Here is a 56,883-nt window from a genome sequence, read left to right on the forward strand (position 1 = left end):
ACTATGGCGTGAAACCCGGCAACCGGGTGCTCATACGATCGGCCAACAATCCGGCGATGGTCGCCTGCTGGCTCGCTGCGACCAAGGCCGGCGCAGTGGTGGTCAACACCATGCCCCTGCTCCGCGCGGGGGAACTGGCGCAGATCGTCGACAAGGCCGAGATATCCCTGGCGCTGTGCGACACCCGCCTGATGGACGAGATGCTCGCCTGCGCGAAGGACAGCGCCTTCCTGAGGCGGGTGGTCGGTTTCGACGGCACCGCCAACCACGACGCAGAACTCGACCGCGCGGCCCTCGACAAGCCTGTAAGATTCGCTCCGGTGAGCACGGGACGCGATGACGTTGCACTTCTCGGCTTCACCTCCGGCACGACGGGCGTGCCCAAGGCCACGATGCATTTTCACCGCGACCTCCTCATCATCGCGGACGCCTATGCGAAGGAAGTGCTCAAGGTCACGCCTGAGGATATCTTCGTCGGCTCGCCGCCGCTCGCCTTCACCTTTGGCCTGGGCGGCCTGGCGATCTTCCCGCTTCGTTTCGGGGCGGCGGCAACATTGCTGGAGCAGGCGACGCCGCCGAACATGATCTCGATCATCGAGAACTACCGCGCCACCATCTCCTTTACCGCGCCTACGGCCTATAAGGCGATGCTGAAGGCAATGGATGGCGGAGCGGATCTCTCCTCGCTGCGTATCGCCGTGTCGGCCGGCGAGACCCTGCCCGGACCGGTCTTCGAGGAGTGGACCCGCAAGACGGGCAAGCCGATCCTCGACGGGATCGGCGCGACAGAAATGTTGCACATCTTCATTTCCAACCGTCTCGAAGACTGCAAGCCCGCATGCACCGGCAAGCCGGTCGGCGGCTACCAGGCGATCATCGTGGACGAGAACATGAATGAAGTGCCGCGAGGCACGATCGGAAGGCTGGCGGTGCGCGGACCGATCGGTTGCCGCTACATGGCAGACGAACGCCAGCGCGACTATGTGCGCAAGGGCTGGAATCTCACCGGCGACAGCTTCTTTCAGGACGAGGACGGCTTCTTCCATTTCGCCGCGCGCTCGGACGATATGATCGTCAGCGCCGGCTACAATATCGCCGGACCGGAGGTGGAGGCAGCACTGCTGTCGCACCCGGATGTCGCCGAATGTGCGGTCATCGGCGTCCCCGACTCCGAACGCGGCCAGATCGTGGAAGCTCATGTCGTGCCGGCCGAAGGCGTGGAACGTGACGCGCAGACGATCAAGCGGCTGCAGGATCACGTCAAGGCGACGATCGCACCCTACAAGTATCCCCGCTCCATCAAGTTTGCCGATTCCCTTCCGAAGACGCAGACCGGCAAGATCCAGCGTTTCCGTCTCGCCGCGGAAGTGTGAGCGCGAGGTTGGCAAGCCTGTTCATGATCGCCGGCCGGCACTACAAGGCTGCGATGCGCATCGCCACACTGGCCAGGAGTGAACTCTCGTCGTGAGCCGGGACAGCACTATCAAGACAATCTCGCCGGACTGGATAGACGGCGAAACAAAATGCTGGAGGCGCCGGCCGACCACGGTCAGGAATTGCGCCTGTGGCTCAGGCTGTTGACCTGCTCGACGCTGGTCGAGACCGAAATCCGACGCCGCCTGCGCGAGCAGTTCGACTGCACGCTGCCGCGTTTCGATCTCATGGCACAGCTCGAACGCGCCAAGGCCGGCATGGTGCTCGGCGAACTTTCCAAGCGCATGATGGTGTCGCCCGGCAACATGACGGCCCTGGTCGAGCGGCTCGCCGAAAGCGGGCATGTGAGCCGCACCGTCTCGCCGGCCGACAGACGCGTCCAGATCATTGCGCTGACCCCTTTCGGCCGCGCCGAGTTCAAGAAGATGGCGGCCGCGCACGGCGATTGGATCGCCGAGCTTTTTGGTGATCTGGCCGCACGGGACAGCGAAATGCTCTTCGACAGACTAGGCAAGCTCAAGAGCTCCGTCGTCGCAGCGCTGGCGCGGAACTGAACCGCATTCCGGACTGTCGGCCGTAGTCGGACCTGCCACATGTTCGAACATCCACGCATCGGTACCTGCCGCCAATTATTTTAAGCTTGAAGTTTTTTTTCGGCTGATCCATTGTGCCTGAGTGATCAAGCTGGACTTCGGTCCGGCGATGAACGCGGCGGAGGACGGCATGCGCATTGTTTGCATCGGTGGCGGACCGGCCGGGCTCTATTTCGCGCTGCTGATGAAGAAGCGGCACCCCGAGCACCACGTCACGGTGGTCGAGCGCAACCGTCCATTCGATACCTTCGGCTGGGGCGTCGTGTTTTCCGACGCGACCATGCAGTCGATGCGGCAGTGGGATCCGCAGACGGCGCAGGCGATCGAAAGCGCCTTCAACCATTGGGACGACATCGAGTTGGTGTTCAAGGGGCGCAGGATCCGCACCACCGGCCATGGCTTCGTCGGCATCGGCCGTAAGAAGATGCTGAACATCCTCCAGGAACGCTGCATCGAGCTCGGTGTCGAACTGGTGTTCGAACGCGACGTGCAGGATGACGAAGAGTTCGCGGACGCCGACCTCGTCATTTCGTCCGACGGTGTCAATTCGCGCATCCGCGCGAAATATGCCGACGTCTTCAAGCCGGACATGCTGATGCGGCCGAACCGCTACATCTGGCTCGGCACGCACAAGCGCTTCGACGCCTTCACCTTCGATTTCCGCCGCACCGAGCATGGCTGGTTCCAGGCGCACATCTATCGCTTCGACGACACGACATCGACCTTCATCGTCGAGACCACCGACGAGGTGTTCAAGGCGCATGGGATCGACAAGATGGACCAGGAACAGTCCGTCGCGTTCTGCGAGAATCTGTTCGCCGAGACGCTGGACGGCCACCGCCTGATGACGAACGCACAGCATCTGCGCGGCTCGGCCTGGCTGAATTTCGGGCGCCTGATCTGCGAGAAGTGGAGCCACTTCAACGGCAGCAGTCACGTCGTCCTTATGGGCGACAGCGCGCACACTGCCCATTTCGCGATCGGTTCCGGCACCAAGCTCGCCATCGATGATGCCATTGAGCTGACGCGGCAGTTCGATCTGGTCGGCCACGACAGAGCGAGCATTCCGGCCGTGCTGGCGGCCTATGAGGAAATTCGGCGCGTCGACGTTGCGCGCATCCAGAACGCCGCGCGAAACGCGATGGAATGGTTTGAGGTCGTCGGCACCCGTTACGCCGACACGCTCGAGCCCGAACAGTTCATGTATTCGATGCTGACGCGCTCCCAGCGCATCAGCCACGAAAACCTGCGCCTTCGCGATAGGGACTGGCTCGAAGGATACGAGCGCTGGTTCGCGGCGCGCGCCGGAGTCGACCCGGCACCGAACGGAGCCGTGCCGTCGCCGATGTTCACGCCCTTCCGGATCAGGGGCCTGACGTTGAAGAACCGCATCGTCGTCTCGCCGATGGCGATGTATTCGGCAACGGACGGCGTGCCCGATGATTTTCACCTGGTTCATCTCGGCTCCCGGGCCATGGGCGGCGCGGCACTTGTCTTTCCCGAAATGACCTGCGTGTCGCCCGACGCGCGTATCACGCCGGGCTGCCTGGGCCTGTGGAATGACACCCAGGTCGCCGCCTTCAGGCGTCTTGTGGATTTCATCCATACACAGACGCCGGCTAGGATCGGCCTGCAGCTCGGCCATGCCGGTCGCAAGGGTGCCACCAAGGTCGCCTGGGAAGGCATCGACCAGCCGCTGGAACACGGCGGCTGGCCTCTGATCTCCGCATCCGCACTGCCCTATCTGAAGACGTCCGTCGTTCCGCGCGCCATGACGCGCGACGACATGGACCGAGTGCTGGACGATTTCATCGCTGCGGCGGAACGCGCGCGCGACATCGGCTTTGACATGCTCGAACTGCACGCCGCGCATGGCTATCTTCTGTCCAGCTTCCTCTCGCCGCTTACCAATCTGCGCGACGACGAATATGGCGGCAGCCACGAGAACCGCGCCCGGTATCCGCTGGAAGTGTTCCGTGCCGTTCGTGCTGTCTGGCCGCAGGACCGGCCGATGTCCGTCCGTCTCTCCGCTCATGACTGGTACGAAGGCGGCAACACGCCGGACGACGCGGCCATCTTCGCGCAGATGTTCAAGGACGCTGGCGCCGATATGATCGACTGCTCCTCCGGCCAGGTGGTGAAGGAAGAACAGCCGGTCTACGGACGGCTGTTCCAGACGCCCTTTTCGGACAAGATCCGCAACGAGCTCCAGGTGCCCACGATCGCGGTCGGCGCCATTTCGGAGGCGGACCATGCTAATTCGATCATCGCCGCCGGCCGGGCAGATCTCTGCGCCGTCGCCCGTCCGCATCTCGCCGACCCGTTCTTCGTCATGCACGAAGCAGCCAGGATCGGATATGCCGAGCAGCCTTGGCCGAAGCAGTATCATTCGGCTCGCGCGCAATATGTGAACAATCTGGCGCGCGCTGCAGCTCCCGCCGTCGTGGGCAAACCATGACAACGCGCCACGCTCTGGTTACCGGCGCCGGCAGCGGCATCGGCAAGGCCATCGCGCTGGCGCTGGCCGCCAGGGGCCTCCGCGTCAGCCTCGCCGGCCGACGCGAGGCGCCGCTCAAAGCCGTGCAGGCAGAGATCGTTGCCGCCGGCGGCGAAGCGCTGGTCCTCGACGGCTTCGACGTGTGCAACGCGTCGCTCGTCGAGGCGGGTGTCGCCTCGGCCGTGAATCGCTTCGGCGACATTGCCGTTCTGGTCAACTGCGCGGGCGAAGCGCCTTCCGCGCCCTTTGACAAGACGGACCCCGCATTGTGGAGCCGGGTGATCGCCATCAATCTCACCGGTGTCTATCTGGTCACGCATGCAGCGATCGCCTCGGTGAGACGCGCCGGCGGGGGGCGCATCGTCAACGTGGCAAGCACGGCGGGCCTCACCGGCTATCCTTATGTCTCCGCTTATTGCGCGGCCAAGCATGGCGTCGTCGGGCTGACGCGCGCGCTGGCGCTGGAACTGGCCCGCAGCGACGTCACCGTCAATGCGGTATGCCCCGGCTTCACCGACACGCCACTGCTTGACAATGCGGTTGAGACCATCATCGGCGCGACGGGCCGCACGGCGGCAGAGGCTCGAACGAGCCTCACCCGTGCCAACCCGCAGGGACGGCTGGTCACGCCGCGGGAAGTCGCCGACGCGGTGCTCTGGCTCACGTCGGAAAACGCGACCGCGATCACCGGCCAGGCAATTGCCGTCGCGGGCGGAGAAATTCTGGGAGGATGACGGTGAGCAACCCGATGCAAGATAAGAAACGGCCTTTTCGGGGCCACCGGCCGAAGCACTTCCTGCTCGAAACCGACGGTGATGGCCGCGTCGCCACCATTACGCTAAACCGTCCAGAAAAGAAGAACCCGCTCACGTTCGAGAGCTACGAGGAACTGACCGACCTGTTCCGGGCGCTTGGCCGCGCCGACGACGTCCGGGTGGTGGTGCTGACGGGCGCGGAGAACAATTTCTCCTCTGGCGGCGACGTCTTCGACATCATCGAGCCGCTCACCAGGATGTCGATGCCTGACCTGATCGACTTCACGCGCATGACCGGCGACCTCGTGCGCCAGATGCGCGCTTGCCCGCAGCCGATCATCGCTGCCGTCGACGGAATCTGCGCCGGCGCAGGCGCCATTCTCGCCATGGCCTCGGACCATCGCATCGCCACGCCGGAGGCAAAGACTGCCTTTCTGTTCACGCGTGTCGGCCTCGCCGGCGCCGATATGGGCGCCTGCGGCATCCTTCCGCGCATCATCGGCCAGGGCCGGGCAGCTGAGCTGTTGTTCACCGGCCGCGTCATGACGGCTGCCGAAGGCCATGCCTGGGGCTTCTACAACGCGCTGCACGACCGTGCCTCCCTCCTTAGCGCGGCACAGGCATTCGCGCGCAATCTCGCCGACGGCCCGTGGTTCGCCCACGCGATGACGAAGAAGATGCTGGACCAGGAATGGGCCATGGGCATCGACCAGCTCATCGAGTCGGAGGCGCAGGCACAGGCGATCTGCATGGCCACCGGCGACTTCCGCCGCGCCTTCGAGGCTTTCGCTGCCAAGGCCAAGCCCGTTTTCGAGGGATACTAGACCATGGTGTCCTCCTCCGCACCTGCCCGCGCTCCAGCTCGCGATCATCTAGACTGGCCCTTTTTCGCTGACGACCATCGCATGCTGGCCGGCGAGCTGGACGCTTTTGTCGCCGGAGGTGGGCTGGGCGCGATCGACCATGCAAATGCTGACAGCGCGTGCAGGAGCCTGGTCACGAGGTTGGGGGACGCCGGCTTTCTGCGCCATTGCGTGCCGGCCGCTTTCGGCGGCGCGTCCGAGCCGATCGATAGCCGCTCGCTGTGCCTCATCCGCGAGACGCTTGCATTTCATGACGGTCTCGCCGACTTCGCCTTCGCCATGCAGGGGCTCGGCACCGGTGCCATCAGCCTGTCGGCCTCCGTGGATTTGAAACAGACGATCCTGCCGAAGATCGCGAGGGGTGAACTGATCTCCGCCTTCGCTCTGACCGAGCCCGAAGCCGGTTCGGATGTAGCGGCGATGAGCAGTAGCGCCCGCCGCGACGGCGACCATTATGTGCTCGACGGAGAGAAGATTTTCATCTCCAACGGCGGCATTGCCGACGTCTACACCGTCTTCGCCCGCACCGGCGACGCACCCGGAACGCGCGGCATATCGGCTTTCGTCGTCTTTGCCGACACGCCCGGCTTCGAAATTGCCGAGCGCATCGAGACCATCGCTCCCCATCCGCTCGCCCGGATCCGCTTCGACGATTGCCGCATCCCCGCTTCACACCTTCTCGGGCAGCCCGGCGAAGGCTTCAAAATCGCCATGCGCACGCTCGACATCTTTCGCCCTTCGGTCGCTGCCGCGGCGATCGGCTTTGCCCGCCGCGCCTTGGATGAAGCGGTCGCGCATGCCGGATCGCGCAGGATGTTCGGAGCAACGCTGGCGGACCTGCCCACTGCGCAGAGCACCCTCGGCGAAATGGCGACCGCCATCGACGCAGCCTCGCTGCTCACGCTGCGCACCGCCTGGCGGCGCGACGTCCAGAAGCTGCCGACCACCCGCGAAGCGGCTATGGCCAAGATGACGGCGACGGAAAACGCGCAATGGGTCATCGACCAGGCGCTGCAGATGTTCGGCGGACGCGGCGTGCGCGTCGGCGAGATTACGGAACGCCTCTACCGCGAAATCCGTGCGCTGCGCATCTATGAGGGCGCCACCGAAGTGCAGAAGCTCATCATAGGCCGCGAGCTGATGAGGGCGGCATCGGCGGGCGCTCCTGCTGAAAAGGACCGGGCATGACCGTCATCCTTCCCCGCAAGGCCGAGACGCCGAGCAGCATACATCGTGTCCTGCAACCCGAAGGCTGGAAGCAGCCGCTGGGATACGCCAACGGCATTGAAGCCCGAGGACGCACACTCTTCATCGGTGGCCAGATCGGCTGGAACGCGCGCTGCGAATTCGAGACAGACGATTTCGTGGCACAGGTGCGTCAGACCCTGCTGAATATCGTCGACGTCTTGAGAGCAGGCGGCGCTGAGCCACAGCATATCACCTCGATGACCTGGTATTTCACCGACAAGAAGGAATATGTCGACAACCTGCGCGCGATCGGCAAAGCCTATCGTGAGGTCATCGGCCGCCACTTCCCTGCCATGGCTGCCATGCAGGTCGTCGCGCTGGTCGAGGACCGCGCGAAGATCGAGATTCAGGCGACCGCGGTCGTGCCGGAGTAAGGCCGGGCAGAGGCCTTCCGGTGGTTTGTCACAGCGCGCGCGGCGCGATCCTGGCGCGTGCCGTCAGTGCAAGAGCCAGAAGCGTCATGGCATAGGGCAGGATCGAGAAGAGTTCCGTCGGCACGAAGCTCATCCCGCCTTGCGCCCGAAGGCCGAGGCTCTCGAAGAAGGAGAAGAGGAGCGCTCCCGCGAAGGCTCCGGGCACGGACCAGCGGCCGATAATGACGACGGCGAGCGCGACATAGCCGCGGCCGTTGGTGAGTCCATCATTGAACGCGCCGAGCACGCCAAGCGTGATCGCCGCGCCGGCGAGCCCCATCAAGGCACCGCCGAGCGTCAGCGCTGTATAGCGTACCAGCGCCGTGTTGACGCCTCGCATCTCCGCCCCTGCCGGATCGTCGCCAACGGCCTTCAGAACAATGCCAATGCGGGTCCTGGCCAGCACGAAAACGCCCACGGCCAGCGCGCCGAACGCCGCGTAGGTCATCAGGTTCTGCCGGAACAGGATCGGACCGATGAACGGGATATCACTCAGGAACGGCACCTTCCATGTCGGCGTCAGCGGCACGAAGATCGCCATCTGGCCGGAAGGCTGCCAGAGCTGGAAGAGATAGGAGGTGAGCCCTGCGCCAATGAGCGAGATGGCGATGCCGATGATGATCTGGTTGGCCCCGAGCCGAATGACGGAAACGGCAAGGATCGCACCATAGCAGCCGCCCACGACAGCCGCGCCCAGAAGCCCTGCCGGCCAACCCGCCATGTGCGCGAAAACGACCGCCGCGAAAGCACCGGCGGTCATTATCCCGTCGATGCCGAGATTGAGCGTCCCTGCCCGCTCGGTGATCATCTCGCCAAGAGCGGCCAGGAAGATTGGCGCGGCGAGTCGCAGCGTGCCGCCAAGCACGATCTGCCAGAAAACGATGTCGGTCCAGGTCACGGGATCACGCCATCCTTTTGCGCTGCAGGCCGATCGCGACGATCAGCAGCACCAGCCCCTGTGCCACGACCGCGATCGCCGCCGGCACGGAGGTTCCCATCTGCATCCCCTGAGCGCCGGTGGTGAGAGCCGCGAACAAAAGGGAGGCGAGCACGATACCGAGCGGCGTCAGCCCGCCCAGCACGGCAACAAGGATACCGGCGAAGCCGAGCCCGCCGTCGACGCTCGGGTAGAGCGTGTGGGCGACGCCTGCGACCTGCAGCCAGCCGGCGAGACCGGCGGTTGCCCCCGCGACGAGAAAGCTTGTCACCACAGCCCGCGGGCGCGACAGGCCGAGCCGCGCGGCGAGGCCCTCATTGCTGGCGAAAACCTTGTAGACCAGCCCGGACCTGGTGCGCGTCCACACCATCAGACCGGCGGCGAGCAGGATGACGAAAGCCGCGCCCCAGTGAAGACGCGTGCCCTCAAGCAGGCTCGGCACCAGCGAAGTCTCCGGCAAGGGAGCGCTGCGCGGTGTGGCCGTCTGCGCGCCTGCGGCGAGCGGTCCCTTGAGAAGCCAGAGCAGCGCGAAACCCGCGATGTAGTTGAGGAGCAGCGTGGAGAGGATCTCGTTGACCTGGACATAGGCGCGCAGCAGGCCGGGCAGCAGAGCATAGAGCATGCCGCCCAGCACACCCCCAATGAAGCCGACCGTCAGCAGAACGAGCGGCTCCTCTACCGGCACGGAAAAGATGAACGCCGTCGAAAGCGCTGCCCCTGCAATCAGTTGCCCCTGGCTGCCGATGGTGAACACGCCGGCCCGGAGCGCCGGCATGACGCCGAGCCCGACGATCGCCAGCGGCACGGCCGTGACGAGCGTTTCGGCCACAAGGTAACGTTCGCCGAACGCACCATGGACAAGCGCCCGCAACACGGACAGGGGGTTGGCGCCGGCTAGCCACACCAGCGCCGCAATGACGGCCGCCAGCACGGCCGCACCGATCAGGACCCGCGCAAGAGCAGCCGCCAACCCGTTCGTCATGCGCCTTGTCACTGATAGAGACCCGGTTCCGGCTGCCAGCCCGTGAGGACGTGGCGGCCGATCTCGGCCTGCTTCCAGTTAACCGGATCGTGAAGGGCGAGCACGCGGATGTTGCGCCAGTAGCGATCGAAGCCGTTGGACCGCGCGACCGAACGGGTGCCCATCAGCGTGTAGACTTCCGAAGCCGCGGCGAGCGACGCCTTGTGGGCGGCGACCTTGGCGGCATAGACCGGGATGGCGAGCCCGGTGCGATCGATCTCGCCGCGCTCATAGGCATCGAGCAGATCGGCCGCGCTCAGCATCAGCGTATAGGCGGCAACGAGATCTGCCACGAGCTCGCCGGTCGACCTCTGCGTCAGCGGATCGTCGGCGGCATTCGCCACCTTGGCCGACGGCCATGGGCGGCTCTTCGACGGCACGAAACCAGCCGCCTGGCGCAGAGCGCCAATCGCCGTGCCGATCATGATGGCGCAGAAGCCGACCTGATAGCGCAACGAGGCGTGCGGCGGCGAGAACTGTCCCGGGATCGTCGCATTCCACAGAGAATCGGTTTGCACCTGGTCGAAGGTGATCGTTCCGGAATCCGTAGCCCGCTGCCCGATTGGGTCCCAGTCGCGGTGCACGGTGACGCCCTTGGCTGTCGGCGGGATGAGATTGAGCTGCATTCCGGCCAGTGCATTCTTGGATACACCGGGTGCCTCAGGATTGAAGGCCCAGGTGGCGATGTAATCGGCTTCGGCGGCCGCGGTGGTGTAGATCTTGCGGCCGTTGACGACGAAGCCGCCATCGGGACGGGCAAGCGCCGTGGTCGTCATGGGCGCATCGACCGCGCGGCCTGACTCGGCGACCGCAAGGCCGATAATGGCTCTGTCGTCAACGATCGCGCGTGCCAGACGCGGCTTGAGGTCCTCCGGGCAATAGGTCAGAATCTCGCGCACGATCTCGTCATGCACCTTGTAGATCTGTGCGACCGAGCTGTCCGCGATGGCCAACCGCAGTTGCGCCTCCATCGACACGCGGTGGGAGATGCCAGGTCCGCCCAGCGATCTCGGCAGGATCGCGCGCAGGAATCCGCTTCGCTTGATGGCTGCGATCGACTCCGTCGGGTAGCGCCCAGTTGCGTCGTCTTCGACGGCGCGCGGCGCAATCTCGCCGTCGATCGCCTTCTGCAGGTCCTGCATAAGCGGCGCGACCTCCGCCGGCAGGATAAACGGCGGAAAGGCCGAGCCGAGAAGAGGAGAAAGCGCAGTCTCTGTCATTCTGTCATCCAGCATCAGACGGCGACGGCCTCGAAACGAGCCGGATCCATCGTCTTGTGAATATCGTGAGCGTGGCTGGGGCAGCGGCAGCAGACGAGGCCGCCTTTCAGGCCGAGCACGAGATCGGTGAAGCTCTGCGTCTTGGTTTCGACGAGCCCGCGTTCGGTGAGGCCGAGATCCGGCACACCCACCAGCCCGATGAAGGACATGATCAGGAAAGGCGCGTGCATCGTGCACCCTATGGTGCGGGTGGCGGCATCACAGGCGAGCGACTTGTCGCGCACCGTCTCCCATGGCTGGTCGCTCATGCAACCCGCGACCGGCAGAGGAACGGTCGACAGCACTTCGCCGTCGGCAACCGTGACGTATCCGCCGCCGAGCGCTTCGATCGCCCGGGTGGCGAAAGCTATGTCCGCGTCCGACGTGCCGACGATCACCAGGTTCTGGTTCTCGCAATTGGTGGTCGCGGCGATGGCGCCGCGCTTCAGGCCGAAGCCCTTGACGAAGCCTATGCCGACATTGAGCGTCGCATGATGGCGGTCGACGATGGCGACCTTGAGCACATCCCTCTCGGTATCGCAGGCGACCAATCCGTCGCGAACCTCGAGTTCGGTGTGGAAGGCGCGCTTGAAGTAGCCGTCATACATCTCCATCGCCTGCACCCAGGCGGTACCGCCCTCCGCCTTCACCGAGAAGAAGGCCTCGTCGATATCGGGATGAAGATGCATCGTGTTACGCGTGAACGCCGGCACGTCGTCGGTGTTTGCGAAAAGCGCCACGCCGTCGCGGGCGACGACCTTGCCGTCGACCAGCACGAGATGCGGACGCGGATCGGCGAGATCCTCGACCAGCTGCAGATCGGCGATCTTGTTGGGCGTCACCGAGCCGACCAGATGGTCGATCCGATAGTACGAGGCGGCGTTGAGCGTCGCCATGCGCCAGGCCTTGAGCGGCTCGACGCCGCATTCGATCGCCTTGCGCACCTGATGGTCGATATGACCCTGGCGGTCGAGATCTTCCACCAGCTTGTCGTCCGCGCAAAAGGCGATGTGGCCGAGCCCGTCCTTCAGCGCGGGAATGTCGGCGAAGACTTCGGGCGTGTTGTCGTTCATGCTGCCCGCCATGACGGTCAGCATGGCTCCAAGCCGCAGCCGTTCCACGACATCCCTCGTCTTGTGGGCGTTGTGATCGTCCGAGATGCCACCGGCGAGATAGCTCCACAGCGGCTCGTTCTCGAGCAGCGCGGTGTGGCCGGTGATGCGCTTGCCGGCCGCGATCGCAGCAACCTGCTTACGGGCGGAGGACTCATCCAGATTGAAAGGGTTGGATTCGCCCAGCGTGGCGGCGTCCGGGCGCTGCACGCGCGCGGCGATCTGCTGCGTGGTCAGGTGCGCGCCGCCGAGTTCCAGTTCGGGAGCCTGCGGCACCTTGTGCGACACCTGCCGCAGGATACGCAGCGGCGTGGTCGTCGTGCCCATGAAATCGAGCCCCTCCTCGCCCAGCACGTTGGCGATGCAGTTGGCGTCGGCGAGCACGGTCGTCGTGCCCTTCGGCACGGACAGGCGCGCCAGTTCGCCAGGCACGAGCTTGGTGTATTCGATGTGAAGGTGGACGTCGATGAAGGTCGGGGCGACGAAATAGCCGGTCGCGTCTATGACGTTGTCGCAATCGAAATGCCCGACGGGTGTGATTGCCGCGACATGGCGTCCGCTGATGACGACGTCGCGCTCGAGAATCTCGCCGATATGCAGCGCCAGCACCTTGCCGCCGCGCAGGATCAGATCCGGCTTTTCCTTGCCCGCCGCGACGAAGCGCATGCGCATCAGCTCGGCGACAGATGGCGCCCAGGCGGCCCCGGTCGCGGGATAGGTGAGCGGTTCGTCGCTCATTCTGCTGTCTCCATTGTATTCAGACCCGTCATCGCCTGACCGAGCAGGGTCATATCGACGGGTCGGGCAAGATCGAACTCCGCCGCGACGCGGCCGTTGGTGAGGACGATCATGCGATGTCCAAGCTCCAGCAGTTCGTCGAGATCCGCGGAGATGACCACGACCGCCGCTCCCTCGGCGGCCGCCTTCGCCAGCGCGGCGCGGATGGTGGCGGCCGCGGCAAGGTCCAGCCCCTGCGTGGGACCGTGCGCCACGATGACACCGGGAGCACGGGCGAGTTCGCGACCGACCAGAAGCTTCTGCTGATTGCCGCCGGAAAGACCGCCGGCGATCGCATCCGGATCGGGCGGCCGAACATCGAAATCCGCGATGATACGCTTGCCGTAGACATGTTCCGCCGATCGATCGCGCGTGCCCAGGAATCGTCGAAACGCCTTACCTTCCATCTCGAAGAGGCTCGCATTCTCGGAGATCGTCAGGTCGGAGACGATCCCGTCGGCCCGGCTTTCCGGAATGAAGGCGAGGCCAAGACGCGTCGAACGTGCAGGATCGCCGGTCACGTCGGCTCCATCGACATCCACGCGTCCGCTGTCCACGGCTCGCAGCCCCGCCAGGGCTTCTGCCAGCGCCGGCTGGCTGACGCCGGCCACGCCCGCGATCGCCAGGATTTCACCCTGCCGCACCGCCAGCGAGATGTCGTCGAGGACCAATTGGTCCTTGTCCCGGAGCGTCAGGCTGGAGACCTTCAGGCGCTGCCAGTCGCTGGTCGCCGCCAAGCGCGTCGCCCTGCCCCGATCGCGATCGCCCACCATAAGGCGCGCCACTTCATTGGCGTCGAGCCCTGCAGTCGTGCCGTCCAGGATGACCTTGCCGCCGCGCAGCACGGTGATGTCATCGGCGCCTTCCATCACCTCGGCAATGCGGTGGGTGACCAGCGCCACCGAGGTTCCGCCCGACGCCAGACGACGAATGGTCCGGATGAGACGCTCGATTTCGACCGGTCCCAGCGCCGATGTCGGCTCGTCCAGGAGCAGGATGCGCGCACCGGCGGCGACCGCGGAGACGATCTCGCCAAGCTGGCGGCCCGCCAGGCTGAGGCGTTCGATCGGAGACGTCATGTCGAGCGAGACGTCCATGTCCGCTGCCACCTTCTGAAGCTGCGAAAGCGCGCCGGCGCGGTCGAGCTTCAGCCCACGCCCGGCCAGAAGATGGTTTTCGACGATGGACAGTGTCGCCACAAAGGAAAGCGCCTGCGGCACGAAGCCTACTCCGGCCGCGATCGCCTGGCGTCTCGACCATGATCCGACCGCCGCCCCATCCAGGACGAATTCGCCGGCATCGCGCGGAAGAATGCCGGCGATGATCTTCGCCAGCGTGGATTTGCCCGCCCCGTTCTCGCCGACGACCGCGCGGATGCGCCCGCGCTCCAGATCGATCCCGGCTCCCGAAAGCGCGGAGATCGATCCGAAGCGCTTGTCCACGCCCTTGAGGCTGACGAGCATATCCGCCACGTCGCTACGCTTTTACTCGAAGAAGTTGGGCAGCGTTTTCTTGCCGCTTGCGAGATCGGCGATCAGCGCATCGACCTGGCTCTTCAGATCGGCCGGCAGGCTTTCGCCGACCTCGCGGACTTCGGTCATGACGAGACCCTTGTTGGCGATGCCGGACACGAAGAACTTCTTGCCGAATGTGCCTGCCTTGATGTCGTCGATATAGGCCCTGTAGGTCGGGTACATGTCGAGCACGACGGATGCGATGTTGACCTTCTCAGCGAAGCCGCCGGCCTCGCCCGTCACGCCGATCGTCAGCGCGCCTTCCTGGCCGGCCGCGGCGGCGACGCCGTTGCCGATGCCGTCTCCGGAGGTCCAAATGACGCCGGCACCCTGCGCGATCATGCCCCGGGTCACTTCGGCGGCCTTCTGGGCATCGTCGAAGGAGCCGGTATAGGTTTCAATGAACGTGGCCGACGCGTTGCCTTCCTTCAAGCCGGCTTTGAAGCCGTTGTGGGAAGCCTTGACGAAGGGAAGATCCGGGCCACCGACCACGCCGAACGTGGTGACGCCGGCAAGCTTGCCCGCGATGAAGCCGCCGAGATAGCCCTGCTGCCCGAAGTCGTAGGTCCAGCCATCCACATTGGCGATCAGGCGGTCGGCGAGATCCGGCCCGCCAGACGCGGCGAAATGCACCTTGGGAAAATCGGGCGCAATCTTCAGGATCGGATCGGAGAGCTCGATGCCGTGACCGATGACGAGGTCATAGCCCTGCGACGTGCTGGCGGATAACAGGCTCGGACTTCGACGGATCGGCCATCGCCTCGCGGATCTCGAACGTGATGACGCCATCCTTGGCGAGCTTCTCGGCAGCCTCGCGGGCGACCTGGTTGAACGAGCCGTCATTGGCATGGCCGGGCACAAGGAGAGCGACCTTGAGGGGATCGGCAAATGCGACGCCGGCGGAAAGGCTGGCGAACGCGACGGTGGCGGCAAGACTGATCTGACGCAGTGTTTTCATGGGGCCGGCTCCTTTGGAGACTTGGTTGCATTGTCGGTTGCGAATGTGAGCGTCACCGGATCGAGGCTGGGGCCATCGAAGCGGTTGCTGAACCTGTTCTTCTGGGCGATCGCCGCCCCTGTCGTGACCTCGAAACATGGGTCGAGGATCGGCCGCGAAATCCCGAGCATTTCGGCAGGCACGCACAGGACCGAGAAGTGGCCGTAGGGCTCCGCTTTGATGGAAGCGTGCAGTGTTCCGGCACGGCTTCTCGAGATCAGAGCGGCCGTGGAAAGCAGGCCGGCGGGCGTCGGCGGGCTGTTGCAGGTCATCCCGTTGGGGCAGACGACGTGCCGCATCGCTCCGCCGGCATCGATGGCGACCGCCTCGCGTGAACGCTCCGCCCAGGCTGGCGCGCCGCCGAGGATGGACACCACATCGCCATCGCGGCTGATGTCGATCGCCGCCACGTAGGTCGGCTCCACCTTGGAGCCGGAGAGCGTGAAGCGTTCCGGAAGGTTCATTGCCCATTGCGACAGATCGGTGTCGGCCGCTCCGGCGGGCGCACCGGCGAATGCGAGAAGGCCGATTGCAAGTGCGAAGCGCCTCACCATGTCGCGAGAGCCTCGAGCAGAGAGGCTTTCAGCCCGTCGGGAGCGAAGGAGGCGCGGATGGAGGTTTCCGCAACCGCCGTGCACGTCTCCTTGCCCCAGGCGAAGGTGTCGGCCGTGCGGGCATATTCCGCGGCGAGATCGGTGCGCAGCAAAGCGGGATCGTCGGTGTTGACGGACACCGGCACGCCAGCGCGCCGCAGAAGGTCGATCGGATGCTCGCCCAGCGTCTTGTAAAGGCCGAGCACGAGGTTGGAACTCGGGCAGATGCCGAGTGCGATCTGACGATCTGCCAGGATGTCGACAAGCTCGGAATCCTCGATCGCGCGCACGCCATGGTCGATGCGGTCCGCGCCGAGCAGGAAGATCGCGTCGCGAACCCCTTCCGGCCCGCTGGATTCGCCGGCATGGGCGGTGCGCTTGAGACCGCCGCGCCCGGCGAGCTGAAACGCCTCCGCGAATTTCTCGCCCGTGCGGCCGGACGCAGCCTCGTTGCCGTCGACGGAAAGCGCGACAACCCGCGGATGCTTCAGGCGAAGCAGTTCCTCGACCAGTTCCACCGCTTCGGCGGACGACTGCTGCCGCAGAAGCGATACACACAGACCGGCCGGCGTCAGCCCATCCGCTTCTGCGGCGCGAAACCCCTCGTCGAGCCCCTCCACCAGTCCTGACAGATCGCCCCGCCAGCTCGACCAGTGTGTGGGATTGACGATGACATCGGCGTAACCGACGCCGGAATCCGCCATCCGCCGCGAAAAAGCATAGGCCGACTTGGCGAGCTGATCCTTGGTGCGCGACAGGCCGCAGATGAAATCGAGGAATTCGAGAAAGTCCGCCAGACCTTGGAACTCCAGCAACCGGTCTTCCGGGCGGGGCAGCGGCGTGCCGTTTTCACGCGCGAGTTCCACGATCGTCTCGGTGGAGAAGCAGCCCTCGAGATGGATATGGATTTCTGCCTTCGGCAGCGATTTAAAATCCATCGACACGCGCGCTGAAGCCCTGGTTCTTCCTTGGTTCTACACAGGAGCTTCCAGCTTTTTCGCAGGTGCACAAGAGCAATTTCACGTTTCAAGCGTGCGATAGAACGCAACGCTAGCTGACATAGTCCGTCATCGAATGCGTCGACGCTATGTCGGTTAGGGCGGCGCGCAAAAGCGCGATGGCGGCCTGCGTGGCCGGTGACGGACGGCGATTCGACGGCACCGCGATGACCAGTTCCTCTTTCTCGAGCTTGCTGTCCTCGATCTTGAGAAAGACGAGGCCGCCCTGCGCGAGTTCGGTGTGCACATCAAAGATCGACAGGATCGCCATCATCTCGGAGCTGAAGAGCATCGATTTCATCATCGCAATCGAGTTGGATTTGAGGGGCGACAGGACCTCGATATGCGCCTCGCGGAAGGCGCTCTCGATGAATTCGTGGATGCGCACCGAACTGTCCGGAAGCACGAAGCCGTAACGCAGGCAATTAGCCAGCCGCAGGTTGCGTGAACCGGCCAGCGGATGGTTCGTCGCCATCACCAGACCGGGACGCAATTTGAGCCGGAAAACGATGTCGGCGGCGAAGCGCGCCGGAGGATTGAACACCAGCGCCAGATCAAGCTCCTTGGCGACGAGTTTGCGTATGAGCTCTTCGGTCGAGGCGAACTGGGTCGATACCTCCAGCCCGGAATGGGTATTGCCATAGGGACCTGATGACATCCGGCAGCACGGCGGTGCTGAAGCACTCGGTGGCCCCGATCGACACCGCCCCGCGCCTCTGTCCGGTGAGCTCGCGCAATTGCCCCTCGGCGAGCGTCTGCTCGCGCCGCCACCGCCTGATGTCGGCCAGCAGCCGCTCTCCGACAGGGGTCGGACGCACTCCTCGGGGAAGGCGCTCGAGCAAGGGCAGGCCGATCTCGGCTTCCATGTTGAGGATCTGCCTGTTGATCGCCGAGGCGGACATGTTGAGGGCTTCCGCCGCTCGGCGGAACGAACCCGCTCGCGCCACGGCGTCCAGCAGGATCGCGGAGGAAGACAGCAGTTGCATGTTCCCGACACCTACGGAGCGTTGCATCTTCTCGAACGGTAGCGCCGCGAATTGTCGCTTGTCATTCATTTTCCGATTTCGCACCCTGCTGCGATGCACATAAGGGTACGCAATCGATGAAGGACGACCGCAAGCTCCCCGAGCACGAGTATTTTCTGCGCAAGACGTTTGAGGTGGCAGAGCGCGCGCAGATGGCAGGCAACCACCCGTTCGGCGCCATTCTGGTGGCACCAGATGGCGAGGTGCTGATGGAGCAGGAGAACGCCTTCCAGCCGCTGCAGGACATGACCGGCCACGCCGAACGCGCACTGATGACGCGCGCATCACAGACCTACCGCCCGCAGTTCCTCGCAGAATGCACGATGTACACCTCCGCCGAACCCTGCGCCATGTGCTCCGGGGCCGTGTATTGGGCTGGTGTCGGAAGGGTCGTCTACGGCCTGGACGAAAGCCGGCTCAAGCAGATCACCGGCAATCACGACGAGAACCCGACGCTCGACCTTCCCTGCCGAACGGTATTCGAGGCCGGCCAGCGCGACATCGAGGTCATCGGCCCGCTGCTCGCCGACGAAGCTGCCAAACAGCACGAGACGTTCTGGCAGAAAAGCACAGGCTGAGCCACGAGGCCGGGCCTGTCACAGCGTGCCGCCGCGTTGGCGAACTCCTTATTGAGCCACTCGCCTCTCGACATTGTCGGCACCCTTGTCGCCGAACCGACTCGCCGTCCATGATCCCGGTCGGGATTCGGAATCCCCCAGCCCTCGATTGCGGCCCGAGGGCTCGTTCTTCCACACTCTGGTACGCCCGTCGGCACCTTAAACTCTTCATGAAAGCGGACCGTCAGTTCTGGGTCGCCCATCCAGAATGACCACGCTGGAGCCTGCGGATCCGGGTTTTCCAAGCTGATTCTGAGACTCTGCCATCTCGACAGTGTGCGGCTCCTTGAGCAGGCACGGTCTGCCTGATCTGCGTTTGACGGATCGTGCGATGCCGACGGGGCTTGACATCGACCCGTGTTGTATACTGTATGCTAGTGGGGCGTTGGAGGAGACCGGTTTAGCCGGCGACGCTGAAAAGTTCAGTTCGGGAGGAAATTTGATGACCATCGTCACACGTCGAGCCACGCTTGCATTTCTCGCTGTTGGCATCCTTGCCGCGCCGTCGAGCTCTCTGGCTCAGGACTATCCCGGCAAGCCAATAACCATGATCGTTCCGTGGGGTGCCGGGGGTGGTACCGACGCCACGGCCCGGCTCATATCAACCCTGTTGGAAAAGGAACTTGGCGTCCCGGTTCCAGTCGAGAACAGGACCGGGGGCTCTGGTGTCGTCGGCCATTCCGCCATCGCCCACGCCAAGCCGGACGGATACACCATCGGGGTCGCCACGCTTGAGATCGGCGGCATGCATCATCAGGGCCTGACCGAAATCGACTACAAGGCATTTACGCCGATCGGTCTCTACAATTCGGATCCAGCCGCCATATTCGTCAGGTCCGATGGACCCTATGCCGACGCCACCTCGCTGATAGAAGCCATCAAGGCTAGCGCCAATCGTGAACTTAAGGCGTCCGGCTCCGCGCAAGGCGGCGTCAACCACTTGGCCGTGGCAGGCATGCTCGATGCTCTTGGCATTCCGGTTGAGCGCGTCGCCTGGGTTCCTTCAGAAGGCGCCGCGCCCGGTCTCCAGGATCTCGCCGCCGGCGGCGTCAACTTCGCCACGGCGTCGCTGCCCGAAGGACGGGCGCTGATGGATGCGGGTCGCATAAAGCCGATCGCCGTCTTCTCCACGAAGCGGAGCGAAGACATGCCGGACCTGCCGACGTTCAACGAAGCTACTGGCGCCAGCTTCTCGCTCGGCTCGTGGCGCGGCATTGTCGCCCCCGTCGGTGTTGATGCAGCGATCGCGGAAAGGCTCCGCACTGCCATCGGCAAGGTGGTGCAGGCTCCGGAATACCCAGAGTTCATGAAAGCGCGGGGGTATGCAATGCAGTGGACCCCGGGACAAGAATTCGAAACGTTCATGGCCGATTCCGACGCGAAGATGGGAACCGCGCTCAAGGCGGTCGGTCTCGCGAAGTAGCCGGGAGAAGGACTGTCGCCGGCGCCTTCCCTCGGCGGAGGATCATCATGCGTATCCATGACGGCCTGATCGGCCTTTTCTTCATCATGCTCGGCATCTACGTGGTCTGGGAGGCGGCAAGCTTCCCGGCCATGCCGGGACAAGCGATTGGCCCGGGCACGTTCCCAACCATTTTCGGTGGCCTGTTCGTCGCAGGAGGCCTGATCGTCGGCCGTGCGGGACTGGCCGCCGGTCTCGGGCGCCTGGTCGTTCTCGACGAAGGCTGGCGCCGTCCGGAACGCGCCGCCGCTGCCGCGGTGGCGGTAATCGGAACATTGATACTGGCATTCTTCTTCACCGAGATCGGCTTTCTGCTTGGTGGCAGCCTGCTGTTGACTGCGATCTTTTGGCTGACCGGCCATCGATCCCCACTCTGGATCGTAGTGTCGATCGGCTTTGTAAGCTTGGTCTACCTCGCCATGTCCAAGCTGCTGCTTGTGCCGCTCCCTGCCGGTCCGTTGTCCTAAGGAGACACCGATGGACAATCTGATCGCCGCCCTGCCGCTCGTGTTCGATCCATTCAACCTGTCGGTCATGATGGCCTGCGCCCTCTTCGGGCTATTCATCGGCGCTGTTCCTGGCCTGTCGGCGACAATGGCGACTGCGATGCTGGTGCCGATTACATTCTACATGGATCCGGTGCCTGCGATCGGCGCGATCGTCACCATGTCGGCCATGGCCATTTTCGCGTCAGACATACCAACGGCGTTGATTCGAATTCCCGGAACGGCCGCCTCCGCCGCCTATGTGGACGACCTCTACAAACTGTCGCAAAAGGGACAGTCGGGTCTTGGCTTGGGCCTGTGCGTCATCACTTCCGCGATCGGAGGCGTATTTGGCACTCTGGTCCTGATGGTGGCCGCACCACAACTTGCCGAGGTGTCTCTCAACTTCACGTCATTCGAATATTTCTGGCTCGCGCTTCTGGGCCTCAGTGCCGCGATCATGCTCGGAACGGGCTCTATCGTGAAAAGCGTCATGGCGCTTTGCCTGGGCCTTCTCGTCTCCTCGGTCGGACTGGACACGAGTTCGGGCTATCCACGATTCACCTACGGGCAGGAGAGCCTGCTCGGCGGTGTATCCTTCATTCCGGCACTGATCGGCTTCTTCGCGGTTCCGGAAATCCTGCGCGCCATCGTGCATCGCGAGAAGCTGGAGCAGGCGAAGTCCATATCGAGGGTATCGGAGCTCTTCGAAGGGTTGGGTGCGACGCTCTGGAAGTTCCGCACCAATCTAGCGCGGGGCTCGATCATTGGCACCGTCATCGGCATCTTACCAGGCGCCGGATCCGACATTGCAGCATGGATTAGCTATGCGGTGTCGAAGAAGTTCTCACGGCATCCCGAGAAGTTTGGCAGCGGATACGAAGAAGGCCTGGTGGACGCGGGAGCTGCCAACAATTCGGCACTGAGCGGCGCCTACGTGCCCGCGATGGTCTTCGGCATTCCCGGCGATTCGATTACGGCCATCGTTATCGGGGTCCTATATGTGAAGGGCCTCAATCCAGGTCCGATGGTCTTCATCAACAACCCGGTCGAGGTCAACGCCATCTTCTTGGTCTTCATGTTGGCCAATCTCTTGATGGTCCCGCTCGGCATACTCGCCATCCTGCTGGCCACCCCGGTCCTCCGGGTTCCCAAAAGTGCACTTGCGCCGCTGATTCTCGGCTTCGCCATCGTCGGATCGTTCGCAATCGATCTGTCCATATCCTCGATCATCATCATGATCACAGTGGGCTGCTTCGCCTATCTCATGGAGGAAAACGGTATCCCGGTGGCTCCAGCGGTTTTGGGTCTGGTGATGGGCACGCTGGTAGAGCGCAACCTGATTACCTCCCTGATCAAGGGGGACAATAACCCGCTTGTCTTCTTCGAGCGGCCGATTGCCGCCGTACTGGGCATCGTGACATTGAGCCTGTGGTTCGCCCCATTGCTGATCAAACTCTATCGGTCGCGCTGGCAGGAGGTGGCATCGTGAAGTCGATGAAAATCGATCTACCGAAATCGCTCGCTCAGATGGTTGCGACGCGCCTGCGAAAGGCGATCATCGACGGCGAGATCGGTCTCGGCGAGAACATCGCCGAGGAGAAGCTCGCCGAGAGCTTCGGCGTCAGCCGCACACCGGTTCGCGACGCGTTGATTCAACTCGAGCAGCAGGGGCTCGTGACGATCCGGCCGAAGCGGGGCAGCTTCGTATTCATGCCGACCGCAGAGGACGTCGCCATGATCTGCGAATATCGCAAGATGATCGAGGTAAAGGCGATGCAGCTTGCAGTCGCACACGATAAGGAGACACTGCTGACGCGACTAAGGCATGTCGTGAATGACATGGATCGCGCGATGCGCGACAATGACTCTGTCGGCTACGGGCAACTCGATACCGATTTCCACCAGGCATTCGTGGATTGCGCCCGCAACCGATACGTCACCGACGCCTACGCGCTGGTCTCGGGCCAGGTTGCAGCGCTGCGAACACATTTGACCCGGCCAATCGAGCGGCTGCGCGAACTATCGTTCGACGAACACAAGATGTTCGTCGACTACGTCCGCGCCGAAGACTTTTCGGCCTTCCAGTCCTTGATGGATGTGCATGTCGACCGAACGGGAGAGGTCTACATGACGGCTCTCAGCGACAGCGCGGACGAACGCATCGAACTCCACGGCTGACCGCCTCACATTCCAGGACGCCCGTATGACACCAGCAGCCAGACTGAAAGAACGCCTCAGCAACCCGGGGATCATCCTTGCGCCTGGCGCTTCGGACTCGATCACTGCGCGCTTGGTGGAGCGCGCCGGGTTCGAGGCGATCTACATGACAGGATTCGGGGCGACCGCAACTCGGCTCGGTATGCCGGACATCGGCCTGCTGACGCAGACCGAGATGACGGAGCACGCCCGCAACATGGTCCGTGCAACCACCGTTCCGGTGATCGCGGATGCGGATACTGGCTACGGCGGCCCATCCAACATTCACCGCACCGTTCGCGAATATATCCAAGCGGGGGTGGCCGCGATCCATCTTGAGGACCAGGTTGCGCCCAAGCGCTGCGGACAGATGGCCGGAATACGGCTGATGGATGCAGGCGACAATGTGCTGCGCCTCAAGGCTGCGCTGGAAGCACGCGGCAGCGACGAATTGCTGGTGATCGGCCGCACGGATGCCATGCCGGCAAGCGGGCCGGAGGAGGCGATACGGCGCGCGCATCTCTATCAGGATGCAGGCGTTGACCTCGTGTTCGTGGACGGTGTCAAAAAGATCGCCGAGGTTGAAGCGGTGGCTCGTGCTGTCCAAGGCCCCAAGATCATCTCGATTGTTGATGGCAACGAGACGACCAAACTGACGGCACGCGATCTCGAAGAGCTCGGCTTCTCGGTGGCATTCTACGCGGTTACGGCACTGTTTGCCGCGACCCGTGCGACGGCCGACGCCCTCGCCGAGCTGAAGCACACCGGAACCCCCGCCGGCACAACGCCCCGGCACAGCTATGCCGAATTCAGCGACATCGTCGGACTCGACCAGCACCAATCGCTCGACACTAGGTTTGGGGGACGGTGATGATCCCGCAAAACACCCTCAGCAACGAAGCAGCCTGCCTCGCAGCACTGGCGGGATCGTTCCCGCCCGCCGTTCTGCTGACGGGCGCCGACATTCCTGCGCGCAACCGACACGACACCAGTTATCTGCCGCCCGAGACACCGCTGGCGGTGGTGCGGCCCGGAGAACCTGCTGAGGTGGCTGAGGCAATGCGCCTGTGCGCCATGCACGGCGTCGCAGTTGTGCCGCAAGGCGGCCTGACAGGTCTCGCCGGCGGCGCGCATCCGATCGCCGGCGCAGTCGTGATCTCACTCGAGCGACTCTCGGGCATCGAAGAAATCGACGTCGCCGCGTCGACCATGACGGTGCGGGCCGTGCGCCGCTGGAAGTCGTCCAACAGGCGGCCGACGAAGCTGGTTTCTTCATCCCCCTTGATCTCGGTGCCAGAGGGTCGTGCCAGATCGGCGGAAATATCGGCACGAACGCCGGAGGCAACCGCGTGATCCGCTACGGCATGGCGCGCGAGATGGTTCTGGGGCTCGAATATGTCCTGAGCGACGGTACCCTGGTTTCCGGCCTGAACAAGATGATCAAGAACAATGCGGGTTACGATCTGAAGCAGCTTTTCATTGGTTCGGAAGGCACGCTCGGAATCGTCACGCGCGCCGTCCTGCGGATGCAGCCGAAGCCTGGATGTGTGAATGCCGCTCTTTGCGGCATGCAGTCATATGCCGACGTAGTGGCGTTGCTCGGCGCGGCGCGGCGCGGGCTTGGCCCAATGTTGTCGGCATTCGAGGTGATGTGGGCGGACTACTGGCAGGAGGCGACGGTTACGGTCGGCGTCCGGTCGCCTATCGCGAGCTCCTACCCATTCTATGTCCTGATCGAGGCACAGGGATTGGCCGAAGAGATTGACGGCCCACGTTTCCAGGCGTGGATCGAAGCGCAGTTCCAGGACGATCTCATCGCTGATGCGGCAATCTCGCAGAGCATGCGCGATGTCGCGCATTTCTGGGCGACACGCGACGCCTGCTCGGAATTCGGTAGCCGGCTCGGCGCCCATGTGGCATTCGACATCGGCTTGCCGGTCGCCAGGATGGACGATTTCGCGCAAGCCTCCCGGGCCCGCCTGGCCGGCCAAGTGCCAAACGCGCTCTCGGTGCACTATGGTCATATCGGCGATGGAAACCTGCACATCGTGGCGCTGTCGCGCGGGGCGGTTACCCAACCCATGTCGGAAATCGCTGCCATCGTCTATCAGACCGTCCGGGAATTCGGCGGAACGGTGTCGGCGGAACACGGCATCGGCTTATTGAAAAAGCCCTATCTCGGCTACACCCGCAGCGTCGAGGAGGTTGCCCTGATGCGGCGGATAAAGAAGGCGCTCGATCCGAAGGGAATTCTGAACCCCGGCAAGGTCTTCGACATCTAGGCAGGAACCCGCAGGACACTCGTCGGTATCGCCTGCCTCCGACGTCTTGCCGCGATGCTTTCCCACGCAGGTCAGACGATCGTTGAATTGTCTGCCTCGATCGAGATGCTGCTGGACAATCTCTCAAGGTCGTCAGCGATTGCTGACGCGGCCGATTTCAGAACCGGCGCGTAGCGGGCGCAGGCTTCCTGTTCGGAGGAAAAGGCCGAGGTGAAGTAGGTCAGACCAAGGCTCGCCAGGACTTTCCCCGATTTGCTGATTATCGGGACAGCGATTGTGTTGGAATTGCGCGGCTCGACGAGCGAGGAGCGCGTCGCGTAGCCGTTCGCGCGCACCTTTCGCACCAGTCGCGCCAGTTCCGCCGGATGGTGGCTGAGTGCGTTCTCCGGATCGTCGGATCGACGCAGCACATCGGTGATGAGTTCGGCGTCCTCGCCCTCGAGAAATGCGAAATAGGCCAGACCCATACCACGAGTCAAAAGGTTCAGGCGCCGGTTGACCGTGCTGTGGAACGGTGACACCGGACTGTCCGGCACTGTGCTGAAGCGGATGATCACACCGTCATAGTCCGGCAGGGCGATGGCTGTAGGCCACTTGTGCTTGCGTGTGATGGCGACCGCCCAGGCGCGGCCGGCTTCCACCACCAGGGGCCCCTTGTGGAAGCCGGAGCTGAGCGACGTGACCAGCGCGCTTACCCTGTAGCCGCCCTCCCTGGCGTCATTCTCGACATAGCCGGCGTCCTCCAGCGTTTTGAGGATTCGCACGAGGGTCGGCTTCGGCAGCTTCGTGCGCGCATGCAACTGCGCAATCGTGTTGATCGGCTGAAGGTTCAACTCCTGCAGCACGTTCATAGCTCGTTCGATGGCGCGGATGCCCACGGCTTCTTCTCCCGGCTGACCCATTCCGTTCTACGGAACGGCAGGGACTACCGGTTGAGGCGGTGTACCGTCAATCTTTATGCCCTTCGCGGCAGAGAAAAGGATGAATGACATGGCTGCGAATGATCAGGCAAAGCGAAATCGCGAGGAGGTCAGAACGCTGGTCGCGACTGTCGACGACGCACGCGCGGCCCGGCTCCTCAAGGGAGCGCTCGACCTTCATGTCCATTCCGGCCCGTCGACCATGCCGCGCCAGGTCGACCACTTAGAGGCCGCGCAGGAGGCCGCGGAAGCAGGCATGCGAGCCGTTCTCTTCAAGGATCATCACTACTCTGTGGCGCCCTTCGTCCCCCTGCTCGATCGAGTGCTCGCCCGGCCGGACTTCGCCATGTTCAGCGGGCTGGTGCTCAACAATTCCACCGGCGGGTTCAACCCCTATGTGGTCGATGCACAGCTCAAGATGGGCGCGAAGCTGATCTGGATGCCGACCGCACAGGCGGCCAATCACGTTCGCAGCGCACATCGCAAGACGCGGCTCGCCTCCAACGTACAGCTGAAGCCCTCCCCCCTGCTCAGCCCGCTCGACCCGCTCGGCAATGTGCTCGACGAGGTCAAGCAGATCCTCGATTCGATCGCCGAGTTCGATGCGATCCTGTCGTCCGGCCATCTCCATGTCTGGGAGATCTGGAAGCTCTTTGACGAGGCGCGCTCCCGCGGCGTCAAGCGGCTGCTGATCAACCACCCTAGTACGGGCTCCACTTCAGCTACGAAGACATCAGCGACCTCGCGCGCCTTGGTGCTGTGGTCGAGCAGTCGGCTGGCCTCTACATAGACTCCCGCTTCAACACCTATTCGCCGCAGGAACTGAAGGAGCACATCGAGGCCGCCGGCGTCGAACACTCCTCGATCGGCTCTGACCTTGGCCAGGTAGACAATCCAACCCCAGTCGAAGGCATGCGCCAGGCAATCAAGCTCTGCCTCGCGCTTGGTTTCAGCGACGACGACGTGCGCATGATGGTCGCCACCAATCCGGCTAGACTGGTCGGGCTCGACGGCTGAGCAACATGCGTGTGATTGAGATCGCCAAGCCGGGCGGGCCGGAGGTCCTTCGTCTCGTCGAGCGAGAGATTCCGCAACCGGGCGCAGGCGAGGTGCTCATCCGGGTCGTGGCCGCCGGCGTCAACCGGCCCGACGTCCAGCAGCGCCGTGGCCTATATCCGGCGCCGCCCGGCGCCACCGATATCCCGGGCCTCGATGTGGCCGGCATCGTTCATGCGACCGGCCCCGGGGTTGACGATCTTGAAGTCGGCAACTCCGTCTGCGCCTTGGTCAATGGCGGCGGCTATGCCGAGTTCTGCATGGTGCCTGCAGTACAGTGCATGCCGGTGCCGCGTGGCATGAGTTTCGTCCAGGCAGCGTCTCTTCCGGAGGTTTTCTTCACAGCCTGGAACAACATCGTCTGGCTCGCCCGGCTCGGGCGCGGCGAGACATTGCTTGTCCATGGCGGCACCAGCGGCGTCGGCATGGCAGCCATCCAGATCGCCCGACAGCTTTTCGATGCGCGCGTCCTCGCGACCGCCGGCAGCGAGGAGAAGCGCGCCGTGTGCCGCGACATTGGCACGGAAGCCGCCTTTGACTACAGGGGCGAATGGGATATCGGCATCCGAAAGCATCTGTCGGGATCGGGCGTCGACATCATTCTCGACGGACAGGCCGGCCCGGCAACCCAGCGCCAACTCGACCTCCTCAACGAAGACGGTCGGCTGGTCTTCATCGCCAGCCACCAGGGCGAGTTCGCGCAGATCAACATGCGCCAACTTGTTCGCCGCAGGCTGACCGTGACGGGCTCGACGCTCAGGCCGCGGCCGGCAGACTACAAGGGCCGACTCGCGCGCGAACTGGTCGCACATGTCTGGCCCTTGCTGGAAAACGGACGGATCACGACGCGCATCCATGCGGCCGTGCCCTTCGAAGATGTCCGAGCTGCGCACACAATACTCGATGAGAACATGCAGATCGGAAAGGTCGTGCTGGTGGTCGACCCCGATCTCTCCGGCAGCGTGCCTGTTCGGCGGGACGCTGCCTGACCCCGTGTGGCGCAGCCGGGCGGCGTTCCGCCCGGCCAACCTTATCATTGGCCGGGCATCGGATAATCGGCCTCATTCAAAACCCAGCCCGGCTTCAGCGAGAAATCCATCCGCGGCGGCGCGAAGATGTCGACGAGTTGGTTGACGCCCTCGCCTTCTGCGGTCGTCGTATGGATCGATGGCGGCGGGATGACGCAAATCGAAGGTGACTCGCAGAACAGGTGTTCGTCCTCGCGCCAGGCGTTCATGTTGGTCGTCCACGGCCAGCGAAGATGATGGGTGAACGAGCCGCTCAGCGCCAGCGAACATTGCTCGAAATCGTCGTGATGGTGCGGCGAGACCTTGTCGCGAGCGCGTGGGCCTATCCGCGGCGTCAGATAGTTGATCATGAAGGTCGCACAACGGTAGATGCGCCCGAAGCGCGACGGATCCTCCGGCACATCCAGCGTATACCACCTCACCCTGAAACCGCCAGGAGGCTCGGGCCAGGGCTGAAAGCTCGGCACGTTGGGATGCGTCCCGCGAAAGGACTCGGCGTTGGATGCCGCGTCGGCCATGTCCTGCGACTTTGGCGTGAACAGCCTGACCAAAGTCCCGCCTGTCAGCATGCGAATCGAACTTTTCCCTGGCGGCACGAAGGCCACCGAATACCCTGGCACGAAAGTTGTGCCGTCGGCGGTGATGATTTCCACGCGAGTCTCTGCATCCGGCACGATCACGGCATACTCGTCGGGCTGGTCTGTGCGAGCAAAGACGCCACCTTCGGCAGCTTGGCTATAGGCGACGACGAAGTTCTGGCCGCGACTGATCCAGGTCTTGCCGTTTGCGTCGTTCTGTTGCGGCGCCGTCTCGTAGAAGAGCGCCAGTTCCGACCCGAAGAAGCTCTCGTGCATTCGCACTGGCGTCGGCTGGGCACTGCTGGCCAGGGTGGATCGCGGGTCGCTACGGTCGTACATGGTTGCCTCCTTCTGGTATGTCTTGCGGCTTGCACATGGAAGCGTCAGGCCGGCTTTGGTGCCTGCTTTTTCAGACCGAGAATGTCCCGCGCCTCGCCGGCCGTGGCGATGCGGCCGCCGAGGTCACGAACCATTCGAACAGCCTTCGCAACGAGCGCCGCATTGCTTTCAGCGAGCACGCCCTTCTCGAGATAGATGTTGTCTTCAAGCCCGACGCGCACATGGCCACCGAGCAGCCAGCTCTGCGCCAGCATGGGAAATTCCCAGCGGCCTACGCCGAACGCGCTCCACGGCGCCGCAGGCGGTAGAAGCGACTTCTATGCATAAGCGTTTCCGGGGACGCGATCGCGCCGTAGCGGACGCCAAGCACGATCTGGAACAGCGTCGACGGATCCAACCTCCCCTGTTGGATGAAGTGGTTGCCCAACTGGATGTCACCGCTGTCGAACACCTCCAGCTCCGGCTTCACGCCCGCCTCGGTGATGAGTTCGGCCATGATCGCGAGATTGGCCGGTGTGTTGATGACGACCGAACTGCCCGAATACATCGTGTTCAGATCGAGGCTGCACAGCTCCGGCCGCAGCGACCTAACGTGTGCCACCCGGGGCTCGGGCCGCATCAGCGTGGTTCCCGGCGCGGCGACGCTGGGATCGGCCTCGCTCGGCACGAAGCGCTGGCCGGGCCCCGTGGTCAGGTTGATCACCATGTCCTCGTCCGCGGCGCGCAGACGCTCCACCACCTCGCGGTAGTGCGCCAGATCCATGCTCGGGCGCCCGTCCGGATGACGAACATGGATATGGACGATCGCAGCCCCGGCGCGGGCAGCACCGATGCACGCATCGGCGATCTGCTCCGGCGTGACCGGCAGATACGGTGTCTGCTCCGGCGTCGTGATATTGCCGGTGACGGCACAACTGATGATGGTCGGATTTGCCAAGGAGACGGCTTTCTCTGCGTGTGAATGCTGACGGGCGCATGCGTGGCGCCTTGCTCGCACCCGTGTCCCCGCAAGGGCAACGCCGACGCGTCGGCGTTTCGCGTCGGGAAACGGGGAAGACGCGTTCCGACCTGCGAAATGACCCCTGTTCGGGGACCATTGATACCCACGCAGCCGATAGAAGGGGCCGTTCAGTTGGAAACGCTATGATCGAAAACCGCCCCGCCTTCACGACATTCCGTGAAAGACTCGTGACCAGGAAACGGCTGCTTGGGACGTTCCTCAAGCTGCCGACGACGCAGGTGATCGAGATCCTCGGGACTCTCGGCTATGACTTCGTCATCATCGACCAGGAGCATGCCGCGCTCGACCGCAACATTACGGACCTGATGATCTTCGCCGCGCGCGCCGCCAATATCGCGCCGATCGTCCGGATACCGGAATTCACCGAATCCCTTATCCTGAGCGCACTGGATTCGGGCGCCATGGGAATCATGGTTCCACACGTGACCTCGATCGAGAAGGCACAAGCAATCGCGCGCAGCGCCCGGGCATAAGGGTGGCAGCCGTGGCTTTGCCGGGCTCACCCGCGCCGGCCGATGGGGCAGTGTGGGTGCGGTCGCCCATATGGCTGCGCAGGATTCGCAGGTGGCAGTGATCGCGATGATAGAGGATCAGGACGCCGCACCCGCGGCTGGCGACATCGCGCGGGTTGACGGTATCGACGCGCTCTTCATCGGGCGCGGCGATCTCACTGCGTCCTTTGGCGACGATCCGCAGGCAGGACCAAAGGTGGCGGAAATCAGCCGGCGCGTCGCCGCGGCGGCACGGGAAGCACACGTCCCACTGATGATGTTGCCCACCGGGCGATCCGATTTCGAGTTTGCCACGGGACTTGGGGCAACGGCTCTGGCCTTTTCCAGCGATCATGGCTTTATCCGTTCCGCAGCCGCGGCCGTCATCAAGGATTATGCCGGCTGACGCCGGGACAGATGCACAGGGAAGAGGCGCGCCGCCATGCAAGGTGGCACGAGACACCGGGCGGACCGGTGAGGCGCCGGGAGGAATGCAATCGATGGCAGCTATCGAAGTTTCCGCGCTCGCCGTGCCGCGCACGGTCTTGGTAACAGGTGGCAGCGGTGGTATCGGCCGGGCCGTGTCGGCCCGTCTGGCGAAACTGGGATCCCGGGTGGCGGTCGGCTACCACAGCCGGAGCGACGCCGCTGAGGAGGTCGTATCCAGCCTGCACGGAGACGGGCACATCGCCATCCGCATCTCGATCGAGGATCCTGCGTCGATCGCACACGCAAAGGCGTTGCTCGAGGAACGCTATGGATATCTGGACGCATTGGTGAATTCGGGTGGCGCTACGACGCCGGTTTCGGCCAACGATCTGGATGCGCTGACCGATGAGATCTTCGACCGCGCGGTTTTGCTCAATCTGCGAGGACCGTTTGCAGTGATCCGGGCAATGCGTCCACTGCTTGAACGCGGTGAGAACGCCGCCATCGTCAACATCTCGTCCATCGCGGCGCGCACCGGTGTCGGCAGCAGCCTCGCCTATCTCGCCGCGAAAGGTGGTCTCGACTCGCTTACTGTCGCGCTCGCGAAGGTGTTGGCGCCCAAGGTGCGCGTCTTTTCGGTATCGCCGGCCGGAGTGGACACGGACTTCGTACCCAACCGGACCCGCGAGCAGCTCGAACGGACGGCGGAGAAGTTTCCGCTTCGCCGAGTCACTGTCCCGGACGATGTCGCTCGGGCAGTGGCAGCGTGTATCGTCAGTCTCACGAGCTCGACCGGGATCATCGTCCCCGTAGATGAGGGACGTCACCTCTAGGGCCGTCGGTATCGGGCGAACGCGAGACCCCTGGTGGTAGGCTGACGAATTGGAAAGCGAAAGTAAGGGAGGAGAATGCCGATGACGATCATGTACCGGAAGACTGCCCGGCACCTGCCTCTCTTTGTCGGGCGCGATGCACCGCCAGCACGGGGGCTACTCCGGTGAAGGCAAATCAGGACGTTACCCTCGGGATCTTCTTCGCGGTGGTCGGTATCGTCGCCGGCGCGATCGCGCTTAGCTATCCGATTGGCACGCCGAGCCGCATGGGGCCGGGCTTCTTTCCGGTGATCATTGCCGTTCTGCTGACGCTGACCGGCGGCGCCGTCCTTCTCCGTGCCCGCCGTGCAGGCTCCCTATCCATCGAGTCGGTAACCTGGCGGCCCGTTGTCCTCGTCCCGATGATGGTGGTCCTATTCGCCGTTCTGATCGAACCTTTGGGCCTGCCGCTCGCGATCTTCGTTCTGCTTGTCGGCACGGCCGCCTCGAGCGTGCAGTTCGAAATCAGGTGGAAGGCCGCGGCGGGTGCAGCCTTGTTCTCGGCTGTCTGCGCCATCGTATTCGTCAAGGTGCTCGGTCTGCCGATCCCTCTTGCAGGCAGCTGGCTGCCGTTTTCAGGCTGATCCAACACGCCGGGAGGGCACGATGGATATTTTCGACGGACTGATGCTGGGGCTCTCGACCGCCACCACGCTCTCGAATTTCGGCTACTGCTTCTTCGGATGCTGCTCGGCACAGCGGTCGGAGTGTTGCCGGGCCTGGGCCCGATCGCGACGATTTCGATGCTGCTGCCCTTCACGTTCGGCCTCCCGGTCGACACGGCGCTGATCATGCTCGCTGGGATCTTCTACGGCTCTCAATATGGCGGCTCCACGACGGCAATCCTGATGAACCTGCCCGGTGAAGCCTCGTCCGTGGTTACCACACTCGACGGCCACGAGATGGCCAAGCAGGGCAAGGCCGGCCGCGCGCTGGCGGCCGCGGCGATCGGCAGTTTCTTCGCCGGCACGGTCGGCACGCTGTTCATCGCGGTTGCGGCTCCGCTGCTGGCCGGCCTGGCGCTGACTTTCGGGCCGGCCGAGTATTTCTCGCTGATCGTTCTTGGCCTCGTCACCTCCATGGTGCTCACCAGCGGCTCGCTGCTGACCGCCTTCGGCATGGCGCTTCTCGGCATGCTCTTCGGCATGGTCGGCACCGACATCAACTCGGGCCTCGCGCGCTACACGTTCGGATCGCCGAACCTCCTCGACGGGCTCGATTTCGTGGTGATCGCGACCGGCGTGTTCGGCCTAGGCGACGTGCTAGCCAATCTGCAGAACGAGCACGCCCGCGCCGTCGGCGTAGCGCCGGTCAGCAGGCTGTTCCCAACGCGAGAAGACTGGCGACGTATGGCGGCACCGATCCTGCGGGGCACGGGCGTCGGTGTTGTACTCGGAATCCTCCCCGGAGCCGGCGTGCTGCTGGCTTCGTTCTCCTCCTATGCACTCGAGAAGAAGATCTCTCGGACCCCCGAGCGGTTTGGCAAGGGGGCGATCGAAGGCGTGGCAGCGCCGGAGGCAGCCAACAACGCAGCGGCTCAGACCTGCTTCATCCCGATGCTGACGCTCGGCCTTCCCGGCACGGCGACGATGGCCCTGATGATCGGCGCGCTCGTCGTGCAGGGCGTCCAGCCGGGGCCGGAGATGCTGTCCCAGCAGCCGGCGCTGTTCTGGGGCCTCGTTGTGTCGATGTGGATCGGCAACCTTCTTCTGCTCCTGCTCAACCTGCCGCTTGTCGGCATGTGGGCGAAGTTGATCTCGGTCCCGTGCGCTTCCTTTTCCCGCTGATCTGCGTGTTCACCGCCATCGGCGTCTACTCGATCAACAATAACGTCTTCGACGTCTACATGATGGCCCTGTTCGGCGTGCTCGGCTTCTTCTTCCGCAAGGTCGGCGCCGAGCCTGCTCCTCTCATCCTCGCGCTGATCCTCGGGCCGATGGCGGAGGAATATCTGCGCCGCATGCTCTGCTCATCTCGCACGGCGACGCGACCGTGTTCTTCACCAGTCCGGTCAGCCTCGGCATCCTCGTGGTGACGGCTCTATTGCTGCTTTCGATCCTGTCGCCCCAGTTCAGCAAGGTGCGTGAGGAAGGACTGCAGGAAGCAGACTGAACCGACTCCGCTAAAGGACCGATTGGAGAGCCGCCATGCCAGACGATCCCACGAACCGCCTGCAGCAATTCCTCGACCGAGAGGAACTCTTCGATCTCGTCCGCCGCGAACGCTTCGCCCGCGATCAGCGACGCTTCGACGTGATGGCAGCCTGCTTCCACCCGGATGCCTACATTCGCACGAGCTGGTACGACGGCCAGGGCGGACCTGCCTATGTCGAGGCGACTCGCGCCTTCATGGCGAGAGCGGGCAACGGCAAGCATTGGGTCTTTCCCGCCTATGCTCGGATCGCCGGCGACCGGGCGACGGTCGAGAGCCCTGCCATGATCTTCAGCCGCACGACCCTCGACAGCATCGAGATCGATTTCCATGTCTTTTGTCGCTTCTACTCGCGCGCCGTGCGGGACGAGGAGGGGTGGAAACTCCTGAGCTTTCACGTCCTGTTCGAGCGCGACGTCATGAAACCGGTCAACCCCGCAGACTCTCTGCCGGTGGATTGGGCGCAGCTCGAGACGTTCCGGCCGTCCTACAAGTTCCTCACCTACGTCCAGCGCTCGCGTGGAGTAAACGTCAACCCGAACCTCCTCGGCGATGATCGCCCGGAGCAACTTGCGGAGTTCCACGCAGGCGAGGAGATCTGGCTGGCTGGTGCATAGGCGGCCACGACTACCATTCCGCGATGCGAAATGACCGCAGGGGCTGCGTACGGCACTCACCCATTGCAGGCTAGGGTCGGAATACTTGGTGGGAAGTTCCCCGGGAGGAGGAAGAACATGATCAACAGACGCGAACTGATTGTCTTCGGCGGGTCGGCCGCGGTGCTGGCTTCGACCGGATTCGCCCTTACTGCTGACTGGCCGACCAAACCGGTCACGGTCATCTCGGCCTATCCGCCCGGCGGCACGAGCGATATCATAACACGCCTTGTGGCCGACCTCCTGACGGCGAAATACGGCCAGCAGTTTGTGGTGGAGAACGTCGCCGGCGCAGCTGGCGCTCTCGCCGGAGGTAAGCTGGCTCGCTCTGCGCCGGACGGCTACACCATCCTGGTCTCCGGCAGTGCGCCTATCGCCGCCAACAAGGTTGTCCAGAAGAACCTTGCCTACGATCCGCAGGTCGATTTCACCCCGATCACCGTTGTGGCCGAGAGCTGCGCACTGCTCACCGCGAGCCCCAACGCACCTGCCAAGACGCTGACGGACCTGGTTGCTTATGCCAAGGCGAATCCCGGCAAGGTGAACATCGGCAATCCTGGCGCCGGAACGAAGGGGCATATCTGCGCAGCAATGATCGGCATGCAGGCTGGCGTCGAGATCAATCATATCCCCTACAAGGGTTCGCCGCCGCTGCTTGCCGATCTGCTGGGCGGGCATATCGACTTCGCCCTTGATGCGCCGTCCAACTATCTGCCGCACGTCAAGGACGGTAAGATCACAGGCATCGCGGTGACATCAGGCGAACGTGTGGGAGAGATGCCGGAGGTGAAGACCGTGGCCGAGCAGGGCTTCGACGGCTTCAGCCAGACGCTTTGGTTCGGCGCGGTCGGACCGAAGGACATGCCTGCCGATATCGTCGACAAGATCCGCGTGGCGATCAAGGAATGGACGGAGACGCCTGCCGCGAAAGAGAAGCTCACTTCTCTGGGTCTTACCGCAGTCGTGAATACGCCCGACGAAATGCGCGAATCCATCGAACGCGAGATCGCCGGCATCCGGCCGCTCGTCGAAGCGGGCCTGGTCCAGCCGAGCTGACCGCCGCCGATCGCGGCGGGCGATTGTCCGCCGCGATCGATCCTTCCGCATCCGGTTGCCGAAGAACGGCCGGATCAGCCATTTCCATGTGATGAAGCAACATTTCACCCTCACCATCAACGGCCGGTTGCAGGAGGTCGAGGCATCCGGCACGACGCCGCTCCTCGATGTCCTGCGCAATCACCTTGGGTTGAAGGGCTCCCGTTATGGATGCGGTCTCGAGCAGTGCGGCGCTTGCATGGTGCTTGTCGACGGCGAGGCGGTGTATTCTTGCAGCCGTGAGGCCGAGGCGTTCCAGGGACGCTCCATCATCACGGTCGAGGGATTGGGTGTGGACGGAGCCTTGCATCCGCTGCAGCAGGCCTTCCTCGACGAACAGGCCGGCCAGTGCGGCTACTGCCTCTCGGGTATGCTGATGGCAGCCAAGGCGCTGCTGGACCGCAACCCGTCTCCCAACCGGGCGGAGATCGTCGAGGCGCTGGATGCCAATCTCTGCCGATGCGGAGCACATCTGCGTATTCTGCGCGCAGTGGCCCGCGCGGCGGCGGTCCTGCGTGGGGAAGCCGACGATGGCCGCTAGCCAGAGCCTGCGCGACAATCCGACCTTCGACCGCTGGCTGCACTTTGAGCCGGACCGGACGGTGCGCATCGCCACCGGCAAGGTGGAACTCGGCCAGGGCATCCTGACCGCCTTGGCGCAGATCGCGGCTGAGGAGCTGGACCTGCGTATCGACCAGGTGCGGGTCATGTCCGGCAACAGCGTCGAGGGTCCGAGCGAGGGCTACACGGCATCAAGCTGGTCGGTCGAGCACTCCGGCAGCGCGATCCGGGCGGTGACTGCCGAGGTCAGGGCGCTTGCTCTGGCACGCGCCGCGCTCCGGCTTAATGCGGCGCCCGAAGAGTTGTCTGTGCAGGAAGGAGAGTTCATCAGGAGCGGCAGCGCAACCGGGCTGGACTACTGGCACCTCGCGCCCGAGATCGACCTGTCCGCTGAGGTCACCGGGAGTGCCGCACCGAAACCCGCTACAGAACATCGGATCGTCGGTCGGCGAATTCCACGCCTGGATCTTCCGGCGAAGCTTACTGGCTCCGGCTTCATTCAGGACATCACCATGCCTGGCATGTTGCACGCGCGCGTGCTGCGCCAGCCGGGACGCGGCGCGCGCCTGCTGGCACTCGACGAGGACGCCGTGCTGCGTGCCGCCGGCGAGAGAATAACGATTGTGCGACGGGCGGAGTTCGTCGCTTTCGTCGGCGACGACGAGACCGCGGTGCGCAAGGCGGCAGCGAAAGCGGTCGAAACAGCAATCTGGCAAGACCGGCGAGAGCTCCGATCCGAGCAGGCCACTGCCGGATGGGTGGCCGCGCAACCCTCGCACGACCGCCGCATCGGAGACCCAATGCCCGAAGAGGCGATGACACGTCTCTCGATGCGCTTTTCAAGACCCTTCCTGTCGCACGGGTCGATTGCGCCATCCTGTGCGCTGGCTCTGTGGCAGGCCGGCCATCTGTCCATCTGGTCGCATGCACAGGGTATGCACCCGCTGCGTTCGAACATCGCCGCGACGCTCGGTCTGCCAGTTGACAAGGTGGCATGCCAACATGTGCAGGGGGCCGGCTGCTATGGCCACAACGGCGCTGACGACGCTGCCCTCGATGCCGCGCTGATAGCGATGCAACTGCCGGGCCGCCCCATCCGCCTCTGTTGGAGCCGCGCCGAGGAATTCGCCTACGAGCCGTTGTCTTCCGCAATGGAGGTCAAGGTGCACGCAATGGTCGGTGCGGACGGCCGCCCCGTCGGCTGGACGACCGAGATCTGGAGTGCGGCACATGGTCAGCGACCGGGCGTCGGCGGCGCGTATCTGCTGGCTGCGGATGCACTTGAGACACCTCCGCCGGCGCGGAAGCCCTTCGACATTCCCGAGGAACGCGGCGGCGGCGCGACGCGCAATGGGATACCTCTTTACGATATCGCCGCGAAAGGTATCGACTTTCATCTTGTCCATGATGTCCCCGTCCGCACGTCTTCGCTGCGCGGTCTCGGGGCCACACTCAACGTCTTCGCGATCGAGGGCCTTATCGACGAACTGGCCGCACGCTCTGGCGAAGATCCGTTTGCATACCGCCTGTCGCTCTTGACCGATGCACGCGCGCGGAAAGTACTCGAGCGGGCCGCCGAGATGGCACAATGGTCCGATCGCGGCCCCGGAGGCGCCGGTTTCGGCCTAGGGCTCGGGCTTGCGCGCTACAAGAACAGCTCGTCCTATGCGGCAGTGGTCGCCGCCGTCGAAGTGGACGAGGCGGTGCGCGTCACCGATGTATGGTGCGCGGTCGATGCCGGTCTCGTGATCAATCCCGACGGCGTCGTGAACCAGGTCGAAGGCAATATAGTCCAGGCGATCAGTTGGGCGCTGATCGAGGAAGCGCGGTTCGCCGATGGCGATATCGCAGGCCTCGACTGGGACGCGTATCCCGTCATCCGGTTCCGCGACGTTCCGAAAATCCATGTCGATCTGGTCGAGGCGTCCGGGCATGACCCGCTCGGCGTCGGCGAATGCGCTGGCGGGCCGGCGGCGGCCGCAATCGGCAATGCCGTCGCACACGCGCTTGGCACCCGCATCCGCCATATGCCGATGTCGCGGGACCGGATCCTGGCAGCGCTGTTGGATTCATGAAGAGGAATCGGCAGCCTCTCGCACCCAATCGGTGTCGACGGACAAACATGGAAAGGCTTTACGAATGAATATGTCGGACCAAGGCTCTGCCACATACGTCGGCGAGGAACCCATGCTGTTCTACAGCCCAGGTGCCTGTTCTCTTGCCTCCCACATCGCTCTCGAGGAGAGCGGGCGTCCTTATCGCGCCGTGGAGACCCTCCTGTCGAAGAACCAGCACCAGACGCCGGAATTCCTCGCGATTAATCCGCGTGGCCGCGTGCCGGCATTGGTGGTGGACGGCAACGTGATCACCGAGAACACCGCGATCCTGACCTGGATTGCCTCTGCGTTCCCGGAAGCAGGCCTGCTGCCCGAAAACCTTGTGGAGCGCATGCGGTGTATCGCTCAGATGGCCTGGTTCTCGAACACGCCGCACATTTTCCAGCGCGCGAAATTTCGCCCCTACCGCTTCGTCGACAGGGAGGAGGTGTACGACGACATCCGTGCCAAGGCCGCCTCTAGCTACTGGGAGAGCATGCAGGAAATCGACGCGCTAATCGGCGACAACCGGTGGATGATGGGCGACGCCTACACCGTTGTCGATCCATATGCCCTCGTCTTCTACGGCTGGGGAACCAGCAACGGCCTACCGATGCAGGATCTCGTCAGCTTCACACGGCACAAGACGCAGATGCTGGAGCGACCGGCGGTGGCAACCGTGATCGAGCGGGAAAGGAATCCACACTTTCCTCGGCAGTGAACGTGATCCGAGGCCACCCGCCCGCGAGATCACGGGTTGCGTCAGGTCAGCTTCTTCGGTCGCGCGTCAGACCTCAAGCCAATCCCGGCGGGTGGCTTCGTCCGCCAGAAGCTCAGCGGGTGTTCCTTCGAAGACGATCCCGCCGTGTCCCATCACGTAGACGCGGTGCGAGATGCGCATCGCGATCACCAGCCGTTGCTCGACCAGCAGGATCGAGATGCCACGCCGGGCGATCTCCTGGAGGAGTTCGCCAATGCGTTCGACCATCTGCGGCGCCAATCCCTCGGTCGGCTCGTCGACCATGATCAGGTCCGGGTCGCCCATCAGCGTGCGGCAGATCGTCAGCATCTGCTGCTCACCGCCCGAAAGTGCTCCGCCCGGCGCATCTGCACGGTCCTTGAGCTGGGGAAACAGCCGCCATGTTTCGTCGAGGCTCCAGCGGCCGCCCTTCTGGCCGGACTTGATACCCAAGAGCAGGTTCTGCTCGACCGTCAGCGTTGGGAAGATCGCACGCTCCTCGGGCACGAAGCCGATGCCCATATGCGCAATTTCATGCGGCTTGCGGCCAGCGATCGACTTGCCTTCGAAGACGATCTCGCCCCGCGGCTCCGGGTCACCCATGATCGCCTTCAGCGTCGTGGAGCGACCGACCCCGTTGCGACCGAGAATGCTGACGATCTCGTTCTCCCCGACGTCGAGGTCGACACCCTGCAGGATATGGCTCTTGCCGTAATAAGCATGGAGGTCGCGAACCTTCAGCATCAGGCGGCCTCCGTTCCGAGATAGGCCTGCTGCACGGCAATGTTGGCTTTGATGCGGGCGGGCGTATCCGACGCGATAACCTCGCCATAGACGAGAACGGAGATCCGGTCGGCCAGGTCGAAGACGACGTGCATGTCGTGCTCGATCATCAGCAGCGTGCGGTTCTCGCTGACCTTGCGGATCAGTTTCACCACGCGTTCGGTTTCGGCATGGCTCATCCCGGCAGTCGGTTCATCAAGCAGCAGCACGTCTGCGTCGCCGGCGATGGTGAGACCGATCTCCAGCGCACGCTGCTCGCCATAGGTCAACACCCCGGCCGGGGTGCGCCATCGGTCGAGCAGGTCGATTTCAGCGAGTATCTCCTCCGTGCGGCTGTTCGCATCCTCGAGCCTGTCGACATCGCGCCAAAACGAATAGCGATAGCCGAGCGCCCAGAGGGTCGCACAACGCACGTTCTCCCACACGCTCAGGCGGGGAAAGATGTTCGTCACCTGGAAGCTGCGCGATAGGCCCCTGCGATTGATAAGCTGGGGCTCAAGACCGGCAATTTCTTCGCCGCGCAGACGGATCGAACCGGCACTCGGCCGCAGATGGCCGCTGACGAGGTGGAAAAGCGTCGACTTGCCTGCACCGTTGGGCCCGATGATCGCGTGCCGCTCGCCTTCAATCACAGTAAGATCGACGCCGCGGATGATCTCCATCTGCCCGAAGCTCTTGCGCAGACCGGAGAGCTGGAGTGCGGGTGTGGCGGCGCTCATCGCGCCCTCCCCTCGGCAAGTGCCTCGTCATAGGCGCCGCGGGCAAGTCGCGCGGCACGCAGATAGAGCCAGCCTCCGCCGACGGTCAGCACCAGCCCAGCGACCCATGGCAGTGGTGAAGTGACGTCGAACGGGATCTTGTAGAGTGTCAGGTCCGGGCCATAAGAGTCGCGTATGCTGAACTGATGGCTCGTCTCGGCGAGGATGCTAAGTCCGATCACGGCGACGGCGCCCGGCAGAAGCGCGAGCAGATAGTACGGAACGACGCGATGGAGCGTCCGGTTGGCGAGCAGCGGCTGCTGCTGAGCCAGCAGCCCGGCCAGGCCTCCCGGGACGAACATCACCATGCCGATGAACAGAAGGCCGACATAAAGGGGCCAGATCTGCGTGGCGTCGCTGAGCGCCAGTTGAAGCCAAGTTATGAGGATGGCGCCAATGATAGGGCCGGCGAAGTTCCCCATCCCGCCGATATAAGTCATCAGGATGACCGAGCCGGATTCGACAGCACCCATCTGCGATGCGTTGATGATCTCGAAATTGATCACAGACAGGCCGCCGGCGATGCCTGCGAACAAGCCGGCAAGACTGAAGGCGATGAATCGCACGCGCTGCGTGTCGTAGCCGATGAAGGCGGTGCGCTGCGGGTTGTCGCGCACGGCGTTGCAGATGCGGCCGAAGGGCGTCCGGGTGAGCGCATACATCGCTGCGATCGACACGAAGCACCAGGCGGCGATCAGGTAGTAGACCTGAAGCTGCGGTCCGAAGCTGTAGCCGAACAGGCTCATCACTTCGGTTCGGTCGGTGGTGATACCCTCCTCGCCGCCGAAGAAACGGCGCAGGATGAGTGCGCTCGACACCACTAGTTCGCCGATCCCGAGCGTGATCATCGCAAAGGCCGTGCCTGCACGTCTGGTGGCGACAGCGCCGAACAATACGCCAAAGAACAGGCCACTCAGTCCGCCGATGACAGGGAACAGCGGCAGCGGGATCGGCCAACCACCGCCGCCTGCCAAGTTGAGCAGGTGCACGGTGACATAACCGCCAAGACCGAAGAACACCGCGTGGCCGAACGACAGCAGACCGGTCTGGCCGAGCAGCATGTTGTAGGACAGCGCGAAGATGATCATCGTGCCCATCAGGCACATCGTGGACACTGCGAGCCGCGAACTGAACAGGTAGGGCAGAAGCAGCAATACGGCAGCCAGTGCGATCCAGACGATGTAGCGCATCGGGAAGCCGGTCCGGCCGACGCGCGTTCCGCCCTGGGAGAGTGTGATTTCCTCGCTCATGTGTCGCGCGTCCCCATAAGGCCGCGAGGCCGGAAGATCAGGATCAGCACCAGAAGAAGATAGGGCAGGATCGGAGCGACCTGTGCGACCGTGACCCTCCAGATGTCGCTCAACCAGTCTGCGAAGATTGCCGCCGTGCCGGTCGTGCCGAACACGTCGGCAAAGGAGATGTTGAAGGCGACGGCGAATGTCTGGACGAGCCCGATCAGCAGCGAGGCCGCCAGCGCCCCGCCCAGCGAGCCGAGCCCGCCAACGACTACCACAACGAACAGGATGGGCCCGAGCAGCCCCGCCATGTTGGACTGGGTGACGAGGATCGGCCCGGCGATGACGCCAGCGACAGCGGCCAGCCCAACGCCAACTCCGAAGACGAGCATGAAGATGCGATCGACATTGTGCCCAAGCATGCCCACCATGCCGGGGTGGCTCAGCGCCGCCTGGACGATCAGACCGATGCGGGTGTAGCGCACCACCATCAGGAGGCAGAGGAAGATCGCCACCGAGATCAGCAGGCCGAACAGCTTGAATGCCGGATAGTTGCTGGCGAACAGCGTGAAGGCCGAGAAATCGAGCGAGGGCGGCACCCGGTAGTCGGCCGGCAGCTTGCCCCAGATCATCTCGACCACTTCCTTGATGACGAAGGTCAGCCCGAACGTGAACAGAAGCTCGGCAACGTGGCCGTGCCGGTGGACGCGCCGCAGCCCGTAGCGTTCGACGGCCATGCCGATGACGCCGACGATCACCGGCGCCACGACGAGGGCCGGCCAGAAGCCGAGCCTGCGGCTGATCTCGAAGCCGAAGAACGCACCGAGCATGTAGAAGCTGGCATGGGCGAGGTTGAGCACGCCCATCATCGAGAAGATGACGGTGAGGCCGCTTGCCATCAAGAACAGCAGCATACCGTAGAGGACGCCGTTGAGCGCCGAGATGAGAATGATTTCGACCACGAGCGACCGTCCGCTGGCTTGCCGGCGCGAGACGAACGCCTCGCGCGTGAAAGAGAGGCGGCGCCGGTGAACCCCGCGCCGCCAGGGCGGTCAAACCTACGGACGCTTCATCTCGCAGGTCGTGGGAAGCAGCGTGGATTCGGTCGGAACCTCTGCCGCCATCTTCCAGCCCCAGCCGGTATGCTCCTCGTCGAACTTCTGCCCGGCATCGAGCGGTCCGAGCGTGGAAATGTAGAGCGGCTGGAAGAACTGATGGTCGTCCGCGCGAAGGAAACCCTCGGCACCAGCCGCGAAGCTATTGTGCTTCATGCCCTCGAGTTTCGGCACGAAATCGCCCGGATCCTCGGACTTCGCCTCTGTCATTGCCTGGAAGACCATGTCCATCATGTTGAACATGCGCGGATAATACACCGGAGCGTTGGCAAAGCGCTTCATCAGCGCGCCGGCTCGTTCCTCGGCCGGACCATAGCCCTGGTTGTTGATGCCTTCGTTGATCTGGAAGACGCGGTTCTCAAGATTGGCCTGCTTGATCGCCGTCGGACCGCCGGCGCCACCGGCATAGAAGGTGTACCAATTGACGTCGAGCCCCGCCTGGCCGGCAGCCTTGATCAGCAGCGCGAGATCCTGGCCCCAGTTGCCGGTGATGACCGTGTCGGCGCCGGACGCCTTGATCTTCGCGACATAGGGGGCGAAGTCGGTGATCTTGACTAGCGGATGGAACTCGTCGCCGACGATCTGCACATCGGGACGCTTCTGCGTGAGCATGCTCTTTGCAGCACCCGCGACGGCGTGTCCAAACGAGTAGTCCTGCGAAATCAGATAAACCTTCTTGACGTCCTGCTTGTCCTTGATGAAGTTCGTCAGTGCTTCCATCTTGATGGCCGCGCTCGCATCCCAGGTGAAGTGCCAGTAGCTGCACTTCTCGTTGGTGAGCACGGGGTCGATCGCCGCATAGTTCAGGTGAACGATGTTCGCACCCGGATTGCGGTCGTTGTATTTGGTGATGAAGTCCGACACGGCGACTGCCACCGAAGAGCCGTTGCCCTGGACGATGACCTTGATCCCTTCGTCGATCGCCTTTTGAACCTGCACCAGGCTGATCTGCGGATTGGTCTGGTTGTCGTAGCCGACGATCTCGACCTTCTTTCCGTTGACGCCGCCCTTGGCGTTTATTTCATCGGCGATGAAGTTGAGCTGGTTCATGCCGATCTGGCCTATGCTCGCGCCGCCGCCCGACAGCGGATCGACATAGCCGATCTTGAGCGTGTCCTGTGCCAGCGCCGACATCGCCGTAGCGCCGAGCAACGACAGCGCGAGCACTGTCGATCCGATCAGTCTTTTCATGGTCTTTCCTCCCTTGGAATATGCCGGCCAATCCGGCCTGCCCGTCTAGCCGGATCCCTATGCGGGACGGCGTCTCCTCCTCGATCCCTGCGGATTTTCCCGTCAGCCGGCCTCCTCGCCAACCAATTCGAAGACCGCCGGACCACCCTGCCCTCCTGGTCTGGGTGTCCTCGCCTCCTTGCGACGTGCGGTGGAACCGTCTGGAGCCTCTACTCCTGAAGGCTGCGCCCCGACCTCGCTGCGTCCATTTTCCTCCATTCACTCACTAGATAATTAATTTTTTGGAAGCAAGTAGTTCTTCGCTTTCAGGCTTCCTTTGATTGTCGATAAGCGGCTTCACCGCTACCGAATTGACAGGGCGGCTATTCCGCTTTGCCGGGCCGGCATCAGCGCATGCGACCTGCGCAGTCGCCAACCGCTCCAGTCACGATTGCGACGCGTCCGTCCAGGTCAGACGCGACTTCCCACGAAGCGGGGCCGACGCCGCCGATCAGGCCGGCGAAGCCTTCCGGCAGATCGCCAGAAAGCCAGCGGCCATGAAGGTCGACATGCGCTGCTTCACGGCCGCGAAATCCTCCGATCGGCAGAGGCCGCCGGAGAGCTTGTCGATGCGACCCGTACGCGCCAGGGTCAGCATCAGGGCGCCCGTCACGAAGTGGTAGCCCCAGAAGATGTCCTCATCCGCGCAACCGGGCAGCGCCCGCTTCAGGATGCCGATGAGGCGAAGCACGACCGGGTCGAAATGCTCATCCATCATCGCGGCGCCCCACTGGGGTGTGTTGGCGACCTGGGAGGCAAGCGCGGCGTAGTTCTTCCAGCCTTCGCCGCCCTCGATGTAGAGATCGAGATCCGTATCGAGGAAGGCACGTAGCGCGCCCTCCACCGTCGGATTGTCGCCCGCCGTCCTTTCATACTCCTCCAGCATGCCCATCCGCCGCTCGCTGGTGACGACGGCGCGACGCGCAAACACCCGGTCGAACAGAGCTTTCTTGTCGTCGAAGTAGTAGTTAATGAGAGTGTGATGGACGCCGATAAGCTTCGCGACGTCCTTCAGCGTAACGCCGTAAAGACCATGCTGGGAGAACAGGAGTTCTGCCGCGTCGAGGATCTGTTCGATCATCTCCGCGCGTTGTTCGGCCTTGGTGGAGGCCTTGCGGCGAACCGGTCTCATGTCACTCAAGCGGATACCCTCTTCATCGCGACGACGCGACCGACGTCGGACTCTCGATCGCCCGGACCGCATGCACGCACTCAGCCCCGTCCGTATTGCGAGCGAAGATGCAATTTGTCCACCTTGCCCGTGGCGGTGGTAGGCATCTTCGACAAGCGCATGGCCTCATCGGGTATCCGCATCCGTAAGCGGCGCCGCCACGCCGACATTCCAGTTCCATGGTACGTCGCCCGCATTGCGCCGCTGGCGCACGACTTCGTCGGCCAGCGCGAACATGCCGGGCATGAGGTCGGCTTCGACTAGCGGCGCATCGGCGAAATACATATGCCGACCGGTGATGGTGTGATCCGGCCAGGTCGGCCAGTCTTCCGATATCGGCGCGGCCGCGTTGGCAAAGGAAATCCAGTAATCACCCATAGCGCGCGAGAGCGCGGCTTCGGCCTTCGTCGCGGGTACGGCTGGCCAGAGCGGTGGCGTGTGGTCTGCAGTGCCGAAGAGATAGGGCAGTTCGCACCCGTGAAAGGCATCAAGCCCCGCTTCGCTCGCTGCCGGATAGGTGTGGTCGAACAGATAGACGAAAGCCGGAGCGCCTATACCCTTCTGCGCTTCGGCGAGCTTTAACGCGGTCCATCCGTAGAGAGCGTCGCGAATGCTCGCGAGGGCGCTCTCCCGAACATTTCCAGGGCCGTAGAGTGCAAGGAAGCGCTCCGCGAGACTGCCATATCGCCGACGGATCTCGTCCTCATGCTCCTTTCCCGTCTGTGGCAGCGTCGGGATGAGAAACGGCAACGAGCGTATTTCGCCGCCGTTGAAACCTGCGATCAGCGGTACCTTGGCCTGGTGTCCGCGCTCGAAGACGTCGACCAATTGGGCCGGCAGGAGCTGTCCGTCTATCGTGCCAAGCGGCGTGAAGCCCGCACGCAGCGCAGCGTCGGCGAGATCCCCCGCATCTATCGCCCGTAAGGCGCTGACATTCCGCGCTCCAAGAATTTCGCCGAGGCGTTCGCCCGTCACTTCGGCCGGTTCATGGCCGTCGCGACGTTCGCGGAGCGCGGGCATGGAAATCATGTAGGCGCTTTGCGCGATTGCTTTGGCGAACAGGCCGCGTGCGGCGGGAGATGCCAGCAGGTAAAGCACGCTCAGAGCTCCGGCGGATTCACCCGTCACCGTCACGTTGCCCGGATCGCCGCCCACAGCGGCGATGTTGTCCCTGACCCATGCCAGCGCCGCGATCTGGTCGAGCAGGCCGCAATTGCCGGAGACGCCGTCCGGGGATTCAGCGCTCAGGTCCGGATGCGCAAGGTAACCGAAGACGCCCAGTCTGTAGTTGATCGAAACGACCACAGCGCCACGGCGCGCCAGGGCGGCGCCGTCGTGCAGCGGATCGCTCCCGGCACCCCAGATGAAGGAGCCGCCGTGGATCCAGACCAGTACCGGCAGGTCTCGCGCTCCTTCCGGTGCCCAGATGTCGAGATACAGACAGTCCTCGCTGGTCGCGGCCAGCGGCCGATCGTAGATACTGCCGAAACGCCGGGACGGCTGGACACAGGCGGGACCGGAGTCGATCGCATCGCGAACGCCGTGCCAGGGCACAACAGGTTCAGGGCGCCGCCAGCGTCGCTGGCCGACAGGGGGCAAGGCATATGGAATGCCCTTGAAGACGCGCACTCCGTCAGCGGTTACGCCCAGCGCATCGCCACATGGAAAATGCGAGATCGGGCCGCGCATCGCGGCGTCGACTGCCTCTGGTATCGAGTGCCCTGTCAGAGTCTTCCTCCCTCCGAACATCTTGCGCCCTCACCGGCTTAAGCTTGGACGCTCTCCCTGGCAGCAACCCTCCCGACGACAGGGCAGCATCAATGGCCGCAGGACACGCACTAGTCAATACTCACTATCACGTGTGTTAATGATTTGATCTGAGTCAGTTGTGGTCAACTAATCGGCACGAGGGGACTTGGTCCGATAACGCCGTCACCCCTATGGTGCATACGAGCAGTCAATTCCCATGCCGGGTATTGCGAGACAAGTGCACTAACTGCGGCCTCGTGCCTTCGGGAGCTTCGTGGTGCCTGTAAACGCGACCACCTGGCCGCCGCCGCTTTCTTTGTCGCAGCTTTGTTCAAAGGTCAGCTCGAAGCAACCATATCCGAAAGGCGTTTGCCAAGGCAGCCGCGCGGGTCTCCAAGGTCCAGGACAACGCTCATATGATTCAGACCGGGGTACTGGCAGCAGTTCGGCGGCGCCTGCAGCGCCTGCGATCATGTCGTGGAGCGCGCGGGCCTGGTCCTTGAAGGGCGCGGTCTCGTCTCCCCCGAAGGCAATAAAACGTTGCGGCCCACCATCATGAACGGAGGCGAGCGGCGACCAAGCCGCCGCTTCCGAATGTGTCATCTGGGCTTCGTTGCGTAGAAAGCTGTCGGGAATATCCGATAGATCGTAGATGCCGCTGAGCAGCAGCATGCTTCTTATCGCCGGCACGGCCGACGGCGCATGCTCCTGCGGCCCTGTGGCCGCAAGAAAGGAGGATAGGTGAGCACCAGCTGAATGGCCGCTGACTGTCATGCGGAATGGATCCGCGCCGAACTGTCTCGCGCGCTGCTGAAGCCAAAGAACCGCTCGGCGCACCTGATCGACAAGAACGGGAAGTCGCTGGCCAGGCATAAGATCGTATTCCACGAGCGCTGCGATGCCACCCGCTGCAAGCACGGGTTCGGCGACGAAGCGATAATCCGCCTTCTCGCCGGAGCGCCAATAACCGCCATGCACGAAGACATGCAGGGGCGCATCCGCCGTTGGGTTATCCGGAAAGATCAGATCAAGCGTTTCGCGCGGAGACGTCCCATAGGCGATGTCTGTGCGCATCCGCGCGCGGGCCGACAATACACGGCTGCGCGATGCGAACTCGGCGGCGATGGCGTCGAAATCGGCGGCGAAGTCGCGGATCTTGTAGAGGTCGGTTCCAGTCACAGGCTCCTCCGAAATCCTAGAATTCGACGGCGTAGTATTTCGCTTCCATGAATTCCAGTATCCCGGTCACGCCCCCCTTCCCGGCCGAGCCCGCTCTGCTTGACGCCTCCAAACGGAGCGGCGGGATCCGACATCAGGCCGCGATTGATTCCCAGCATGCCGGTTTCTATGCCCTTGCCGACCCGCATGGCCCGCTTCAGGTCGCGCGTATAGACGTAGGCGGCGAGACCGTATTCGGTCTTGTTGGCGAGGGTGATCGCCTCCTCCTCTGTCTCGAACCGGTAAACCGGCGCAACCGGCCCGAAAATCTCCTCACGCGCGATAGCCGCATCGATCGGCACGTTTTCGAGCACTGTTGGCGGATAGAAATAGCCGGTTCCTTCCAGCGGTGCGCCGCCGGTCACGATCCGGGCGCCGAGGTCGATCGCGTTCGAGACGAGATAATCGATCTTCTGCACCGCCTTGCCGGTGATCATCGGACCGCATTGGGTCAGTGGATCGTAACCCGCCCCGATCTTCAGCATCGCCATACGTTCGGCCAGTCCCTTCACGAACGCGTCGTGAATGCCCGCCTGGACGTAGAAGCGGTTGGCCGCCGTGCAGGCTTCACCCGCATTTCGCATCTTCGCAACCATGGCGCCATCGAGCGCCGCGGCGAGGTCGGCATCATCGAAGACGACGAACGGCGCATTCCCTCCCAATTCCATCGAGCAGTTCACCACGGTCTTTGCAGCCTCGGCCAACAACGTCCGGCCGACTCCGGTCGAGCCGGTGAAGGACAGCTTGCGCACGCGCGGATCCCCGAGCATGGCATTGGTGATGGCGGCGGGGTTGGTCGTCGTCAGCACATTGATGACGCCAGCGGGAACGCCGGCCTCCGCGCCGAGACGCGCCATCGCATAGGCGGTGAGAGGCGTCTCGGATGCCGGCTTGAGGATGACCGTGCAACCCGCAGCCAGTGCCGGGCCGATCTTGCGAGTCGCCATCGCGGCGGGAAAATTCCAGGGGGTGATCAGCACCGATATGCCGATCGGTTCGTGGTCGACGAGAATGTTGTGGGAACCGGAAGGCGTGTGCCGATACTCCCCGGGAATGCGCGTCGCCTCCTCGGCATACCAGCGGAAGAACTCCGCCGCATACGCAACCTCGCCGCGCGCGTCGGGTAGAGCCTTTCCGTTTTCGAGCGAGATCAGGACCGCCAGCTCCTCGGCCCGCTCGCTCATCAGATGAAACCAGCGCCGCAGGATCTCGGAACGTTGGCGCGGTGGCGTTTGCCGCCAGCCGGAAGAAGCAGCCTCCGCGGCGTCCACCGCTCGCATCGCATCTTCTACCGACGCGTTGGGGACATGCGCCAGAACACCTCCGGTCGATGGATCGTGGACCGCGATGCCGCTTCCCGGACACCATTTGCCACCGATGAACAGACCCTGTGAATGAAGGGCGGGATCAGAATAGCCGGAAATCTGTGCGTGGAACGTCATGACAGGGTCCTTTGAGATCAGTTCAGCGCGGTGCTGTCGCCGGAGTAGGCTGCGGCCACGAGGGTGCGCATTTCGGGAAGGGTCAGCGGTCGTGGATTGTTCTGGACCAGCCGGGCGATGCCGCAACTCTGTTCCGCCACCCAGTCGATCCGCTCCTCGGCAAGGCCGAGTTCGCGCAATGTCGGGGGAATTCCGATCCGCTCGAAAAGCGCGGTCAAGGCCGGGATGACATCGTCGGCGCAGGCCACACCGATCGCCAGAGCGATCTGCGCAAGTTCGGGGCCGATCTCCCGGGCATTCCAGCGCATCACATAGGGCATGAGGCAGGCGACGCCTGCTCCGTGAGCGGTGTGCGTCAGGGCTCCGACGGGATACTGGATCGCATGCGCTGCTGCGGTTCCGGCTACACCGAACGCCAAGCCGGCCAGCGTTGCGCCCATCATCACCCTTTCCCGTGCCACCCTGTTGGAACCGTCATTGCAGGCAGTCTCAAGGCCCTGCCAAAGCAGTCCGATCGCGCGCAGCGCGAAATGATCGGAAAACTCGTTCTTGCCGACGAAGACGCGCTCCTGCGCGATACCGGGCTCCGGGGCGCGGCGGATCGCGGTGAAGGCTTCTATCGCATGAGTAAGCGCATCCGCGCCCGCGACCGCCGTCAGGCCGCGCGGACACGTCAGGGTAAGATCCGGATCGCAGATCGATGCCGTCGGTACGATGTACGGACTGGATATCCCGACCTTGAGGCTGCGCTCAGCGTCGGACAGGACCGCGACAGGCGTGACTTCCGATCCGGTGCCCGCCGTGGTCGGGATGGCGATGACCGGCATCACCCGGCCCGGCACGTTGTGTTCGCCGTAATAGTCCTGCGGGCGGCCGCCATGGGTCAGCAGTGCGGCGACGCATTTGGCCATGTCGAGACAGGAGCCACCGCCGACGCCGACAACCAGATCTGGCGCAAAGCCCCGTGCGGCTTCGGCGCTCCGGACAGCAGACTCGATCGGGACGTCCGGCAAGGTCGAACCGTCGATGCGTATGGAGAGGCCAGCTTCCTCCATCTGCTCTGTCATTTCGAGAAAATCAGCATCGGCCGCCATTCGCGAATCCGTCACGACCAGCGCCCGCCGCCCTAGTTTGCCTGCGATGCGGCTCAAGGAGTGCCGCTGGCCTGAGCCGAAGACCAGTTCCCGCGGCGCCCTGATCGTGCCGAACAGTTTCATGTGATGTTCCTCCACAAGAGTTTCAGGCGCCAGCAAGGGCCGAGAGAGCATCGGAAAGGGTAACGAGCCGATCGAGTCCGGCCGACTTAACACAGTTTCCATCCCCAAATCCTATATCAGATCGTATATGATATTCTATTTGACATCGGATACCCTATCTGCAACACATCGCGCCGTGTCAACAAGGACGTCGTCGGGAGGGGGTGACGTGGCATTCGCAGCCGAGCGGGAAAGCAGGCCGGCCAACATCAGGCCAAGCAGCATCGTCGATGGCGTCTACGACAACATCTACCATCGGCTGATGTCGCTGGAGATCGCGCCGGGCGCCCGTATCCCGATCGACGTGCTTGCACGCGACGTTGGCGTGTCACAGACCCCCGTGCGCGAGGCGTTGAGCCGACTGGAGCGTGAAGGACTGGTGCGCAAGGAGCACCTGATCGGCTACAGCGCGGCGCCGCAATGGACGCGCAGGCAGTTCGAGGACCTCTATGTGTTCCGCCTGTTGCTGGAGCCGGAAGCGGCGCGGCTGGCGGCGCTCAAGATGACGCCCGAGGCTCTGCATGGGCTGGAGAATGCGGCCGCGGACATGGGGCACGGCGAAACGCCGCTGGATCGCAACACACGTTATTCACGCTTTGCACGCGCTGACGCGCACTTCCACGACGACATCATGAGGATTGCCGGAAACGAGGTGATCCGCAGCACTCTCTTCAATCAGCATGTCCACCTGCACATCTTTCGGCGGATGTTCCACACCCGCGTGACGCAGGAGGCGCTTGAAGAGCACGAGAGCCTGCTCGCCGCATTCCGTGCGGGCAATCCGGACGCTGCTTTCAAGGCAATGCACGAACACATCGAGTGTTCGCGCGATCGACTGCTTTCGGCTTTCGAATGACCATGGTGCAAACCAGCTCTACTCCCCCGCTTCCCCGTTCTGATAACCAGGCGATGCCGGAGAGCCGGATGTCGCTTCCACCTCAAGACACAGGAGACACAGATGAGCGGCAAGAAAATCCTCATGCTGACAGGCGAATTCACCGAGGAATACGAGATCTTCGTTTTCCAGCAAGGCATGGAAGCCGTCGGTCACACCGTTCATGTTGTTTGCCCCGATAAGAAGGCCGGCGATCGCATCAAGACCTCACTGCACGATTTCGAAGGTGACCAGACCTACACTGAGAAAGTCGGTCATTATGCCGACATCAACAAGACCTTCTCCGAAGTGAAGGTCGAAGACTATGACGCCGTCTATGCAGCCGGTGGGCGTGGTCCGGAATACATTCGCACCGACAAACGCGTGCAAGCCATGGTTCGTCATTTTCATGACACCGGCAAGCCGATCTTCACCATCTGCCACGGCGTTCAGATTCTGATGGCGGTGCCCGGTGTTCTGAAGGGCCGTAAGGTTGCAGGGCTTGCAGCCTGCGAGCCAGAGGTCACGGCCGTCGGCGGGACCTATATCGACGTCAAGCCGACAGAGGCCTTTGTCGACGGAAATATGGTTTCGGCTAAGGGCTGGACCGGACTCGCCGCCTTCATGCGCGAGTGCCTCAAGGTGCTCGGCACAAAAATCTCGCACGCCTGACCTGTGCAGGCTGCAAATGGCCGGCGGGCATCGATCTTATGCACGCCGGCCGTCTCCACATGCCCATGGTGATGTCGTCAAAGAGGCTCGCTCGGTCCGAGCCGGGGTGAGCATTGGGTTTCCGCATCGGGCGCGGCGCCAATGGTGGCCTTCGTGGCCGGATGCAGCAGGTTTGCACTGTCTGCATGCGTCTGAGTTAGATCGACCGCTCTTCGGTCGAGACACATACGTTTTGAACCGCGCCGGGTTGATCGGAGGCTCCAATCCTTGAGAAGGTGGAGCCATGACAAGCAAGACAACGAACAGGTTTTCTCCCGAGGTCCGTGCCCGCGCGGTGCGGCTGGTTCTGGATCACGAAGGCGAGCACACCTCGCGGTGGGCGGCGGTGTCGTCGATCGCCGCCAAGATCGGCTGCACGGCGCAGACGTTGCATGAGTGGGTGAAGAAGGCCGAGCGCGATAGCGGCGTTCGCGCCGGTGTGCCTACGGATGTGGCGACGAAGCTCAAGGCTCTGGAACGCGAGAACCGCGAGCTTCGGCAAGCCAACGAGATCCTGCGCAAGGCGAGCGCGTATTTTGCCCAGGCGGAGCTCGACCGCCGGTTCAGGCCATGATCGCGTTCATCGACGATCATCGTGGGGCGCATGGGGTCGAGCCGATCTGCAAGGTGCTGCCGATTGCCCCGTCGACCTACCATGACCGTGTCGCCAAGCGCGTCGATCCCTCCCGGCTGTCGGTTCGGGCAAGACGGGATGCAGCCTTGAAGGATGAGGTTCGCCGCGTGTTCGAGGCTAACTTCCGCGTCTACGGCGTTCGCAAGGTCTGGCGCCAGTTGCAGCGCGAGGGCTTCGATGTTGCCCGCTGCACGGTTGCCCGCCTGATGAAGGCCATGGGTCTCGAAGGCATCATCCGCGGCAAGCCGCTCCGCACCACGGTGAGCGACAAGGCCGCACCTTGTCCGCTCGATCACGTCAATCGCCAGTTCCATGCCCCGGCACCGAACATGCTGTGGGTCTCCGACTTCACCTACGTCGCGACCTGGACCGGCTTCGTCTATGTCGCCTTTGTCATCGACACTTATGCGAGAAGGATCGTCGGCTGGCGGGTGAGCCGGACGGCGCATGCGAGCTTCGTCCTGGACGCTCTGGAACAGGCTCTCCACGATCGGCGGCCAATCCATCGCGGTGGGCTCGTGCACCATAGTGATAGAGGCAGCCAATACGTCAGCATTCGATACACCGAGCGCCTGGCGGAAGCCGGCGTCGAGCCGTCGGTCGGCAGCGTCGGCGACAGCTATGACAACGCTCTCGCCGAAACCATCAACGGTCTCTACAAGGCCGAGGTGATCCACCGACGCGGACCATGGCGCTCATTCGAGGCAGTCGAGTTCGCGACGTTGGAATGGGTGGACTGGTTCAACAATCGCCGGCTGCTGGAGCCCATCGGCAACATCCCGCCGGCGGAAGCCGAGGAACGCTACTACGCCATGCTGGTAGAACCAGCCATGGCCGCGTGACTCAAACGAAACGGCCTCCGGAAAACCCGGCGCGGTTCATTTCCCGGTTCTCTGCTAGGAATTTGCTTCGTAGACGATCCCTACGAGCTTTATTTGGGCACGGTCTGAGTCTAGTTTTTCCAGGCCTTCCAGATGGGATATGTCATGGAGCCAGCGACCACCGAACAAAGGAAGCTAAGTCGAAGTTGGGGCTCTGGTCGATGGCTCACCCAGTCAGAACCGCTCGATCGAACCATCGGAAATCTGCATATTCAGACAGTGCAAATTGTCCTTGCCGCGATCAAGCGGCAGAGGATCCCCGAAGGCGCGCGAATGCCGTCAACACGCGCTATAGCGGAAAGCCTGGGTATCAGCCGCAACACTGCAAAGCGCGCGGTCGAGATTCTGGTTGAACAAGGCGTTCTGGCCAGCCGCAACAGGTCCGGCACCTACCTTGCCTCATCCGCACATCCGGAATTTGCAGAAGATACGTCCGATGACAGTGACGATATCGTGGAGTGGCCCCGCCGTTTTACCCTCAAGCTGAATTCTGAGTCCGAGCTCCCCACGATAAGGCCAACGTACGCAAGCTTCCTATACGGGCAGTTCGACGCGTCCATATTCCCCATCGGGCGCTGGAGGGAATGCGAACGTTCGGCACTGAGTGTTTCCGAGATCCAAAACTGGGGCAAGGACGTCGTCGACGAAGACGATTCCTTGTTGATCGAACAACTTCGCTCGGAGGTTCTGCCCCGACATGGCATCCTGGCCCGACCCGAGAACATTCTGATCACGCTTGGCGGTCAGCAGGGCCGCTACCTGGTGAGCCAGCTGTTCGGAGGCGCAGAAACGATATCCGGAATCGAGCACCCTGGAATGCCCGACATGGCGAAGATGCTCGACCTTTCCAGGACCCGAGTCAGGCCACTCGCCCTCGACGAAGACGGCGTGATCCTTGGCGAACAGATGCGCGGCTGCAATACGGTCTTCCTGACCTGTGGACACCAGTGCCCGACAACGGCGGTGATGTCGCACGAGCGAAGAGCTGCGCTTCTCGATCAGGCGCACCGCGACGACTTCATCGTGGTCGAGGACACGTTCGAGACGGAGATCTTCGCCGAAGGAAAATATCCTCCCGCCATGAAATCGCTGCCCGGTTCGGAGCGGGTCATCCATATAGCCAGCCTATCGAAGCTGATAGCTCCCGGCCTGCGGATCGGCTACGTGATCGCCCACCCTTCGGTCATCGCCAAAATGCGGGCCTTGCGTCGGCTGATCCATCGGCACCCGCCCGGCAACAATCAGAGAGCCCTCGCGATCTTCATCGAGCGGGGCTACTACCGCGCCTTCCTGCGACGTGCCCAGGCCGTCATGTCGGAGCGGCAGGATGCGATGGCGACTGCGCTGCGTCGCCACTTCCCTGGTGCCGACTGGCGGCATTGCGACGGTGCGTCAACCTTCTGGATGAAGGTGCCAGATGGCGTGGGTTCCAGAGCCCTGGCAGCGAGCGCCGCCGCGCGGGGCGTGCTCGTCGAACCGGGGGGCCGATACTTTCACAAGGAAGACGGCAGGGACGATTGGGTTCGTCTGTCGGTGTCCAGCATCGTCGCGTCGCGTATAGAAGACGGGATCCGACGCTTTGCCGAAGCCCACCGTGATTGTGTGTCCCGGCTCTAGCCGTAGCTGGCGTAACGCATGTTCGCTGATCGCATATGCTCGGCCGACAGCGTTTTGACGACGCCAGCCTGGCGGGCCAGCACATACTGCATGCACAGCATCTCCAGCCGAAGTGCGGCGTTGAATGCGGCCTGCAGCGACTTTCCGTGGGAGATCATGCCGTGGTTACCAAGCAGGCACGCGGTGCGCCCTTCCAGCGCAACCACGGCGGCTTTCGCTAGCTCGGACGTCGCCCAGGGCACGTAGGGTGTGCAGCGAACGTCGTCGCCGCCAAAGGCGGCCACCATGTAGTGGAACGCCGGAAGCGGCTCGCCGGTGGCGGCCATCGCGACACAGTAGTTGGAATGCGTGTGAACCACCGCCTGAGCATGCGGGAACGCTTCGTAGATGGCAGAATGCATTGCCCACTCGCTTGAGGGTTTCCCGTCGGTTGCTCTGCCGGACAAGTCGCATTCGACGAATGCCTCGGGCGTTATCGAGGCGACCGAAGCCCCTGCCGGCGATATGAGCATGCCGTCGCCCTGGCGTGCGCTGACATTGCCGGCGGCGAGGAAAATCAGGCCGGAGCTGCCCATCGCTATATAGGTCTGGCAAAGCTCGCGACGTATCTGGTGTAGGCTGTTCATGGTGTGTCTCCTCCTTCCAGGCGAGCCTTGTTCAGGCGGCGATGTGGGCCGCCACAATGCGGGCATGCCAGCCCCGCAAAGGTCTTGTTGCTCCAGTCGTCATAACTGCCGACGATATGCTTCAGGGCAGCCCTGCCCTCTTCGGACGATGCGCGTAGATCGATGGCATGCTGTTCAGCGTCTGCAATGACGGCGGCCTCGTCGAACACCGTCACCTGACGGTCGCGCAGCAGCCATTGACCGTCCACCATCAGGTCGCGAACGGCGCGCGGGTCACCGTGGCTGACTATGCTTGCTGGCGAAATCGCCGAGGCAGCCAGTGTCACCGAGCGGAAGTCGAGGACCAGCAAATCGGCACGCGCGCCCGCGGCCAGTCTTGCCGGCCCTTGCCCGAGCGCTGCCCAGCCGTCCTGCGACGCAGCAGCCAGGGCCTCATCGGCCCGGATCCATCCACCGTGCCAGCTGCCGGG

53 protein-coding genes, 4 pseudogenes and 1 other annotated feature (2 of these 58 running past the window's edge) are annotated in these 56,883 nt (G+C 63.4%); of the genes and pseudogenes, 31 read left to right on the top strand and 26 right to left on the bottom strand.

Annotated features, from left to right (window positions below; genetic code table 11):
• From LRS09_RS05355 to LRS09_RS05385, 7 genes are all read left to right on the top strand, one after another.
• Window positions 1-1,373: the 3' portion of an AMP-binding protein gene (locus LRS09_RS05355; protein ID WP_257804741.1), read on the top strand. It extends 247 nt beyond the left edge of the window; the window shows 1,373 of its 1,620 coding nt (coding positions 248-1,620); the start codon falls outside the window, past its left edge; it ends in the stop codon at window positions 1,371-1,373.
• Between the two features lie 150 nt (window positions 1,374-1,523).
• A complete protein-coding gene (locus LRS09_RS05360; protein ID WP_257804743.1) occupies window positions 1,524-1,988 on the top strand; it encodes a MarR family winged helix-turn-helix transcriptional regulator in 465 nt (154 codons plus the stop codon).
• A gap of 169 nt (window positions 1,989-2,157) precedes the next feature.
• Window positions 2,158-4,485 (top strand): bifunctional salicylyl-CoA 5-hydroxylase/oxidoreductase, encoded by a 2,328-nt coding sequence (locus LRS09_RS05365; protein WP_257804744.1) that lies wholly within the window; start codon window positions 2,158-2,160, stop codon window positions 4,483-4,485.
• The gene (locus LRS09_RS05370) at window positions 4,482-5,258 is read left to right on the top strand and encodes an SDR family NAD(P)-dependent oxidoreductase (protein WP_257804746.1); all 777 of its coding nucleotides are present in this window, start codon (window positions 4,482-4,484) and stop codon (window positions 5,256-5,258) included. The genes LRS09_RS05365 and LRS09_RS05370 overlap by 4 nt, the downstream gene beginning before the upstream one ends.
• A 14-nt stretch (window positions 5,259-5,272) precedes the next feature.
• Window positions 5,273-6,103 (top strand): enoyl-CoA hydratase family protein, encoded by an 831-nt coding sequence (locus tag LRS09_RS05375; RefSeq protein WP_374684809.1) that lies wholly within the window; start codon window positions 5,273-5,275, stop codon window positions 6,101-6,103.
• A 3-nt stretch (window positions 6,104-6,106) separates the two neighbouring features.
• Window positions 6,107-7,330, top strand: coding sequence for an acyl-CoA dehydrogenase family protein (locus tag LRS09_RS05380; RefSeq protein WP_257804750.1), 1,224 nt, complete (start codon window positions 6,107-6,109; stop codon window positions 7,328-7,330).
• Between the two features lie 38 nt (window positions 7,331-7,368).
• Window positions 7,369-7,764 (top strand): RidA family protein, encoded by a 396-nt coding sequence (locus tag LRS09_RS05385; RefSeq protein WP_257810129.1) that lies wholly within the window; start codon window positions 7,369-7,371, stop codon window positions 7,762-7,764.
• A 28-nt stretch (window positions 7,765-7,792) separates the two neighbouring features.
• Here LRS09_RS05385 and LRS09_RS05390 read toward each other — a convergent pair whose 3' ends face one another.
• The 11 genes from LRS09_RS05390 to LRS09_RS05440 all read right to left on the bottom strand — a co-directional run bounded on the left by LRS09_RS05390 (window position 7,793) and on the right by LRS09_RS05440 (window position 18,066).
• Window positions 7,793-8,701: an ABC transporter permease gene (locus LRS09_RS05390; RefSeq protein WP_257804752.1), complete on the bottom strand. Its 909-nt coding sequence runs from the start codon at window positions 8,699-8,701 to the stop codon at window positions 7,793-7,795.
• Between the two features lie 4 nt (window positions 8,702-8,705).
• Window positions 8,706-9,722 carry an ABC transporter permease gene (locus LRS09_RS05395; protein WP_257804754.1) on the bottom strand — a complete coding sequence of 339 codons (1,017 nt, stop codon included), beginning with the start codon at window positions 9,720-9,722 and terminating at the stop codon, window positions 8,706-8,708.
• 8 nt (window positions 9,723-9,730) lie between these two features.
• Window positions 9,731-10,981: an acyl-CoA dehydrogenase family protein gene (locus LRS09_RS05400; RefSeq protein WP_257804755.1), complete on the bottom strand. Its 1,251-nt coding sequence runs from the start codon at window positions 10,979-10,981 to the stop codon at window positions 9,731-9,733.
• Window positions 10,982-10,995: 14 nt separating this feature from the next.
• Window positions 10,996-12,870, bottom strand: a complete 1,875-nt coding sequence (locus LRS09_RS05405) for an adenine deaminase (protein WP_257804757.1) — start codon at window positions 12,868-12,870, stop codon at window positions 10,996-10,998.
• Complete coding sequence (locus LRS09_RS05410) at window positions 12,867-14,372, bottom strand: ATP-binding cassette domain-containing protein (RefSeq protein WP_257810130.1); 1,506 nt, start codon at window positions 14,370-14,372, stop codon at window positions 12,867-12,869. The genes LRS09_RS05405 and LRS09_RS05410 overlap by 4 nt, the downstream gene beginning before the upstream one ends.
• Window positions 14,373-14,393: 21 nt before the next feature.
• A complete protein-coding gene (locus LRS09_RS05415; RefSeq protein WP_257804759.1) occupies window positions 14,394-15,212 on the bottom strand; it encodes a BMP family protein in 819 nt (272 codons plus the stop codon).
• Complete coding sequence (locus LRS09_RS05420; protein ID WP_257804762.1) at window positions 15,124-15,381, bottom strand: hypothetical protein; 258 nt, start codon at window positions 15,379-15,381, stop codon at window positions 15,124-15,126. Before LRS09_RS05420 ends, LRS09_RS05415 begins: the two co-directional genes overlap by 89 nt.
• Window positions 15,378-15,974 (bottom strand): hypothetical protein, encoded by a 597-nt coding sequence (locus LRS09_RS05425; RefSeq protein ID WP_257804763.1) that lies wholly within the window; start codon window positions 15,972-15,974, stop codon window positions 15,378-15,380. Before LRS09_RS05425 ends, LRS09_RS05420 begins: the two co-directional genes overlap by 4 nt.
• Window positions 15,968-16,951 (bottom strand): adenosine deaminase, encoded by a 984-nt coding sequence (add, locus tag LRS09_RS05430; RefSeq protein WP_257804764.1) that lies wholly within the window; start codon window positions 16,949-16,951, stop codon window positions 15,968-15,970. The genes LRS09_RS05425 and add overlap by 7 nt, the downstream gene beginning before the upstream one ends.
• A 112-nt stretch (window positions 16,952-17,063) precedes the next feature.
• Window positions 17,064-17,669 (bottom strand): substrate-binding domain-containing protein, encoded by a 606-nt coding sequence (locus LRS09_RS05435; RefSeq protein ID WP_257804765.1) that lies wholly within the window; start codon window positions 17,667-17,669, stop codon window positions 17,064-17,066.
• On the bottom strand, window positions 17,566-18,066 hold the full coding sequence (locus LRS09_RS05440; RefSeq protein WP_257804766.1) for a LysR family transcriptional regulator: 501 nt from the start codon (window positions 18,064-18,066) through the stop codon (window positions 17,566-17,568). The genes LRS09_RS05435 and LRS09_RS05440 overlap by 104 nt, the downstream gene beginning before the upstream one ends.
• A gap of 47 nt (window positions 18,067-18,113) precedes the next feature.
• On the opposite strand from LRS09_RS05440, the gene LRS09_RS05445 reads away from it, so the two are divergent.
• The 7 genes and pseudogenes from LRS09_RS05445 (at window position 18,114) to LRS09_RS05475 (ending at window position 25,081) form a co-directional block, all read left to right on the top strand.
• The gene (locus LRS09_RS05445) at window positions 18,114-18,614 is read left to right on the top strand and encodes a nucleoside deaminase (RefSeq protein WP_257804768.1); all 501 of its coding nucleotides are present in this window, start codon (window positions 18,114-18,116) and stop codon (window positions 18,612-18,614) included.
• 424 nt (window positions 18,615-19,038) lie between these two features.
• On the top strand, window positions 19,039-20,076 hold the full coding sequence (locus LRS09_RS05450) for a tripartite tricarboxylate transporter substrate binding protein (RefSeq protein WP_257804770.1): 1,038 nt from the start codon (window positions 19,039-19,041) through the stop codon (window positions 20,074-20,076).
• A 47-nt stretch (window positions 20,077-20,123) separates the two neighbouring features.
• On the top strand, window positions 20,124-20,582 hold the full coding sequence (locus LRS09_RS05455; RefSeq protein WP_257804773.1) for a tripartite tricarboxylate transporter TctB family protein: 459 nt from the start codon (window positions 20,124-20,126) through the stop codon (window positions 20,580-20,582).
• 10 nt (window positions 20,583-20,592) lie between these two features.
• Window positions 20,593-22,092, top strand: coding sequence for a tripartite tricarboxylate transporter permease (locus LRS09_RS05460; protein WP_257804776.1), 1,500 nt, complete (start codon window positions 20,593-20,595; stop codon window positions 22,090-22,092).
• A gap of 5 nt (window positions 22,093-22,097) precedes the next feature.
• Window positions 22,098-22,781: a GntR family transcriptional regulator gene (locus tag LRS09_RS05465; RefSeq protein ID WP_257810131.1), complete on the top strand. Its 684-nt coding sequence runs from the start codon at window positions 22,098-22,100 to the stop codon at window positions 22,779-22,781.
• Between the two features lie 25 nt (window positions 22,782-22,806).
• Window positions 22,807-23,670, top strand: coding sequence for an oxaloacetate decarboxylase (locus LRS09_RS05470; RefSeq protein WP_257804779.1), 864 nt, complete (start codon window positions 22,807-22,809; stop codon window positions 23,668-23,670).
• Window positions 23,670-25,081 (top strand): annotated as a pseudogene (locus LRS09_RS05475) (FAD-binding oxidoreductase). The gene LRS09_RS05470 and the pseudogene LRS09_RS05475 overlap by 1 nt, the downstream one beginning before the upstream one ends.
• 71 nt (window positions 25,082-25,152) lie before the next feature.
• On the opposite strand, the gene LRS09_RS05480 reads toward LRS09_RS05475, so the two are convergent.
• On the bottom strand, window positions 25,153-25,959 hold the full coding sequence (locus tag LRS09_RS05480) for a helix-turn-helix domain-containing protein (protein ID WP_257804780.1): 807 nt from the start codon (window positions 25,957-25,959) through the stop codon (window positions 25,153-25,155).
• 112 nt (window positions 25,960-26,071) lie between these two features.
• Here LRS09_RS05480 and LRS09_RS05485 point away from each other — a divergent pair, with 112 nt between their 5' ends.
• Genes LRS09_RS05485 through LRS09_RS05495 form a run of 3 tightly spaced genes read left to right on the top strand, consistent with a single transcriptional unit; the run spans window position 26,072 to window position 28,046 of the window.
• Complete coding sequence (locus tag LRS09_RS05485) at window positions 26,072-26,791, top strand: DUF6282 family protein (protein WP_257804782.1); 720 nt, start codon at window positions 26,072-26,074, stop codon at window positions 26,789-26,791.
• Window positions 26,761-27,018 (top strand): hypothetical protein, encoded by a 258-nt coding sequence (locus tag LRS09_RS05490; protein WP_257804783.1) that lies wholly within the window; start codon window positions 26,761-26,763, stop codon window positions 27,016-27,018. Before LRS09_RS05485 ends, LRS09_RS05490 begins: the two co-directional genes overlap by 31 nt.
• Window positions 27,019-27,023: 5 nt before the next feature.
• Window positions 27,024-28,046: an NAD(P)H-quinone oxidoreductase gene (locus LRS09_RS05495; RefSeq protein WP_257804786.1), complete on the top strand. Its 1,023-nt coding sequence runs from the start codon at window positions 27,024-27,026 to the stop codon at window positions 28,044-28,046.
• A gap of 44 nt (window positions 28,047-28,090) precedes the next feature.
• Here the strand turns inward: LRS09_RS05495 and LRS09_RS05500 are convergent, their stop codons facing one another.
• Window positions 28,091-28,765: a hypothetical protein gene (locus LRS09_RS05500; RefSeq protein ID WP_257804787.1), complete on the bottom strand. Its 675-nt coding sequence runs from the start codon at window positions 28,763-28,765 to the stop codon at window positions 28,091-28,093.
• Between the two features lie 281 nt (window positions 28,766-29,046).
• Window positions 29,047-29,939: pseudogene (locus LRS09_RS05505) on the bottom strand (3-keto-5-aminohexanoate cleavage protein).
• Between the two features lie 251 nt (window positions 29,940-30,190).
• Here LRS09_RS05505 and LRS09_RS05510 point away from each other — a divergent pair.
• From LRS09_RS05510 to LRS09_RS05555, 10 genes and pseudogenes are all read left to right on the top strand, one after another.
• Complete coding sequence (locus LRS09_RS05510) at window positions 30,191-30,496, top strand: aldolase/citrate lyase family protein (protein ID WP_257804788.1); 306 nt, start codon at window positions 30,191-30,193, stop codon at window positions 30,494-30,496.
• A gap of 70 nt (window positions 30,497-30,566) precedes the next feature.
• Entirely contained in the window at window positions 30,567-30,920 is a 354-nt protein-coding gene (locus tag LRS09_RS05515; RefSeq protein WP_374684810.1) for an aldolase/citrate lyase family protein, read from the top strand.
• A gap of 94 nt (window positions 30,921-31,014) precedes the next feature.
• Window positions 31,015-31,776, top strand: coding sequence for an SDR family NAD(P)-dependent oxidoreductase (locus tag LRS09_RS05520; RefSeq protein WP_257804789.1), 762 nt, complete (start codon window positions 31,015-31,017; stop codon window positions 31,774-31,776).
• Window positions 31,777-31,940: 164 nt separating this feature from the next.
• On the top strand, window positions 31,941-32,399 hold the full coding sequence (locus tag LRS09_RS05525; RefSeq protein WP_257804791.1) for a tripartite tricarboxylate transporter TctB family protein: 459 nt from the start codon (window positions 31,941-31,943) through the stop codon (window positions 32,397-32,399).
• 22 nt (window positions 32,400-32,421) lie between these two features.
• Window positions 32,422-33,927: pseudogene (locus tag LRS09_RS05530) on the top strand (tripartite tricarboxylate transporter permease).
• Window positions 33,928-33,962: 35 nt separating this feature from the next.
• Window positions 33,963-34,583, top strand: coding sequence for a nuclear transport factor 2 family protein (locus tag LRS09_RS05535; protein ID WP_257804795.1), 621 nt, complete (start codon window positions 33,963-33,965; stop codon window positions 34,581-34,583).
• Between the two features lie 117 nt (window positions 34,584-34,700).
• Window positions 34,701-35,678 carry a tripartite tricarboxylate transporter substrate binding protein gene (locus LRS09_RS05540; RefSeq protein ID WP_257804798.1) on the top strand — a complete coding sequence of 326 codons (978 nt, stop codon included), beginning with the start codon at window positions 34,701-34,703 and terminating at the stop codon, window positions 35,676-35,678.
• 91 nt (window positions 35,679-35,769) lie between these two features.
• A complete protein-coding gene (locus LRS09_RS05545; protein WP_257810132.1) occupies window positions 35,770-36,258 on the top strand; it encodes a (2Fe-2S)-binding protein in 489 nt (162 codons plus the stop codon).
• Window positions 36,248-38,353: a molybdopterin cofactor-binding domain-containing protein gene (locus LRS09_RS05550; RefSeq protein WP_257804800.1), complete on the top strand. Its 2,106-nt coding sequence runs from the start codon at window positions 36,248-36,250 to the stop codon at window positions 38,351-38,353. Before LRS09_RS05545 ends, LRS09_RS05550 begins: the two co-directional genes overlap by 11 nt.
• 112 nt (window positions 38,354-38,465) lie before the next feature.
• The gene (locus LRS09_RS05555; RefSeq protein ID WP_257804803.1) at window positions 38,466-39,095 is read left to right on the top strand and encodes a glutathione S-transferase family protein; all 630 of its coding nucleotides are present in this window, start codon (window positions 38,466-38,468) and stop codon (window positions 39,093-39,095) included.
• Between the two features lie 66 nt (window positions 39,096-39,161).
• Here the strand turns inward: LRS09_RS05555 and LRS09_RS05560 are convergent, their stop codons facing one another.
• The 10 genes and pseudogenes from LRS09_RS05560 to LRS09_RS05605 form a co-directional block, all read right to left on the bottom strand.
• A complete protein-coding gene (locus LRS09_RS05560; RefSeq protein WP_257804805.1) occupies window positions 39,162-39,857 on the bottom strand; it encodes an ABC transporter ATP-binding protein in 696 nt (231 codons plus the stop codon).
• On the bottom strand, window positions 39,857-40,615 hold the full coding sequence (locus LRS09_RS05565; RefSeq protein WP_257804806.1) for an ABC transporter ATP-binding protein: 759 nt from the start codon (window positions 40,613-40,615) through the stop codon (window positions 39,857-39,859). The genes LRS09_RS05560 and LRS09_RS05565 overlap by 1 nt, the downstream gene beginning before the upstream one ends.
• On the bottom strand, window positions 40,612-41,904 hold the full coding sequence (locus tag LRS09_RS05570; RefSeq protein WP_257804808.1) for a branched-chain amino acid ABC transporter permease: 1,293 nt from the start codon (window positions 41,902-41,904) through the stop codon (window positions 40,612-40,614). The genes LRS09_RS05565 and LRS09_RS05570 overlap by 4 nt, the downstream gene beginning before the upstream one ends.
• A complete protein-coding gene (locus LRS09_RS05575; RefSeq protein WP_257804810.1) occupies window positions 41,901-42,851 on the bottom strand; it encodes a branched-chain amino acid ABC transporter permease in 951 nt (316 codons plus the stop codon). The genes LRS09_RS05570 and LRS09_RS05575 overlap by 4 nt, the downstream gene beginning before the upstream one ends.
• Window positions 42,852-42,947: 96 nt before the next feature.
• A complete protein-coding gene (locus tag LRS09_RS05580) occupies window positions 42,948-44,195 on the bottom strand; it encodes a branched-chain amino acid ABC transporter substrate-binding protein (RefSeq protein WP_257804811.1) in 1,248 nt (415 codons plus the stop codon).
• Between the two features lie 490 nt (window positions 44,196-44,685).
• On the bottom strand, window positions 44,686-45,366 hold the full coding sequence (locus tag LRS09_RS05585) for a TetR/AcrR family transcriptional regulator (protein WP_257810133.1): 681 nt from the start codon (window positions 45,364-45,366) through the stop codon (window positions 44,686-44,688).
• 165 nt (window positions 45,367-45,531) lie between these two features.
• A complete protein-coding gene (locus LRS09_RS05590) occupies window positions 45,532-47,154 on the bottom strand; it encodes a carboxylesterase family protein (RefSeq protein WP_308240281.1) in 1,623 nt (540 codons plus the stop codon).
• 243 nt (window positions 47,155-47,397) lie between these two features.
• Entirely contained in the window at window positions 47,398-48,333 is a 936-nt protein-coding gene (locus LRS09_RS05595; protein ID WP_257804813.1) for an alpha/beta hydrolase, read from the bottom strand.
• 16 nt (window positions 48,334-48,349) lie between these two features.
• Window positions 48,350-49,814, bottom strand: a pseudogene (locus LRS09_RS05600) (NAD-dependent succinate-semialdehyde dehydrogenase).
• Between the two features lie 17 nt (window positions 49,815-49,831).
• Window positions 49,832-51,031, bottom strand: a complete 1,200-nt coding sequence (locus LRS09_RS05605) for an iron-containing alcohol dehydrogenase (protein WP_257804814.1) — start codon at window positions 51,029-51,031, stop codon at window positions 49,832-49,834.
• A 208-nt stretch (window positions 51,032-51,239) separates the two neighbouring features.
• Here LRS09_RS05605 and LRS09_RS05610 point away from each other — a divergent pair, with 208 nt between their 5' ends.
• The 4 genes from LRS09_RS05610 (at window position 51,240) to LRS09_RS05625 (ending at window position 55,787) form a co-directional block, all read left to right on the top strand.
• Window positions 51,240-51,926, top strand: a complete 687-nt coding sequence (locus tag LRS09_RS05610) for a GntR family transcriptional regulator (protein ID WP_257804815.1) — start codon at window positions 51,240-51,242, stop codon at window positions 51,924-51,926.
• 102 nt (window positions 51,927-52,028) lie between these two features.
• The gene (locus tag LRS09_RS05615; RefSeq protein ID WP_257804816.1) at window positions 52,029-52,616 is read left to right on the top strand and encodes a DJ-1/PfpI family protein; all 588 of its coding nucleotides are present in this window, start codon (window positions 52,029-52,031) and stop codon (window positions 52,614-52,616) included.
• Window positions 52,617-52,899: 283 nt separating this feature from the next.
• A protein-coding gene (locus tag LRS09_RS05620) for an IS3 family transposase (RefSeq protein WP_257804818.1) occupies window positions 52,900-54,131 on the top strand; the annotation gives its coding sequence in 2 pieces (ribosomal slippage) (window positions 52,900-53,191 and window positions 53,191-54,131; 1,233 coding nt in all).
• Window positions 53,184-53,300, top strand: a sequence feature (AL1L pseudoknot). (Overlaps the previous gene by 117 nt.)
• A 144-nt stretch (window positions 54,132-54,275) precedes the next feature.
• Window positions 54,276-55,787 carry a PLP-dependent aminotransferase family protein gene (locus tag LRS09_RS05625; protein WP_257804820.1) on the top strand — a complete coding sequence of 504 codons (1,512 nt, stop codon included), beginning with the start codon at window positions 54,276-54,278 and terminating at the stop codon, window positions 55,785-55,787.
• Here the strand turns inward: LRS09_RS05625 and LRS09_RS05630 are convergent.
• On the bottom strand, window positions 55,784-56,413 hold the full coding sequence (locus LRS09_RS05630) for a class II aldolase/adducin family protein (protein WP_257804822.1): 630 nt from the start codon (window positions 56,411-56,413) through the stop codon (window positions 55,784-55,786). The genes LRS09_RS05625 and LRS09_RS05630 overlap by 4 nt on opposite strands.
• Window positions 56,410-56,883, bottom strand: the 3' portion of a protein-coding gene (locus LRS09_RS05635; protein WP_257804824.1) for an amidohydrolase family protein. 1,056 nt of this gene lie beyond the right edge of the window; only the last 474 of its 1,530 coding nucleotides appear in the window; the start codon falls outside the window, past its right edge; its stop codon occupies window positions 56,410-56,412. Before LRS09_RS05635 ends, LRS09_RS05630 begins: the two co-directional genes overlap by 4 nt.

It is taken from the genome of Mesorhizobium sp. J428, assembly GCF_024699925.1.
Lineage (GTDB): Bacteria > Pseudomonadota > Alphaproteobacteria > Rhizobiales > Rhizobiaceae > Mesorhizobium_A.

Excerpts from the sequence above, each read along its gene's own strand:
- LRS09_RS05360 (WP_257804743.1), top strand. The coding sequence starts at position 1,524 with ATGCTGGAGGCGCCGGCCGACCACGGTCAGGAATTGCGCCTGTGGCTC.
- LRS09_RS05365 (WP_257804744.1), top strand. The coding sequence starts at position 2,158 with ATGCGCATTGTTTGCATCGGTGGCGGACCGGCCGGGCTCTATTTCGCG.
- LRS09_RS05370 (WP_257804746.1), top strand. The coding sequence starts at position 4,482 with ATGACAACGCGCCACGCTCTGGTTACCGGCGCCGGCAGCGGCATCGGC.
- LRS09_RS05375 (WP_374684809.1), top strand. The coding sequence starts at position 5,273 with ATGCAAGATAAGAAACGGCCTTTTCGGGGCCACCGGCCGAAGCACTTC.
- LRS09_RS05380 (WP_257804750.1), top strand. The coding sequence starts at position 6,107 with ATGGTGTCCTCCTCCGCACCTGCCCGCGCTCCAGCTCGCGATCATCTA.
- LRS09_RS05395 (WP_257804754.1), bottom strand. The coding sequence starts at position 9,722 with ATGACGAACGGGTTGGCGGCTGCTCTTGCGCGGGTCCTGATCGGTGCG.
- LRS09_RS05400 (WP_257804755.1), bottom strand. The coding sequence starts at position 10,981 with ATGACAGAGACTGCGCTTTCTCCTCTTCTCGGCTCGGCCTTTCCGCCG.
- LRS09_RS05405 (WP_257804757.1), bottom strand. The coding sequence starts at position 12,870 with ATGAGCGACGAACCGCTCACCTATCCCGCGACCGGGGCCGCCTGGGCG.
- LRS09_RS05410 (WP_257810130.1), bottom strand. The coding sequence starts at position 14,372 with ATGCTCGTCAGCCTCAAGGGCGTGGACAAGCGCTTCGGATCGATCTCC.
- LRS09_RS05415 (WP_257804759.1), bottom strand. The coding sequence starts at position 15,212 with ATGGCGTCATCACGTTCGAGATCCGCGAGGCGATGGCCGATCCGTCGA.
- LRS09_RS05420 (WP_257804762.1), bottom strand. The coding sequence starts at position 15,381 with ATGAAAACACTGCGTCAGATCAGTCTTGCCGCCACCGTCGCGTTCGCC.
- LRS09_RS05425 (WP_257804763.1), bottom strand. The coding sequence starts at position 15,974 with ATGGTGAGGCGCTTCGCACTTGCAATCGGCCTTCTCGCATTCGCCGGT.
- add (WP_257804764.1), bottom strand. The coding sequence starts at position 16,951 with ATGGATTTTAAATCGCTGCCGAAGGCAGAAATCCATATCCATCTCGAG.
- LRS09_RS05435 (WP_257804765.1), bottom strand. The coding sequence starts at position 17,669 with ATGTCATCAGGTCCCTATGGCAATACCCATTCCGGGCTGGAGGTATCG.
- LRS09_RS05440 (WP_257804766.1), bottom strand. The coding sequence starts at position 18,066 with ATGAATGACAAGCGACAATTCGCGGCGCTACCGTTCGAGAAGATGCAA.
- LRS09_RS05445 (WP_257804768.1), top strand. The coding sequence starts at position 18,114 with ATGAAGGACGACCGCAAGCTCCCCGAGCACGAGTATTTTCTGCGCAAG.
- LRS09_RS05455 (WP_257804773.1), top strand. The coding sequence starts at position 20,124 with ATGCGTATCCATGACGGCCTGATCGGCCTTTTCTTCATCATGCTCGGC.
- LRS09_RS05460 (WP_257804776.1), top strand. The coding sequence starts at position 20,593 with ATGGACAATCTGATCGCCGCCCTGCCGCTCGTGTTCGATCCATTCAAC.
- LRS09_RS05465 (WP_257810131.1), top strand. The coding sequence starts at position 22,098 with ATGAAAATCGATCTACCGAAATCGCTCGCTCAGATGGTTGCGACGCGC.
- LRS09_RS05470 (WP_257804779.1), top strand. The coding sequence starts at position 22,807 with ATGACACCAGCAGCCAGACTGAAAGAACGCCTCAGCAACCCGGGGATC.
- LRS09_RS05485 (WP_257804782.1), top strand. The coding sequence starts at position 26,072 with ATGGCTGCGAATGATCAGGCAAAGCGAAATCGCGAGGAGGTCAGAACG.
- LRS09_RS05495 (WP_257804786.1), top strand. The coding sequence starts at position 27,024 with ATGCGTGTGATTGAGATCGCCAAGCCGGGCGGGCCGGAGGTCCTTCGT.
- LRS09_RS05515 (WP_374684810.1), top strand. The coding sequence starts at position 30,567 with ATGGCTGCGCAGGATTCGCAGGTGGCAGTGATCGCGATGATAGAGGAT.
- LRS09_RS05520 (WP_257804789.1), top strand. The coding sequence starts at position 31,015 with ATGGCAGCTATCGAAGTTTCCGCGCTCGCCGTGCCGCGCACGGTCTTG.
- LRS09_RS05535 (WP_257804795.1), top strand. The coding sequence starts at position 33,963 with ATGCCAGACGATCCCACGAACCGCCTGCAGCAATTCCTCGACCGAGAG.
- LRS09_RS05540 (WP_257804798.1), top strand. The coding sequence starts at position 34,701 with ATGATCAACAGACGCGAACTGATTGTCTTCGGCGGGTCGGCCGCGGTG.
- LRS09_RS05545 (WP_257810132.1), top strand. The coding sequence starts at position 35,770 with ATGAAGCAACATTTCACCCTCACCATCAACGGCCGGTTGCAGGAGGTC.
- LRS09_RS05550 (WP_257804800.1), top strand. The coding sequence starts at position 36,248 with ATGGCCGCTAGCCAGAGCCTGCGCGACAATCCGACCTTCGACCGCTGG.
- LRS09_RS05555 (WP_257804803.1), top strand. The coding sequence starts at position 38,466 with ATGCTGTTCTACAGCCCAGGTGCCTGTTCTCTTGCCTCCCACATCGCT.
- LRS09_RS05560 (WP_257804805.1), bottom strand. The coding sequence starts at position 39,857 with ATGCTGAAGGTTCGCGACCTCCATGCTTATTACGGCAAGAGCCATATC.
- LRS09_RS05565 (WP_257804806.1), bottom strand. The coding sequence starts at position 40,615 with ATGAGCGCCGCCACACCCGCACTCCAGCTCTCCGGTCTGCGCAAGAGC.
- LRS09_RS05570 (WP_257804808.1), bottom strand. The coding sequence starts at position 41,904 with ATGAGCGAGGAAATCACACTCTCCCAGGGCGGAACGCGCGTCGGCCGG.
- LRS09_RS05580 (WP_257804811.1), bottom strand. The coding sequence starts at position 44,195 with ATGAAAAGACTGATCGGATCGACAGTGCTCGCGCTGTCGTTGCTCGGC.
- LRS09_RS05585 (WP_257810133.1), bottom strand. The coding sequence starts at position 45,366 with ATGAGACCGGTTCGCCGCAAGGCCTCCACCAAGGCCGAACAACGCGCG.
- LRS09_RS05590 (WP_308240281.1), bottom strand. The coding sequence starts at position 47,154 with ATGTTCGGAGGGAGGAAGACTCTGACAGGGCACTCGATACCAGAGGCA.
- LRS09_RS05605 (WP_257804814.1), bottom strand. The coding sequence starts at position 51,031 with ATGAAACTGTTCGGCACGATCAGGGCGCCGCGGGAACTGGTCTTCGGC.
- LRS09_RS05615 (WP_257804816.1), top strand. The coding sequence starts at position 52,029 with ATGAGCGGCAAGAAAATCCTCATGCTGACAGGCGAATTCACCGAGGAA.
- LRS09_RS05625 (WP_257804820.1), top strand. The coding sequence starts at position 54,276 with ATGGAGCCAGCGACCACCGAACAAAGGAAGCTAAGTCGAAGTTGGGGC.
- LRS09_RS05630 (WP_257804822.1), bottom strand. The coding sequence starts at position 56,413 with ATGAACAGCCTACACCAGATACGTCGCGAGCTTTGCCAGACCTATATA.